The sequence below is a fragment of the Variovorax sp. GW821-FHT10B04 genome, from assembly GCF_059415645.1.
In genome coordinates, this window is sequence record NZ_JBWKNQ010000003.1 from 451,587 (window position 1) to 506,104 (window position 54,518).

The window sequence follows — 54,518 nt, forward strand, 5'->3', positions numbered from 1 at the left end:
ACCACACCAACAATGAAATGGCCGCGCAGATCGTCCAGCGCTGCGCGCAAGGCGCGCATCTGGTGCTCTTCGGCAGCGCCGGCGCCATCGTCCTCGGGAAGCTGATCGTCGCGCTGCTGGGCGGAAGCAGCAAGGTACCGAGCAAGATCCTGGCACCGCTGCTGGCACTCAGTCTGACGCAGGGCGCCGTGGGCGCGTTCAGCCAGAGCGCTGCAATCAACATGAAGAACTACCGCCGCACGGGCGAAGACAACATCGGCAACGGCGGACAGTTCCTGCGGTCCATGTTTGCGGCGCCTCTGGTCATGAACGCGCACCACCAGGCGAACAAAAGTGTCGCCGGTGCAAACCAGGCGCTCGACCAGTCGCAGCAGATGAACTTCTTCGCGCAGTACATGATGGACATTGCCGCAAACGGCCCGAGCGACACAGCGATTGCCGATGTCGCGCCCGGCGTCGACGTCGAGCCGGCCGCCGATCGGCGCAATTCACAGACGACGACGTGGGTCTGAAGAAGGCGATGCCCGACTGCGCTGTGCGGTCCGCCTGACTCAACCGCCCTGCAGCGCCTTCGCCTGCGCCACATCCATCTCGCGCGGCAGGTGGACGGCGTTCTTCACGGCAAGGATCTCCGCCATCACGCTCACGGCGATTTCGGGCGGCGTCTTGCTGCCGATGTACAGGCCGATCGGCCCGCGCAGCCGCGCCAGCGACGCCTCGGTCTGTTCGAAGTGCTCGATCATCCGGTCGCGCCGCGCCTGCGCATTGCGGCGCGAGCCGATCGCGCCGACATAGAACGCATCGGTCTCGAGCGCAGCCAGCAGCGCGAGGTCGTCGAGCTTCGGGTCGTGCGTGAGCGCGACCACGCAACTGCGCGCATCGGGGTGGAACGCGACGACCGCGTCGTCCGGCATCTCGGTCGTCAGCGCGACGCCGGGCACCGACCATGCACTGCGGTACTCGGCCCGCGGATCGCAGAGCGTCACCGCAAAGCCGCTGAACCGCGCCATCGTCGCGAGGTACTCGGCGAGCTGGCCGGCACCGATCAGCAGCATCCGGTACTCGGGGCCGAAGGTGTTGACGAGCTTCTGCGCATCGACCGCCAGTTCGTCCGGCGCATGCGTTTCGGCGAGCTGTACCGCGCCGTCGGCCAGCGTGACCGTGCGCTGCATCAGCCGCCCCTGTTCGAGCTGCGTCACCAGCGCGGCGAGCGCGGCGGGCTCGGGGTCGTATTCGAGCAGCAGTTCCAGCGTGCCGCCGCAGGGCAGGCCGAAGCGATGGGCCTCGTCGGCGGTGATGCCGTACTTGACGAGCCCGGGTGCGCCGGAGGGCATTGCGCCCGTGCCATCGGCGCCGCCGATGCCGGCGACACGGCTGTAGCGCGCGATCAGGTCGTCCTCGATGCAGCCGCCCGACACCGACCCGACCACCGCGCCGTCTTCCGCCAGCGCCATGATCGAGCCGACCGGCCGCGGCGACGATCCCCAGGTGCGCACGACGGTGGCGAGCAGCGCGCGGCGTCCAGCCCCGCGCCAGTCGCGCAGCGTGCGCAGCACCATGACATCGAGGTTCTCCATCAGCTGGCGTCCGCGTCCTTCTTGCCGCCGAGGCCGATCTTCTTCATGAAGCCGGCGACCGCGCCGGGCTTGCCCTCGGCAGCCTCCTCGGCTTCGTCCGGCGTGGCCGGCGGCGGGCCGTAGCGGCGCTGCATCTCGGCATCGAAGCGCTTGAAGAAATCGTCGGCGGTCGACTTGGCCGCGCCGTCGATCAGCCGCTGGCCGAGCTGCGCGATCTTGCCGCCGACCTGCGCCTGCACGGTGTAGTCGAGCTCGCAGGCGCTCGGGTCGTCCGCCACCGGCTTCAGCGTGACGCCGGACGAGCCCTTGGCAAAACCGGCCACGCCGCCCTGCCCTTCGAAGCTCAGCTTGTAGCCGTCGGGCGGCGTGATGTCGGTCAGCGTGACCTTGCCGGTGAACTTGGCCGACACCGGGCCGACCTTGACCGCGGCCGCCACGGTGTACTGGTTGTCGCCGGTGAGCTCGAACTTGTCGCAGCCGGGGATGCATTTCTTGAGCGTCTCGGGGTCGTTGAGCGCCTCCCAGGCCTGTTGCTGCGTGACGCCGAGGCGCCTGTTGCCGAGCATTTCCATCGTGGTTCCTTCGGGTGGTGTGTCTGGGACTCTGGGCTTCAGCGGCCTGCGCGCATCAATGCGGCGAGGCTCGCGGCCAGTTGTTCGAGTGCGGAAAGATTGTGGACCGCCAGCATCGCGTCTGCATGGCGGTGCAGGATGGCCGCACCGCGCGCAAGGGGTGCATAGCCCTCGAAGCGCAACAGCGGATTCAGCCACAGCACGCGGCGCGAATGACGGCCCAGCCACTGCAGCTCGCGCTCGAGCACCGCGGGCTCGCCGGTGTCGAGTCCGTCGCTGATGACGAGCACCAGCGTTCGCCTTCCGGTCAGCCGCCGCGCATGCAGCCGGCGCAGTTCGGACAGCGAATCGCCCAGGCGCGTGCCGCCCGCGAAGTCGTCGATGGCGGCACCGGCCGCAGCCAGCATCGCGTCGCTGTCGGCGATGCGGAAGGCCGGCGTCAGGTCGGTGAGCCGCGTGCCGAAGGCGAACACGTCGCGCCGGCCCGCATGCCGCGTGGCCGCATGCAGAAAGGCCAGCAGCAGCCGTGCATAGCGTTCCATCGAGCCCGACACGTCGACCAGCACGAGCAGCGGCAAGGGCTGCGGACGCCGGGCCAGCCGCGGCAGCTGGAGCAGCTCGCCGCCGTTGCGCGCGGCCGCGTGCAGCACGCCCGGCCAGTGGATGCGCGCGCGCGATGCGCCGCCGGCGGCCACGCGCAAGCGGCGCGACGGCAGCGACGGGATGGGCAGCGCGACGTCGCGTGCCAGCCGCTCGACCAGCCGGTACTCGGCCGCGCCGAGCGCATTGAAGTCGGCATGCTGGAGCCGCTGGAAGTCGCTCGCCGTCATGGCCGCATCGAACTCGACTTCGCGCTCGTCCTGCGCGGCAGGCCCGGGCAGGCGCAGCGCCGAAAGCGCCTCGCGCACGCGGGGGCGGCGCTTCGACGGCTCCATCTTTCCTTCCGCGCTGGGCAGCATCTGCGCGAGCATCTTGTTGGCGAGTTCGGGGTCGCGGAACCAGGCGTCGAAGAGCTCGCGGAACACCAGCCGGTCTTGTTCGCGGCTGACCATCACCGCCTCGATCGCCGCTGCCAGGTCGTCACGCCGGCCGACGCCGACGAGCAATGCGGCCTGGGTCGCGAGCGCGATGCGGGCAGCGTCGGTCGGCACGCCGGCGCGCCGCAGCGCACGGCCGAAGCCGGCGATGTTGCCGGCCATCTTTCCGCGTCGCGCATCGCCGAGCACGGTGGTCGTCATGCGGTGGATGCGTCGACGCTCAGCACCTCGGCGGCCAGGCTGCGCGTGAGCGCCGCCACGTCGTCGCGCTGCTTGAACAGGATGCCGGCGGTGTCGGCCGCGACCTCGGGATCGAGCACCAGCGTGTCGAGCGCGACCAGCGCGCGCGCCCACTCGACGCTCTCCGCAATGCCGGGCGCGCGCTGGAACGCGTTGGCGAAGGGCGCGCTGCGCAGCGTGCCGACGAAGGCCGCGACCTGCGCCGACAGCGCATCGCCGGCCTCGGGCACCTGCGCGCGGACGATCGCGAGTTCACGCTCGCGCTCGGGGTAGTCGAGCCAGTGGTACAGGCAGCGGCGCTTGACCGCGTCGTTCAGGTCGCGCGTGCGGTTGCTGGTGAGGATGGTCACCGGCGGCACGACCGCGCGCACGGTGCCGAGCTCCGGAATGCTCACCTGGTACTCGCCGAGGTATTCCAGAAGGAAGGCCTCGAAGGGTTCGTCGGCCCGGTCGACCTCGTCGATCAGCAGCACGGCGCCGGGTGCGGGCGCCTGCAGCGCCTGCAGCAGCGGGCGGCGGATCAGGTAGCGCGGCTGGTAGACCTCCGATTCGACGTCGTGTGCCGGCGACGCCATGGCGCCCTGCGCTTCGGCCGCGCGCATGTGCAGCAGCTGCGCCGCGTAATTCCATTCGTAGAGCGCCTCGCGCTGCTCGAGGCCGTCGTAGCACTGCAGGCGCAGCAGCTCGCGCTGCAAGGCCTTCGACAGCGCCTTGGCCAGCTCGGTCTTGCCGACGCCGGGCTCGCCTTCGAGCAGCAGCGGGCGCTGCAGCTTGAGCGCGAGGAACACGGCCGTCGCCAGCCGGCGGTCGGCGAAGTAGCCGGCTTCCTCCAGCCCGGCAACAAGCGAATCGATGGTCGAGAAGATCATGGCGAAGGGTACTGCAGCCACTGCGTCGATGTCCGGCGCGCCGCCGTGGGCAACGCGGTGCGCGACATGCGACGAGGGCCCGATGGAAGGCCTCGCGGCCTCAGCCCAGCGCCGTGCGAACCGCCCGCTGCGTCAGCACGCTGATCAGGTTCGCCCGGTAGGCGGCGGACGCGTGCAGGTCGGCGTTGAGATCGGAGGCATCGATCTTCACGCCGGCCGCGGCCTCGGGCGTGAAGCTCTGGCTCAGCGCGGCCTCCAGGCCGGCGTGCCGGAACACGCCGTTGCCCGCACCGGTGATCGCCACGCGCACGCCGTCCGCATACTGCGTGAGGAACACGCCGACCAGCGGGAAGTGCGAGGCCTTCTGCCGCAGCTTCTCGTAGTGCGCGCGCTGCGGCAACGGAAAGCGAAAAGCGGTGATCAGCTCGCCCTCTTCCAGCGCGGTGCTGAACAGCCCGAGGAAGAAGTCGTCGGCCGCGATCTCGCGCCGGTTGGTGACGACCGTCGCACCCGACGCCAGCACGGCGCTCGGATAACAGGCCGCCGGATCGTTGTTGGCGACCGAGCCGCCGATGGTGCCCATCGCGCGCACCTGGCGGTCGCCGATGCGCGATGCGAGATCGGCCAGCGCCGGATACGCCGACTGGACCTCGGCGCTGTTCGCGACGTCGAGGTGCCGCGACATCGCGCCGATGACCAGCGCGTCGCCTTCACGGCGGATGCCGGTGAGCGCGGGAATGAGCGCCAGGTCGACCAGCTGCTCGGGTGCGGACAGCCGCAGCTTCATGGACGCCAGCAGCGTCTGGCCGCCGGCCAGCGGCTTGGCGCCGGCCGTGGCCAGGGCGACCGCGTCATCGACCGTGGTCGGGCGTTCGAGGGTGAAGGGATACATGGTGAAGTCCTTGCGCGTTCGTTCGATGGGAGGTGCCCGTCGGGGCGTTCCGTGGCGCGGCTCAGGCCGCGGGCCGGCCCTGCGTGCTGGCGGCCAGCGACGGCGTCTGCGGCTCCTGCGTCGGGCTCACATGGCCGGTCTGCATCGCCTCCCACACGCGGTGCGGCGACGCGGGCATGTCGAAGTCGCGCACGCCGAGCGGGCGCAGCGCATCGAGCACCGCATTGATCACCGCCGGCGGCGAGCCGATCGCGCCGGCCTCTCCGCAGCCCTTGGTGCCCAGCGGGTTGTGGGTGCAGGGCGTGCTCAAGGTGTCGAGCCGGAACTGCGGAAAGTCCGCGGCGCGCGGCATCGCGTAGTCCATGAAGCTGCCGGTCAGCAGTTGGCCGGTCTCGTCGTACACGCAGTTCTCCATCAGCGCCTGGCCGATGCCCTGCACCAGGCCACCGTGCACCTGGCCTTCGACGATCATCGGATTGATGATGGTGCCGAAGTCGTCCACCGCGGTGAAGCGGTCGACCTTGACCTCGCCGGTCTGCCGGTCGATCTCGACCTCGCAGATGTAGGTGCCGGCCGGGTAGGTGAAGTTGGTCGGGTCGTAGAACGCGGTTTCGTTGAGGCCCGGCTCGAGCTTGTCGAGCGGGTAGTTGTGCGGCACGTAGGCCGTCAGCGCCACCTGCGCGAAAGGTATCTTCTTGTCCGTACCTTTCACAGTGAACTCGCCGTCGGCGAAGGCTATGTCGGCATCGCTGGCTTCCATCAGATGTGCCGCGATCTTCTTGGCCTTGGTCTCGATCTTGTCGAGCGCCCGCATGATCGCCGCGCCCCCGACCGAGATCGAGCGCGAGCCATAGGTGCCCATGCCGAACGGAATGCGGCCGGTGTCGCCATGCACGATGTCGACCGCCTCGACCGCGATGCCGAGCCTGGCCGCAACGACCTGCGCGAAGGTCGTCTCGTGGCCTTGCCCGTGGCTGTGCGAGCCGGTGAACACGGTCACGCTGCCGGTTGGATGCACGCGCACTTCGCCCGCCTCGAACAGGCCGGCACGCGCACCGAGCGCGCCCGCGACGTTCGACGGCGCCAGCCCGCAGGCCTCGATGTAGCTCGAGTAGCCGATGCCGCGCAGCTTGCCCTTCTTCGCGCTCTCGGCCTGCCGGGCGGCGAGCCCGTCGACCTCGGCCAGCTCGTTGGCGCGGTTCAGCAACGCCGGGAAATCACCGGTGTCGTACTGCAGCGCCACCGGCGTCTGGTACGGAAAGCTCGAGATGAAGTTGCGGCGGCGGATCTCGTCCTGCGCGAGGTTCAGGTCCCACGCGCAGCGCGTGACCAGGCGCTCCAGCAGGTACGTCGCCTCGGGCCGGCCGGCACCGCGATAGGCGTCGACCGGCGCGGTGTTGGTGAACCAGGCATCGACCTCGACGTAGATCTGCGGCGTGGCGTACTGGCCGGCCAGCAGCGTGGCGTACAGGATGGTCGGGATCGCGGTCGAGAAGGTCGACAGGTAGGCGCCGAGATTGGCGTCGGTGTGCACGCGCATCGCGAGGAACTTGCCGTCCTTGTCCATCGCCATCTCGGCGTGGCTCACATGGTCGCGGCCGTGCGCGTCGCTCAGGAAGCACTCGGAGCGCTCGCCGGTCCACTTGATGCTGCGGTTGAGCTGCTTCGCGGCCCAGGTCAGCGCCACGTCCTCGGCGTAGAGATAGATCTTCGAGCCGAAGCCACCGCCGACGTCGGGCGCGATCACGCGCACCTTGTGTTCCGGCAGGCCGAGCACGAAGGCCGTCATCAGCAGCCGTTCGACGTGCGGGTTCTGGTTCGACACGTAGAGCGTGTATTCCTCGCTCGCCCGGTTGTAGTTGCCGATGGCCACGCGCGGCTCGATCGGGTTCGGGATCAGCCGGTTGTTGACGAGGTCGAGCCTGGTGACGTGGGCCGCATTGGCGAAGGCGGCATCGGTCTGCGCCTTGTCGCCGAGCGTCCACTTGTAGCACTGGTTGTCGGGTGCCTCGTCGTGGATGGTCACGCCGCTCTGCTTCTTCGCGGCGTCGCCGACGGCCACCAGCGCGGGCAGCACGTCGTAGTCGACCACCACGGCCTCGGCAGCGTTCTTCGCCTGCTCGACCGTCTCGGCCACGACCATCGCCACATGGTCGCCGACGTAGCGCACCTTGTGGATCGCGAGGATCGGGTGCATCGGCTCCTTCATCGGCGTGCCGTCGGGGTTGTTGATCAGCCAGCCGCACGGCAGGCCGCCCATCTTCCCTTCGATGTCCTTGCCGCTGAAGATGCCGACGACGCCGGGCATGGCGGAAGCTGCCGAGATGTCGACGGACTTGACGACCGCATGCGCGTGCGGCGATCGCACGAACACCGCATGGCTCTGCGCGGCCATGGTGACGTCGTCGGTGTACTGGCCGGCACCGGTCAGGAAGCGGAGATCCTCCTTGCGGCGGATCGACTCACCGATGTGCGGGAGCTTGGCGAAATCGGGTGCACCCATGGCGTGCTCCTCATGCCGCCGTGGCGGTGGTGACGGGCGCCGATCCGGCGGCCATGGCCTTGCCACCCATCTGCACCGCCTTCACGATGTTCTGGTAGCCGGTACAGCGGCACAGGTTGCCGTCGAGCAGTGCGCGCACCTCGGCCTCGTCGGCGCCCGGGTGGTAGGTGCACAGGTCGATGGCGCTCATCACCATGCCGGGCGTGCAGAAGCCGCATTGCAGGCCGTGGCATTCCTTGAAGGCCGCCTGCATGGGATGCAGCGTGCCGTCGGGCTGGGCGACACCTTCGATCGTCGTGATGGCCGCGCCTTCGACCTGGCCGACCAGCACGTTGCACGACTTGATCGCACGGCCATCGAGGTGCACCGTGCAGGCGCCGCACTGCGCCGTGTCGCAACCGACGTGGGTGCCGGTGAGGTGCAGGTGCTCGCGGATCGCGTGCACGAGAAAGGTGTTGGGCGGCGCGTCGACCGTGACCGCGCGGCCGTTGACCGTGAAGTGGACCTGCATGTGGCTGTCTCCGTGAGGTGGATGGCTGATTGAGGCAACTGGCATCTTCGGCGACACCGGCCCGGTTCGCCATCCTAGGCAAAACCCTAGAAACCTGCACGGCCCCCTCTGCCGGCGAGCGGTCGGTCAGGGGCCGGAGCGCGCGGCCGTTCAGCCCGGCAGCGCCAGCACCACCGCCGACTCGTCCACGATCGCCATCACGCGCTGGCGCGTCCGCAGCCCGGTTCCGCTGGGCGCGAAGCCCACGATCTGCAGGCCGTCCTCAAGCGTGACCGCGAGCTCGTCGCCGCTCTCGCCACGCGCCGCGGCGGCCACGGTGCCGGCGAGGCGGTTGTCGAGCGCCGCGGCGGCCGGAACGACGCGCTCCACGCGCACGGCGGTCGCCTTGCACAGCGCGATGGCCGTCATGCCCGGCTCCAGCCCGAGCAGTTCGACGCTTTCCTGCGTCACGCGTGCAGCGATGCGTGCCGCGGCGCCCAGCCGCATCGCGACGCGCACGATGCGACCGACCGAAGTGAAGGACTCGATGACGACCGGCAACTGGTTGCGCATGCTGGTGCGCACCGCAAGCCGCGCCATGGTGGCGTCGATGCCCGTCGCCGCTGCCGCATCGGCCGCACCACCACGCGCCGCCCAGCGAGCATGCACGTCCTGCCGTGCCGTGTCGAGCGCTTCCGCCAGTTCGAGCAGGTGGAGCCCGTGCGCGGTGAGCAGCGCGCCGCCGCCACCCGAACCGCCCACCGCACGCTCGACCAGCGGCACGCCCGCCAGGTTGGTGAGCGTGTCGATCGCCTGCCACGCCGCCTTGTAGCTCACGCCGGCATCGCGCGCAGCCTGCGAGATGCTGCCGCTCAGCGCAATGCCGCGCAGCAGTTCGATGCGTTTGTCGGCCGGCGCATGGCCGAGAGCGTCGATGAAACGGGGCGTGGGCATGGCCGCGATTGTGCAATGCACGCACCACGCGGACGGTCGTCGTCGGGCCGACACGCGGGATCCCGCCGCGCCACCTAGACTTGTGCTATTCCCACAATGAACAGCGCTCGATCCGCCAAAGGATGTTCCCGTGGACCCAACCTCGACCGTTCCGCCCATCGCCCTTTCCCTGGCGGCGCTGCTTGGCCGCCGCTCGGTCTCGCCGCGCCGGCTGACCGCGCCGGCGCCGTCGCCCGATCACATCGACCTGATGCTGCAGGCCGCGTTGGCGGCGCCCGATCACGGCCGGCTGCACCCCTGGCGCGTGATCGAATTCCGGCCCGAATCGCGTGAGGCCCTCGCCGATCTTTTCGAGGCCGAGAAGAAGCGGCGCGATCCGCTCGCCGGCCTGTCCGACCTGAAGCGTGCCCGGGAGCACGCCACGCGCGCCCCTTGCCTGCTCGGCTTCGTGGTGTCGCTGCGCCAGCGCAAGCGTGTGCCGCTGCGCGAGCAATGGCTCGCGGCCGGTGCTGCGCTCGGCAACCTCGTGAACGCGGCGCATGCGCTGGGCTATGGCGCGATCGTGCTCAGCGGCGATCGCTGCTTCGACCCTGCGATCGTGCAGGCATTGGACCTCGCGCCCGGCGAGTACCTGGCCGGCTTCATCGCCATCGGCACCATCGTCGAAGCGCCGCCGGACGCCGCGCGCCCGATCTCGCAGACGGTCTGGTCCTGCTGGTCGCCGCAACTGCAGGACCAGCGCCTGCCGATGCGGCCCGCGCCGATGCCCTTCGAATTCGACGACGAGGACATCGGATGAACGCGCCGCCCGACATCGCAACCATCGTCTGCCGGCCGATCGGCATCGTGCGCAGCCGCTTCGCGGACACCGTCGACATGCCGGTGCAGACCGCGGGCGCCCCCGACGAGCCTGGCCGCGTCGAACTGCTGCCCGAGTTCGTGCCGGGGCTGCGCGACATCGAGGGCTTCGACTACCTGATCCTGCTCACGCACCTTCACCGATGCGCGCACGAGCGGCTCGAGGTGACGCCCTTTCTGGACACGCAGCCGCACGGCGTGTTCGCGACGCGGGCGCCGGCGCGGCCGAATCGCATCGGCCTGTCGATCGTGCGACTGTTGCGGGTCGATGGCGGCACGCTGCACTTCAGCGGCAACGACATGGTCGACGGCACGCCGGTGATCGACATCAAGCCCTACGTGCCGCGCTTCGACGTGCGCAGCACCGAGCGCATCGGCTGGTTCGACGGCCGGCTCGACACGCTGTCGGACGCACGCTCCGACCGGCGCATGGACTGAGAGTCCCAGGGGACTTGTATCCGGTTGCTATCATTTCGCTATTCCATCCATGAATAGCGAAATCGAAGGACGCAAGATGAAGACTTCCCCGCGTTGGCTGCGTGCCGGTGCCCTGTTCGCAGCACTGACGTTGAGCGGTGCATTGCATGCACAGGAGATCGTGGTGTCGGCCGCCGCCAGCCTGACGAATGCCTTCCAGGCCGTGGGCCAGGCCTTCGAGAAGACCCATCCGGGGACCAAGGTCACCTTCAACTTCGCGGCCTCCGGCGCACTGCTCGCGCAGATGCAGCAAGGCGCGCCGGTCGACGTGTTCGCATCGGCCGACCAGGACACCATGAACCGCGCAGCCACCGCCAAGCTGCTGGCCGATGGCACGCGTGCCGACTTCGTGCAGAACACGCTGGTGCTGATCGTGCCGGCCGCCGGTGGCCAGTCGCCGCAGAAGCTGGCCGACCTCGCGGGCGCCGGCTACAAGCGCATCTCGACCGGCACGCCGGCCTCGGTGCCGGTGGGCCGCTACACGATGCAGTCGATCGAGCAGGCCGGCCTGACGTCCGCGCTGGACGGCAAGTGGGTCTACGGCGAGAGCGTGCGCCAGGTGCTCAACTACGTGGCGCGCGGCGAGGTGGACGCCGGCTTCGTCTACCGCACGGACGCGATGATCGAACGCGACAAGACCCGCATCGTGCTGACCGTGCCGACCACCACCGCCGTGACCTATCCGATCGCCCAGCTCGCCGCGAGCAAGAACGCGGCGACGGCCAGGGACTTCATCGCCTTCGTGCGCGGCGCGTCGGGCCAGGAGATCCTCGACGGCTTCGGCTTCTCGAAGCCCTGACCGCAAGCCTGCACCTTGCTCACGCCGCTCTGGCTCACGCTCAAGGTCGCGATCCTCGCCACGCTGTTGTCCGGCGCGGCGGGCATCGCGCTCGCGTGGTGGATGTCGCGCCGGCGCTTCGCCGGCCAGGACGTTGCCGACGCCTTTCTCATGCTGCCGATGGTGCTTCCGCCCACGGTGCTGGGCTATTACCTGATCGTGCTGATCGGCCGCAACGGCGTGTTCGGCCAGTACCTCGACCGCTGGTTCGGCATCAACCTGATGTTCACCTGGCAAGGCGCGGTGATCGCCGCATCGGTGGTGTCGCTGCCGCTCATCTACAAGGCCGCGCGGGCCGCCTTCGAGGAAGTGGACGGGCGCCTCACGCATGCGGCGCGCACGCTGGGCGCGGGCGAGTTCGAGGTGTTCCTGCGCATCTCGCTGCCGCTGGCGGTGCGCGGCATCGCGGCGGGGCTGATGCTGTCCTTCGCGCGCGCCATGGGTGAGTTCGGCGCCACGCTGATGATCGCCGGCAACCTGCCGGGCAAGACGCAGACGCTGTCGATCGCGGTGTACGACGCGGTACAGGCCGGCCATGACGACCAGGCCCTGTGGCTCACGCTGCTGATCTCGGTGGTCTGCATGACGGTGCTGGTGGTTTCGGGCCGGCTGCTGCAGGCACGGCATTGACGCGATGAGCACCGTTCTCGACATCCACGTGCGGCTCGCGCTGCAGTCCACCGGCCGGCATTTCGCGCTGGACGCGCAGTTCACGTCGAATGCCGCGCGCACGGCGCTGATGGGCGCTTCCGGCTCCGGCAAATCGACGGTGCTGATGGCGGTGGCCGGGCTCGCGCCGCTGGCGCGCGGCCATGTGCGGATCGGCACGCGGACGCTGCTCGACAGTGCGCGGCAGATCGACCTGCCTGCGCGCGAACGGCGCATCGGCATCGTGTTCCAGGACTACGCGCTGTTCCCCCACATGACGGTCGAACAGAACCTGGCGTTCGGCGTGCGCCGCCTCGGCCAGCGCATGGGGGATGCCGACCAGGCGCGCATCGACGCGCTGGTTCAGCAGTTCGATCTCGGCAAGCTGCGCGGCGCCTGGCCGCGGCATCTGTCGGGCGGCCAGCGGCAGCGCGTGGCGCTGGCCCGTGCGCTGGCGCCGCAGCCACACCTGTTGCTGCTCGACGAGCCGCTGTCGGCCCTCGACACCACGCTGCGCACGCGGCTGCGCGCGGAACTCGCGGAGATGCTGGAGCGCGTGCAGATACCGACGTTGCTGGTCACGCACGATCCGCAGGACGTCGAGGTGCTCGCGCAGACGGTCGTGCTGCTCGACAACGGCCGGGTGGTCGCCGCGGAAGGCCAGGCCACGCCAGCCGGCGCCTGATCAGCCCGCCGGCACCTTGTCCAGGAAGCCGGTCACGGCGCGCAGCTTGCCGCCGTCGACCTGCGCGAAGTCGGTGCCTTCGATCATGTCTTCGGCGCCTTCGGGACCGAGCATCCACGAGAAGCGGACATGCTCGCCGTGCGCGTCGGCCGCGCCCTTCAGGCGGAACCGGAAGCCCGGAAAGCGCTGGTGCACGGCACCGACCAGGGCGCCGATGTCGTCCAGGCCGCGCGCCTGCATCATCGGGTCGACGTAGTGCGCATCGGTCGTCCAGCCGGATTCCAGAAGCTGCCGGCGCTGCCCGGCGTCGGCCTCGTTCCAGACGGCGATGTAGCGTTGGGCGATGCCTGCGGCATCGATCGAAGCGGTGTTCATGGCGATTCCTTTCGTGAGTCCAACCCGCAACGGCGCGGGGTGAACGAATGGTCGCCGCGGCCCTGCCGTGCGTCGATGACGTGGCAGGTCATGGCCGGTGTGCGCCGCCCTGGTGGAAGGCTAGAGCGCGCAGGTGCGGAAGCCGAAGAAGCCGTCGTCGCGTTCCGGCGGCGCAAAGCCGCGGCGCTTCAGCCAGCGCAGGCGCGATGCCGTCGCGAAAGAAGCGCCTCGCTGCACGCGCGCCGTGCCGAAGGCCGGCTGCGGATCGAACCCCGTGCCAACGCTCCACGCATCGGCGCGGTAGCCGGTCCAGGGTTGCAGCCGTCCGGACATCCACTCCTGCACGTCGCCCCAGCGGAAGCCACGGCGTTCGGCCTGGTGCGCGGCGATCTCCCATTCGACCTCGGTCGCGAGGCGGCGACCGGCCCAGCGCGCCCAGGCATCGGCTTCCCACCAGCTCAGGTGCATCGCGCTGTGGTGGCCGGACACGCGCACCGTCCGGCCGAAGCGCTGCTGCAGCACCGAGCCGCCGGTGCCGTGGCGCGAGCCGCCGATCTGCTCGACGTGGCGCGGACCGCGCCGGCCATCGGGCTGCTCGAGCAGCCACTGCCGACCCTGCGGATGCCACAGGTCGTCGCGGTCATAGCCGCCGTCGTCGACGAACTCGATGAACTGGCTCCAGGTGACGGGCTGCGCATCGATCTCGAACTCCGGCACGTCGACGGCTTCCCGCCCATGTTCCTGCGACAGCGTGAAGCGCTCGTCCGCAGTGCCCAGCACCCACCGCGTGGCGGGCAACGCCAGCGTCGGCCGCGTGACCGTGGCGGGCGCCGCGTCGACGTCGAGCGGCAAGCCGAGCGTCTGCGCCATCACGACCAGTTGCTCGCCACGCAGGTCTTCATGCAGCAGCGCAAGCCGATAGAAATAAAGGCCGGCATCGTTGTCGGCGGCACGCGCGAGCAGATCGAGCGTGGCTTCGAGCGTCTCGAGCAGATAGCCGCGCGTCTGCCCGAGCCCGGGCAACCCTTCCGCCCAGCAGACATCGGGGCCGCCTTGCTGAGGATTCCACCATTCGTCCGCATTCGGTTCGACCGAGGCCAGCCGTGTCGGGCGCGCCGGGCAGGCGGCGCCGAGGGCGCGCTGCGTGTTGCGCGCGATCCAGCTTTCGGCGAACCAGCCGATGTGTCCGGCCAGCCAGACCGGCGGCACCACTCCGTGCAGGCGCGGCACGTGTTCCACCGCCGAACCGAGCGCCTGCTCGTAGAGAGACAGCAGATGCAGCGTGTGGTTGCGGGCGTCGATCAGCGCGAGCGACAGCATTTCGCGACCGGCGCCGAACACCTCCGGCGAATCGACCGGCCGCGCCGGGCCGCGGGGCGAAAAGGACGGGTAATCCGGACGTGACGGCGGAGATGGAGCGGCCATCCGCCAATTATGGTGCTCAGGCCAGGCTCACGAAAACGCGGCCCTCGGGCCGCGCTGGTGGAGTTGTGGAGCGTGCGGCTTCTAGAAACTCGACTGAAGTTCCACAGCCGGGGTCTTCTCTGCGGCCACACCGAAACGCGCCGTGATCGACGCCGCGATGCCCTCCGCATCGAGCCCGACGCTTGCCAGCAATTTCACCGGGTCGCCATGCTCGATGAAGCGATCGGGCAGGCCGAGCTGCAACACCGGCTTCACGATGCCGGCGGCCTGCAGCGCCTCGAGCACGGCACTGCCGGCACCGCCCATGATGGCGCCCTCCTCGACCGTCACCAAAGCCTCGTGCGAGCCCGCGACCTGCAGCAGCAACTCGATGTCGAGCGGCTTCGCCCAGCGCATGTCGACGACCGTCGCGTCGAACCGCGCCGCAGCCTCGAGTGCCGGATGCAGCAGCGTCCCGAAGGCCAGGATGGCCACGCGCGAGCCCTGGCGGCGGACCTCGCCCTTGCCGAAGGGCAGCGCCTCGAGCGTGAGATGCGGCACCGCGCCGACACCCGCACCGCGCGGATAGCGCACCGCCACCGGATGGTCCTGCGCATAGGCCGTGCACAGCAGCGCGCGGCATTCCGCCTCGTCCGACGGGCAGGCCACGCTGATGTTCGGAATGCAGCGGAGGAAGGAGATGTCATAGGCGCCCGCATGCGTTGCGCCGTCGGAGCCGACCAGGCCCGCGCGGTCGAGCGCGAACACCACCGGCAGGTTCTGGATCGCCACGTCGTGGATCAGCTGGTCGTAGGCGCGCTGCAGGAAGGTCGAATAGATCGCGACCACCGGCTTGAGGCCTTCGCAGGCCAGGCCGGCGGCAAAGGTCACCGCATGCTGCTCGGCGATGCCGACGTCGTAGTAGCGGCCGGGAAAACGCCGCTCGAATTCGACCATGCCCGAGCCTTCGCGCATCGCGGGCGTGATGCCGACCAGGCGACCGTCCTGTGCCGCCATGTCGCACAGCCACTGTCCGAACACCTGGGTGAAGGTCTGCTTCGACGCCGCGGCAGGCTTGACCAGGCCGATCTTGGGATCGAACTTGCCGGGGCCGTGATACGCCACCGGATCGGCTTCGGCCAGCTTGTAGCCCTGGCCCTTCTTGGTGACCACGTGCAGGAACTGCGGACCGTCGAGCTGGCGCAGGTTCTCCAGCGTCGGCACCAGCGAGTCGAGGTCATGGCCGTCGATCGGGCCGACGTAGTTGAAGCCGAACTGCTCGAACAGCGTCGCAGGCACGACCATGCCCTTGGCATGCTCCTCGAGCCGCTTGGCCAGCTCGAACAGCGGCGGGGCCGCGCGCAGCACGCTCTTGCCGACGCTCTTGGCCGCAGCGTAGAAGTTGCCGCTCATCAGCTGCGCGAGATAGCGGTTGAGCGCACCCACGGGCGGGCTGATCGACATGTCGTTGTCGTTCAGGATGACCAGCAGCTTGCAGTCGGCCACGCCGGCGTTGTTCAGCGCTTCGAAGGCCATGCCGGCGGTCAGCGCGCCGTCGCCGATGATCGCGACCGAATGGCGGTCTTCGCCCTTCTGCTTCGCGGCCATCGCCATGCCGAGCGCTGCCGAGATGCTGGTCGACGAGTGTGCGGTGCCGAAGGTGTCGTACTCGCTCTCGGCGCGCTGCGGAAAGCCCGAAATGCCGCCGAGCTGGCGCAGCGAAGGCATGCGCTCGCGCCGTCCGGTCAGTATCTTGTGCGGGTAGGTCTGATGGCCCACGTCCCAGACCAGCCGGTCGTGCGGCGTGTTGAACACATGGTGCAGCGCCACCGTCAATTCAACGGTGCCGAGGTTCGAACTCAGGTGGCCGCCGGTGCGCGAGACGTTGTCGAGCACGCAGGCCCGCACTTCGTCGGCCACCTGCCGCAGTTGGGCGCGGTCGAATTTGCGGAGCACCGAGGGATCGTGGATGGTGGGGAGCAGCGGAGCCATGGGGACGTTGTTGTTCTGACGCTTGCGCGTTTTATCGGTCGCGATCCACGACCATGTATGCCAGCGCACGCAGCGCGGCCGCGTCGGACAGCCCGCTGCGGTCCAGGGCCGCCAGCGCGTCGGCGAGCAGCCCGCGTGCCTGGCTGCGGGCGCGTTCGAGGCCGAGCAGCGACACATAGGTCGGCTTGTCGCTCGCAGCGTCCTTGCCGGCCGTCTTGCCGAGCGTGGAGGAATCGGCGGTGACGTCGAGGATGTCGTCGACGATCTGGAAGGCCAATCCCAGCGCCGCGCCGTAGTCGCGCAGCGCCGACAAGGCCTGTGCCGGCACGTCGCAGGCGCACGCGGCGCCCATCTCGACGCTGCCCTCCAGCAACGCACCGGTCTTGAGCCGATGCATCTCGCGCAATTGAGCCTCGTCGAGCGACTTGCCGACGCTGGCGAGATCGATCGCCTGGCCGCCGGCCATGCCCTGGCTGCCCGCAGCCCGTGCGAGCAAGCGGCACAGGTTGGCCTGCGCTACCAATTCGACGGTGCCGTCGTCGGGGGTCAGCAGTTCGAAGGCCAATGCCTGCAACGCGTCGCCCGCGAGCAGTGCATCGGCCTCGCCGAACTTCACATGCACCGTGGGCTTGCCGCGACGCAGGACGTCGTTGTCCATGCAGGGCATGTCGTCGTGCACCAGGGAATAGGCATGGATCAGCTCCACGGCGCAGGCTGCGCGCAGCGTGGCGGCCGTGCTGCCACCGACCGCTTCGCTCGCGGCGATCACCAGCAGCGGGCGCAGGCGCTTGCCACCGTCGAGCACGGCATAGCGCATCGCATCGCCGAGTTGCACGGGCGAATCCATGCCGACCCATGCCGACAATGCCTCTTCGACCTGCGCCAGATGCGGCGTCATCCACGCGGCCAGCCGGGCCGCGTTCCAGTCCTCGCCGATCGCTGCCCTCATTCGGCCGACCAAGCCTTCAGGCTGCCCGCATCCAGGATCTTGATCTGCTCATCGACCGCCTGCAGCTTGTCGCGGCAAAAAGCCAGCAGTGCCGCGCCGCGCTGGTAGCTGCCCAGCAGTTGGTCGAGCGGGAGCTGGCCGGATTCGAGTTCACCCACCAGCTTCTCGAGTTCCTGGAGTCCGGCTTCGTAGCTGGTCGGAAGGGCCGCGGCGTCGGAAACCGCCGAAGCGCTCGAGGGAGGAGAAGATGGCACCTTGGGCATTCGCAATCGAAGGTAAAACGCGGCATTCTAGGACGGGGATGTGGAAAATGACCTGCCGGGTACAATCCTTCGTTCTCCTTGCCGGCGCCAGCCGGTGACATTTCCAAGGCTGCCGCGACTGTCGAGCGGCGCCTATTTTCCTTTTTCTCCCTGTGGGGAGCTTGGTCAGGTCACCCATGTCTGATTTAAGTCTTCAACTGCAGCAGGCCACGAGCCAACTCCCGGTTTCCGCGTACTTCGACGAGGCGCTTTATGCCCGCGAGCTGCAAACGCTTTTTGCCAACGGCCCGCGCTACGTCGGGCATCGCCTGGCGGTGCCCGAGCCCGGCAGCTTCCATACGCTGCCGCAAGAGCACCATGGCCGCGCGCTGGTGCATACGCCGAAGGGCGTGGAGCTGATCTCCAATGTCTGCCGCCATCGGCAGGCGGTCATCCTGCAGGGCCGCGGCGAGCTCGATGCGCGCACGGGCGGCAACATCGTCTGCCCGCTGCACCGCTGGACCTACGCCGCCGCCGACGCACGCACCACCGGCACGCTGATCGGCGCGCCGCACTTCGCGCAGGACCCCTGCCTCAACCTGCACAACTATCCGATCGAGGAATGGAACGGCCTGCTCTTCGAGAAGAGCCGCGACCCGGCGCATCCGGGCCGCAGCGTGACGGCCGACCTGGCGGGCCTGGGTCCGCGCGCCGACCTCGACTTCTCGGGCTACGCGCTCGATCGCGTCGAGCTGCACGAGTGCAACTACAACTGGAAGACCTTCATCGAGGTCTACCTCGAGGACTATCACGTCGGGCCCTTCCACCCCGGCCTGGGCAGTTTCGTGACCTGCGACGACCTGCGCTGGGAGTTCAGCCGGCAGTTCTCGGTGCAGACCGTCGGCGTGGCCAACCGGCTGGGCCGCGCGGGCAGCCCGGTCTACCAGAAGTGGCAGGAGCAGCTGCTCAAGTACCGCGACGGCAAGCCCCCGAAGTACGGCGCGATCTGGCTCACCTACTACCCGAACGTGATGGTCGAGTGGTATCCGCACGTGCTCACGGTGTCGACGCTGCACCCGATCGGTCCGCAGAAGACGCTCAACATGGTGGAATTCTTCTACCCCGAGGAGATCGTCGCTTTCGAACGCGAGTTCGTCGAGTCGCAGCAGGCCGCGTACATGGAGACCTGTGTCGAGGACGACGAGATCGCCGAGCGCATGGACGCCGGCCGCCGCGCGCTGATGCTGCGCGGCGACAACGAGACCGGCCCCTACCAGAGCCCGATGGAAGACGGTATGCAGCAGTTCCACGAGTGGTACCGCCGCGAGATGGACTTCAGCTGAGCGACGGATGCAGGCTTTATGGATGGTGCTCGGCGCACTGATCTTCGCGACCATGGGCGTGTGCGTGAAGATCGCCTCGCAATGGTTCTCCAGCGCCGAACTGGTCTTCTATCGAGGCTTGATCGGCATCGTCTTCCTCTGGCTGCTCGCACGCCAGCGTGGCGTGAAGCTGGCGACCGCCTATCCGCTGATGCATGCCTGGCGCAGCCTGATCGGCGTGGTGTCGCTGGGCGCCTGGTTCTATGCGATCGCCCACATGCCGCTGGCGACCGCGATGACGCTCAACTACATGAGCAGCGTCTGGATCGCCGCGTTCCTGGTCGGCGGCGCGCTGCTGGCCTGGGTGCCGGTGCCGGGGCGCGATGGCAAGGTGCCCAGGCCGCCGCTGCAAGGGCCGCTGATCCTCACGGTATTGGCCGGTTTCGTCGGCGTGGTGCTCATGCTCCGGCCGACGATGGGCGAGAACCAGGGCTTCGCGGCGCTGCTGGGCCTGCTGTCGGGCCTGACCGCCGCTTTCGCGTACATGCAGGTCGTCGCACTGTCGCGGCTCGGCGAGCCTGAAGCGCGCACGGTGTTCTATTTCGCGGTCGGGTCCGCGGTGGCGGGCGGACTCGGCACGGCGATCGGCGGCCACACGCCCCTGAACGCATGGACCTGGCCGCACGCGATCTGGCTGCTGCCGGTCGGCGTGCTGGCCGCGCTGGGCCAGCTCTGCATGACACGCGCCTATGCGACCGCCAAGACCGAAAGCGGCACCCTGCTGGTCGCCAACCTGCAGTACTCCGGCATCGTCTTCGCGTCGTTCTACAGCGTGGTGCTGTTCGGCGACCGTCTCGATGCGCTGGGCTGGGCCGGCATGGCGCTGATCGTGACCAGCGGCATCGCGGCCACGGTGCTGCGGCAGCGCTCGCTGCCGAAGGCGCCGGCCGAAGAACACTAGCCACCGGCGCGAGCGCAGCCGCGCGCTGCGCAGGACAATGCACATCCTTTCAGGCCCTCCATGAATGCCATGCCCTTCACCACCCTGATCTCCCCCGAACAACTCCAGGCCCTGCAGGCCGCCGGCACGCCGCTGATGCTGTTCGACTGCAGCTTCGAACTGATGAAGCCCGAAGCCGGTGTTGCGGCCTACCGCGAATCGCACATCGCCGGCGCGGTCTATGCCAATCTCGACACCGACCTGAGCGCCAAGCATGGCGTACCCGGCAAGCATGGCGTCGTGGTCGCGCACGACGACGGCGAGCCGGCCTCCGGCGGTCGCCATCCCTTGCCGAGCCGCGAGAAGTTCGCCGCCTGGCTGTCGAGCGTGGGCTTCGCGAACGGCATGCAGGCCGTCGTGTACGACCGCAACGGCGCCAACTACTGCGGCCGCCTCTGGTGGATGCTCAAGTGGATGGGCCACGACGCCGTGGCCGTCCTCGACGGCGGGCTGCAGGCCTGGCAGGCCATCGGCGGTGCAATCGCCCACGGCGAGGAGCCGGCCCACTTCCAGTCGAATTTCGTGCCCGGCGAGCCGCTGCTGCAGCTGGTCACGACCGGCACGGTGGCCGGCCGTCTCGGCCAAGCTGACCAGACGCTGATCGACGCGCGGGCCGGCGCACGTTATCGCGGCGAGGTGGAACCTCTGGACCCGATCGCGGGTCACATCCCCGGGGCCCTGAACCGGCCCTTCGCCGACAACATCGGCCCCGACGGCAAGTTCAAGCCGGCCGCGCAATTGCGCGCCGAGTTCGAGACCCTGCTGGCGGGCCGGGACCCGGCGACGGTCGTCCACCAGTGCGGCAGCGGCGTGAGCGCGCTGCCCAACCTGCTCGCCATGCAGATTGCAGGACTGGGGCCGACGGCGCTCTATGCCGGCAGCTGGAGCGAATGGAGCAACACGCCGGGGCTGCCGACCCGGCAAGGCGCCGAACCGTGATCCGAAAACTCCCTCTGCTCGTTCTTCTCTGCGCGGCCTCGCTGGGCGTGGCGTCCACCGCATCGGCCCAGGCTCAGCACGCCCACGTCCACGGACTGATCAAGCTCGACATCGCGATCGACGGCCCGAGCATCGTGGTCGCCATGGAATCGCCGCTGGACAACCTGGTCGGTTTCGAACGCGCGCCGCGCACCGACGCCGAGCGCCAGACGGTGGACAACACGGTCGCCACGCTGCGCGCCGCCGACAAGCTCTTCGACATCGATCCGGCCGGCAACTGCAAGCTGGGGCCGGTGAACCTGCAGTCGCCGGCACTCGGCCTCGGCCAGGCCTCGGCGGCCGACGCGGCAGGCGGCGCACATGCCGACATGGACGCGACCTTCGCCTTCAACTGCACCAACGCCACGGCTGTGAAGTACATCGACGTCAGCCTGTTCACGGCCTTCAAGGGCCCGCGCCAGATCGACGTGCAGATCGCCTCACCGAAGGGGCAGTTCCAGCGCTCGCTGAAGCGCCCGAACACACGGCTCGCCTGGGGCAAGTGAGCATCCGGTGACCCAGGTTCTCGTTGCCGAGTCGCTGCGCTTCGCCTGGCCCGGCACGGCGGCGCCCTGCATCGACATCGCGCGTTTCGACGTCGCCGCCGGTGAGGCCGTGTTCCTGCACGGGCCGAGCGGCTGCGGCAAGAGCACGCTGCTGTCGCTGCTGGCAGGCGTGCTGGTGGCCGACCAGGGCCGCGTCGCGCTGCTCGGGCACGACTGGGCCGAACTGTCGGGCGCGGGGCGCGACCGCTGCCGCGTCGCGCACGTCGGCTACATCTTCCAGCAGTTCAATTTGCTGCCGTACCTGAGCGTGATCGACAACGTCCTGCTGCCCTGCCGCTTCTCGCAGCGGCGCTGCGCCCAGGCCTCGCACGGCGGCGCACCACGCATTCAGGCCGGGCGCTTGCTCGCGCAGATGGGCCTCGATGCCAACCTCTGGACACGGCCTGCGATGCAGCTGTCGGTGGGCCAGCAGCAGCGCGTGGCGGCGGCGCGGGCGCTGATCGGCAAACCCGAACTCGTGATCGCCGACGAACCCACGTCCGCGCTGGACGAAGACCGGCGCGAGGCCTTTCTCGACGTGCTGCTCGAAGCCTGCACGGCCAACCAGAGCGCGCTGGTGTTCGTGAGCCACGACCAGCGCATCGCGTCGCGCTTTTCGCGCCACGTGCTGTTGCCCGAGATCAACCGCGCTGCGCGCACCCCGCCATGAGCGTCCTGTTCGGCATCGCCTGGAAGAGCGCCTGGAACCGGCGCTTCACGCTCGCGCTCACGGTGCTGTCGATCGCGCTGTCGACCTTCCTGCTGCTGGGCGTCGAGCGCATCCGCACCCAGTTGCGCGACAACTTCGCGTCCTCGGTCTCGGGCACCGACCTGATCGTGGGCGCACGCACGGGCTCGACACAGCTGCTGCTGTATTCGGTGTTCCGCATCGGTGCCGCGACCAACAACATCTCGTGGAAGAGCGTGCAGGCGCTGTCGGCGCATCCGGGAGTCGACTGGGTCGTTCCGCTGTCGCTGGGCGACTCGCACCGCGGCTTCGCGGTGCTCGCCACCACGCCCGATTACTTCACGCACTTCCACTACGGCAACCGACAGGCGCTGGTGCTGCGCGAAGGCAAGCCCTTCTCGGAACTCTTCGATGCGGTGATCGGCGCCGAGGTCGCCGACCGGCTCGGCTACCACGTCGGCCAGAAGATCACGCTGGCCCACGGCAGCGGCGAGCTCGACACCGGCGCGCATGCCGACAAGCCCTTCACCGTCACTGGCGTGCTGGCGCGCACGGGGACGCCGGTCGACCGCACGGTGCACATCGGGCTCGCGGCCATGGAGGCGATCCATCTCGACTGGGCCGGCGGTGCGCCGATGCCCGGCGTGCACATACCGGCCGAGCAGGTGCGCAAGTTCGACCTGACCCCGAAGAACGTGACCGCCGCGCTGGTCGGCCTGAAGAACCGCGCGGCCGTGTTCTCGGTGCAGCGCTGGGTGTCGACCTACGCGGGCGAACCGCTGATGGCGATCCTGCCCGGCGTCGCGCTCGACGAGCTGTGGAGCGTGGTCGGCGTCGGGGAAAACGCACTGCTGCTGATGTCGGCGCTGGTCGCGCTGGTGAGCCTGGCGGGCCTGGTGTCGGTCGTGATGGCCGGGCTCAACGAACGGCGACGCGAACTCGCGGTGCTGCGCGCAGTGGGCGCGAGCCTGCGGCATGTGCTGGCGCTGCTCGCGCTCGAGGGCGCGCTCGTGACGGCGCTGGGCATCGTGATCGGCGTGATCTTCGCCACGCTCGGCATCGCGCTGCTGTCGCCCTGGCTGCAATCGCAATTCGGGTTGGCGCTCGCGCTGAGCGCACCCACCCCCAACGAGTGGCTGCTGCTGGCCAGCCTGCTGGCTGCCGGCTTCGCCGCGAGCCTGCTGCCGGGCCTGCGCGCCTACCGGCTTTCGCTCGCGGACGGCCTGTCGCCGCGCATCTGACAACCGACCTTTTTCGAGGACTTCACCATGACCGCTCTTTCTTCCCTGCTGCGCTCCGGTGCAGCCCTCGCCTGCATCGCGGCGGCCGCCACCGCCTTCGCGGCCGGCCCGGCGCCCGAAGCGACCACGGCCACCAATCCGCTCGGCGGCAAGGGCGCTGCGGCCAAGGCCGCGCCCGGCCAGGCACGCGAGATCTCCTGGGCCGAGCTGGTGCCCAAGGACTGGGATCCGATGAAGGCCTTCAAGGACATCGACTTCAGCAAGCTCGACGATGCCGACCCGAAGGCGTCCGAGCTGCTGATGAAGATGCAGCAGGCGTCCGACAGCGCGCCCGCCAATCCGGAACTCAACGGTGCCGTGGTGAAGATCCCGGGCTTCATCGTGCCGCTCGAACAGGACAAGGGCGAGGTCACCGAATTCCTGCTGGTGCCCTACTTCGGCGCCTGCATCCACACGCCGCCGCCGCCCGCCAACCAGATCGTGCACGTGGTGCCCGAGAAGGGCGCCAAGTTCCGCGCGATGGACACGGTGTGGGTCACCGGCAAGCTGCAGACGTCGCGCAACGACTCGATGATGGGCGTCAGCGCCTACCACCTCGCGGCCCAAAGCGTGACCAAGTACAACGGCGGCGCGAAGCAATAGGCGACGGCCATCCGGGCGCTCCGGCCATGCCGGGAGCACCCGGACGGCCGCAGAACTGACACGCGCGACCGAAACGCGCTGTCACATCTCGGGTCGGCTTTCGGGCTACGGTGAACGTTGAGCGGAAGGTGATGCCGCATCGATCCTGATGCGCATCGCCACCCGATCAAGGTCATCACAACCAGGGAGCGAGACATGGCCCAATGGCATCTGCATCGACCGGCGCCCAGCGCCACAACGGCGGCACCGGCGCGACGACCACACACGAAGTTCGTGCTGGCGACCATGAGTGCGGCGGTGCTCATGCTCGCCGGCTGCGACAAGCCCGCAGAGCCTCCCGCTGCGGCGACGGTACCTGCAGCACCTGCCGCCGCTCCGGCACCCGAAGCGTCCGCCCAACCGGTGGCCGCAACACCCGCAGTGGCGCCTGCGCCCGCTCCCGCCTATGCACCGCCTTCGGCAGAACAGCTCTACCAGTTGGTCGCGCCGATCGCGCTCTACCCCGACAAGCTGGTGGCACAGGTTCTTGCCGGCGCGACCTATCCCGACCAGGTCACTGCCGCCAACCAATGGCTGGCGCAGAACAAGACGCTCAAGGCCGGACCGCTGGCCGACGCCGCGGAGCGCCAGCCCTGGGACCCGAGCATCAAGTCGCTGACCGCATTCCGTTCGGTGCTGGACCAGATGGCGAGGAATCCGTCGTGGACCACCGCGCTCGGCGAGGCGTATTACAACGACCCGACCGATGTGCTGAATGCCGTACAGGTGATGCGTCAGCGGGCCCAGCGCGCCGGACGGCTGAAGAGCACGCCGCAGATCAAGGTCGCAGCCGCCACGGCACCGCCTGTCTACACGTCCGATCCGAATGCACCGCTGATCTATTCAGGGCCGCCAGTCATCGAGGCGCCTCAGCAATTGATCACGATCGCACCGGCCCAGCCCGACGTGGTGTACGTGCCGAGCTACGACCCGCAGCAGATCTATGGAGAACCGGTGCGTGCCTATCCAGGCTATGCCTATGCGCCGCCGCAGCCCGTCTACACCGAGCCGCGCTACAGCAACGCGCAGATCGCCACCGCCGGCGCACTGACCTTCGGGCTCGGCGTGGTGGTCGGCAGCGCGATCCAGCGCCATGACTGGGGATGGAATTCGTGGGGCATGAACTGGGGCGACCGGCGCCGCGACGATCGACGCCCTGAAGGCCGCCAGCGCGAAGGCCGCGGCGACGATCGGCCGGCCGTGATCTACAACCGCTCGACCTATGTGTCGCGTTCGGAATCGATCACGAACAACAACATCCGCAACGTCTACAACAACGGCCCCGATCCGCGCCAGCAGCAGGCGCAGCAAGCCCAGTTCGCACGCCAGCAGGCCGAACAGGCGCAGCAGAACCAGCGTGCCGAACAGCAGCGGCAGTTCCAGCAGCAGCAACAGCAACAGCAGGCCGACGCTCAGGCCCGGCAGCGCGACCAGCAGGCACAAGCCCAGCGCGAGCAGATCCGCCAGCAGCAGGATCAGCAGCGCCAGCAACAGTTGCAGGCCCAGAACCAGCAGGCGCAGCAGCGTCAACAGCAAGCCCGCCAGGACGAGGCACGAAGACAGCAGCAAGCCGTCGACCAGCAACGCAGGGGACAGGAAGCCCAGGCTCAGCAGCAACAGCAGCAACAGCAGCAACAGCAGGAGGATCAGGCCCGCCGGCAACAGCAGGCCAACGCGCAGCAGCAAGCTCAACAGCAGCAACGACAGCAGCAGGAGCAGGCGAGACGGCAGCAGGCTGACGCGCAAACGCGGCAGCAGGATCAGGCGCGTCAACAGCAAGAACAAGCGCGCCAGCAACAAGCCCAGGCGCAGGACAGACAGCGCCAGCAACAGGAGCAACAGCGCCAGCAGCAGGATCAGCAACGACGTCAGGCGGCACAAGGCCAGGCGCAGCAGCAACAGGCGCAACAACAGCAGCGCCAGCAGGAACTGCAACAACAGGATCAGCAGCGCCGGCAAGCTGCGCAAGCCCAACAACAACAACAACAACAAGCCCAGCAGCAGGAGCAACAGCGTCGGCAGGCAGAGCAGGCTCGTCAACAGCAGCAGCAAGTGCAGAACCAGCAGCGGCAGCAACAGGAGCAGCAACGCCAGCAGCAGGAACATGCCCAACGCCAGCAACAGGATCAGGCGCGGCAACAGGCACAGCAAGCCCAGCAGCAGCAGCAGCGTCAACAGCAGGAACAGGCGCAGCGCCAGCAGGCACAACAACAGGCCCAGCAGCAACAGCAACAGGCTCAACAGCGGCGCCAGCAGGAGCAGCAACAGCAGGCGGCCGCGGGCCAACGCCCGCAGGGCCGGCGGCCGCCGGACGATCAACGGCCCTGAGAACGGCGACGCCCGTCATTCACGATGCAAGGCGATCTCGAGCCGATCGCCTCCGGACAGCGGTGCGTCAGGAAGAGAGAAGTGACGCCCCGGGCGGTGGCCTGCACACCGGCTGGGGCATCGCGCGAGCCGGTCAGTCCGGCGCGTGATTCACGCGATCGTGTTCCTCGTCGGCCGGCACGTTGTCGGCGTCGAGATCGCTCGCATCCGTCAGATCAAGCCCGGTCTCATCTTCGATTTCGGCTGAATCCTCGCCGTCGAGCGCGTCATAGCCGTCCTCGGACAAATCCGCATCTGCGGATGCAGGTGCGTTTCCGGCGGTGCGACGAGGTGAGGTTGCAGAAGACATGGTGATTTCCTTGATGGCTCTGGTGGTTGCAATGCGGCTGCGACCGGATGGCGTGCCGCATGCTTCATCATGCGCCGGAACTCCGCCGGCACGCACCACGGCCAACCGGCCGCATGCGTGTCGGAATCATCCGATCGGCTCAGGGCTTGTGCGGCGCGACCTCCGCGGCATGGTCGTGGTCATGTCCCTCGTGGCCATGCTCGTGATCGTGCTCGCCATGCGCGAGCCGGCTGACCATCGTCACCAGCACGATGCCGGCCACCAGCCACAGCACCTGCGCGGCAGTCTGGCGCGCCGGGAGGCTCTTCTGCAATTGAGGGATCAGGTCGGCCAGCGCGACGTACACGAAGCTGCTGCCGGCCAGCACGAGGAAGTACGGCAGCCAGCCATGCAGCTGGTCGATCAACCACCAGCCCGCCAGCCCGCCGAGCGCGGTCATCGTGCCGGCCAGCGACACCTTGACCAGGGCCGAGCGTGAATTCGCCGAACTCTGGCGCAGCACGACCAGATCGCCGATGTGATGCGGCACCTCGTGCGCCAGCACGGCCAGCGCGGCAACCAGGCCGAGCCGCACATCCGCCACGAAGGCCGACGCGATCAGGATGCCATCGCCGAAACAGTGCACGCTGTCGCCGGTCAGCACCGCCCAGCCGCCCGCGCGCCTTTCGCCATGCGCGTGGCCGTGCGCATGGTCATGCGCGTGCCCGGCGTGGGAATGATCATGTCCGTCATGGCCATGTGCCTGCGCCGCGCCGACCGGGCCCGGCACGGCGTGGTGGTGCTCATGGCCGTGATGCCAGAGTTCCGCCTTGTCGAGCAGAAAGAAGAACACGAGCCCGAACAGCAACAGCCCGAACAGCAGCGCCGGTTCGATGCCGCTCTCGAAGGCTTCAGGCAGCAGGTGCATGAAGGCGGTGGCGAGCAGTGCGCCCGCCGCAAGGCTCAGCAGATGCTGCGAGTTCACGCCGCGTCCGCCGTTACGCACACCGATGCGCATGAGCAAGGCGGCGAGCCAAACGCTCCCGATACCGGCGAACAGGGTCGCCGCGATGATGGCCAGCAAAGTCATAAGGTCCTGCAGCACGGGCACGAAGCCCGAATCGATCAAAAAAGCATCAAACACAAACAACAAAAGCCGCCCCTTGGGACGGCTTTTGGCGGAGGCGGCCTGAAGCGTCGCTGCGTCGAAAAGGACCAGGCGACGCCGCGGGCCTTGAACCAGGCCTGTGTGCGCTTCCATCCGTTCCCGGCCGCTTCCTTCGAGGTCGCTCGGCCGGTAGTCCGCATGGAACGCATGGCCCGCTTCGGGGTACACGACAAATTCCGATGCCTTGGCTGCCGGCGTACCGGTTGCCAAGGCCATTTTTATCTTATCAACCGTGTCAAGAGGGATGCCTGATCTTTTTCACCATGGAGGCCGCGAAACTTCCAGGCGGTTGCCGGAACGGTCGTCGGCATAGGCGCGCGACGCCAATGCCGACGCCAGCACCCGCGCCGGATCGACCAGTTGCAGCGCAGCGGTCGCTGCACAGCCTTGCAGGCCCAGCGGAACCTCGGTGCAGCCCATCACGATCGGCAACGGGCCGTGGCGTTGCGCCAGTTGCAGCGCCACCTCGGAAAAGCAACGCGTCGCCAGCGACAGATCGCCGGCCTTCACGCCGTCGTAGATGCCGCGCATGAGGAGCTCCCGCTCGGCGGCACGCGGCAGATGGCAGGTCAAACCGGCTTCGGCCATCGCGTGCTCATAAAGCCGGACACGGTAGGTGCCCTCGGTCGCCATCAGCGCCACCTCGCGCACGCCCTGCGCGGCCAGATGCGCCGCCACTTCGCGTGACACATGCAGCAACTCGACCTGCGGAAAGCGTTCCTGCAGCGCCGCGTGCCACGCGTGCGCCGTGTTGCAGGCGATGGCGACGGTGCGGCTGCCCAGCGCAGCCAGCCGGCCCAGCGCCTGCAGCATCGGCTCGAGCGGCTGGTGCGCGCCATGTGACGCGGACTCCAGCGCGCCGGTGCGATCGGGCACCGGAACCTGCGCTAGCCAATGCTCGGGAAAGGCCTGGTCGCGCACCGGCTCGCCCTTGGCCCGCATGTGCTGCGCGCAGGCCTCGACGAACAGGCGCACGAAGTCCGCGCCGGCCGCCGGCCCCATGCCACCCAGAATGCCGACCACCTGCGTCACGTCACTCCTTCAGTATCCAGACGCCCCCGCCCGCCGCTCCAGAAACACCACGGAACCGGCTCCGCCGGGCCGTCGGTGTTGCCCCCGGAAGGAGGTTGGCGAAAGGCGACACGCAGTGCGCCGAAGCCTGGGGGAGAGCTCATGTCGCCGGTTTGTCCGACGGGGTCTTGATGTTGTCCTTCAGCTCCTGGCTCATCGGCAATCCGATCGGCAGGTTCTTCGGCGGGATCGGTGCCAGGAACCACTTGTTGTAGAGCTTTTCGAACTCGCCCGACTTCATCATTCCGGTGATCACGCCGTCGACCAGCGCCTTGAACTGCGGGTCGTCCTTCGGCAGCATGCACGCGTAGGGCTCGACCTGCAGCGCCTCGCCGACCACTTCGAGATCGGCCGGCGCCTTCGAGTTGGAGCGCAGGCCGTACAGCAGGATGTCGTCCATCGCGAAGGCCACGGCGCGGTCGGTCTCGACCAGCAACAGTGCGTCCGCATGGTCCTTGGCCGACACGATGTCGATGTCGAGCTTCTTGTCCTCGTTGTACTTGCGCACGACCAGCATGTTGGTGGTACCGGCGGTGATGGTGACCTTCTTGCCCTTCAGGTCCGCATAGTCCTTCACGCCGGAAGTCTTCTTCACGAGCAGGCGGGTGCCGGTATAGAAGTGGTTGATGGCGAAGGACACGTCCTTGCCCCGCGCGGTGTTGTTGGTGGTCGATCCGCATTCGAGCTCGATCGTGCCGTTCGACAGCAGCGGAATGCGGTTCTGCGACGTCACCGACATCCACGCGATCTCCAGGTTCGGCTTGCCGAGCTTGGTCTTCACCGCATCGGCGATCGCATTCGACAGCTCGACCGAGAATCCGATCGGCTTGCTGGGGCCGTCCAGGTAGCTGAACGGCACCGACGATTCGCGATAAGCCATCGTGAACTTGTTCTCGGCCGCGATCTTGGCCAGCGTGTCGGCGGCGTGGGCGCCGGTGGCGGTCAGGAGAACGGCAGCCATCAGGACGGAGAGTTTCATGCGAGCCTTTCGGTGAGTGGGTTGATCGACGAAGGCCAGTGTAAAAACTTGCTGCACCGGTCCAATAATTCCTTTTGCGTCGAATGGCATGCCGGAAAGTTATGGATGCGAAGCGTGCGAGCCCGCCGCTTCCGGGGCATGCCATTTGGCTATGGCCGGTCCTCGTTTCGGCATTTCCCGCCAGGCCGATGCCGGCCTAGAGTCACGGCCATTCGGCAACGAGAGAGGACAAGGTCATGCACGTCTGTGTGCTGGGCGCGGGCATCGTGGGGTTGGCCACGGCGTGGCAACTGCATCGCGATGGCCATGAGGTCACGGTGATCGATCGGGCGGCGGCCGGTGCGGGCGCCAGCGGTGGCAATGGCGCGCAGCTGAGCTATTCGTACGTGCAGCCGCTGGCCGACCCGTCGATCTGGGCGCAGTTGCCCAAGCTGTTGCTGTCGCCCGATTCGCCGCTGAAGCTGCGTCCGCAACTCGATCCGCTGCAATGGCGCTGGGGGATCGAATTCCTCGCCGCCTGCAATGCCGCAACCTCGCGCGACACCACGGCCCGGTTGCTGGCGCTGGCCGCCGAAAGCCGGCAGGGCTTCGAGACGATGCGCGCCGGGATCGCTGCGGACTGCGACTTCTCCGCCACCGGAAAACTCGTCCTGTACCGCAGCGAAGACGCATTGGCCGGCGCGGCGCGGCAGGTCGAGTTGCAGCGCACCATGGGCAGCGAGCAGCGGGTCGTGACGCCGGCCGAATGCGCCGACATCGAACCCGCACTGGCGCACTACGCGCAGCAGATCGCAGGCGCCGTCCACACGCCGAGCGAATGCGCCGCGGACTGCCTGAAGGTCTGTCAGGCGCTCGAAGCCTGGTTGCGCGCGCACGGCGTGCACTTTCTGCTCGGCACCGAGGCCCGGGACTTCACGGTGCGTGCCGGCCGGGCGGTGGCGGTGCGCACGGCTGCCGGCGACGTCGAGGCCGATGCGTTCGTGATGGCGCTGGGCACCGCGTCGCATCGGCTGGGCCGAACGCTGGGCGCCTACCTGCCGGTCTATCCACTCAAGGGCTACAGCATCACGGTGGATGTCGACCCGGCGCCCGGTGCCGCGCCCAGAGTGAGCGTGACGGACAGCGCACGCAAGGTCGTGTTCGCACGGCTCGGTGGCCGGCTGCGCGTGGCGGGCATGGCGGAACTCGTGGGCCATGACGCCCGCATCCCGGCCGACCGCATCGACACCCTGGCCGACGCCACGCGCGCCGTGTTCCCCGAGGCCGGCACGCTGGCCGAACTCCGCCCATGGACCGGCATGCGTCCTGCCACACCGACCGGACTGCCGATCATCGGCCGGCGCGGCGCAGCCCCGGCCAACATGCTGTTCAACACGGGCCACGGCGCGCTCGGCTTCACGCTGGCCTTCGGCTCCGCCGCACGGATCGCACGAACGCTGACGGCGTGACGCCGCCGCGCCGGGCGCCCGTCAGCCCATCGTCTGCGCGATGGCCTGCTGCATCGCACGCGTGATGCTGCGCACGGCCACCGAGTCCGGCTTGCCGGCAAGGCGCAGTGCGCGCACAGGCACCGGAATGTGCGGCTCCAGCGCCAGCACGTCGACCTTCGCACGATCGGCGGACCCGGCCGTGCAGCCGTCGACCAGCGCCACGCCGAGCCCGTGATGCGCCATCGCCAGCGCCGCGTGGTACGTCTGCACCGTGACCACCGCCTGCTGGAAGCCCACGCCGGCCTGGCGGCAGGCCTGGCTCAGGCTGGTGCCGACCGGGTCGCGGTTGTCGAGTCCGACGACCGGAAGCTTGGCCAGGTCATGCAGCGCCACCGAGCCGTTGCGCACCAGCGCGCGCGGCAGCATACCCTTGGGCGCCACGCAGACCATGCGGCTGTCGGCCAGCGACTCCTGCGTCAAGGCCGGATGCAGCGCCGGGCTGAAGGCGAAGCCGACGTCGGCTTGCTGCAGCAGCAACGCCGACATGATCTGCGGCGAATGCAGCGACTCGATGGTCACCGCGATGCCCGGATGCTTTTCGCGGAAGGTCTTGAGGGCGCGCGGCACCACCTCGTAGCTGAGCGCCAGCACGGTCAGGATGCGCAACTCGCCCGCCACGCTGGCCGTCTTCAGGTTGGTGGCCAGCCGCTGCACCTCGTCGAGCTGCGCGAACAGCTTCTCGATGTGCGGATGCAGCGCCAGCGCCTCGGTGGTCGGCGCGAGCCGGCCCTTGGTCCGCTGGAACAGCGGGAAACCCAGTTGCAGCTCCGCATGCTGCAGCGTGCGGCTCACTGCCGGCTGGGTGATGTTGATCAGCCGCGCCGCCGCACTCACGCTACCGGTGAGCATGATCGCGTTGAAGACTTCGATATGGCGCAATCGCACGATGAACGCTCAATGTGCCTTGTCCCAGTTCGGCCCGACGCCGAGTTCGGCGAGCAGGGGCACCTTGAGTTCCGCCACGCCGGCCATCAGCCGAGGGATCTCGCTGCGCACCCACTCGACTTCGGCCTCGGGCACCTCGAACACCAGTTCGTCATGCACCTGCATGATCATCTTCGTCGCGCGTTTTTCCGCGTCGAGCACGTCCTGAACCTTGACCATGCTGAGCTTGATCAGGTCTGCCGCCGTACCCTGCATCGGCGCGTTGATGGCCGCGCGTTCGGCACCGCCACGGCGCGGACCGTTGGGCGAGTTGATCTCCGGCAGATAGAGCCTGCGACCGAACACGGTTTCGACGTAGCCCATTTCCTTGGCGCTGGCACGCGTCTCGTCCATGTAGTGCTTCACGCCCGGGTAGCGCGCGAAGTAGCGGTCGATGTACGACGCCGCCGCCTTGGTCTCGATGCCCAGGTTCTTCGCCAGCCCGAAGCTGCTCATGCCGTAGATCAGCCCGAAGTTGATCACCTTGGCATAGCGCCGTTGCTCGCTCGACACCTGGTCGACCGGCACGCCGAACACCTCGGCCGCAGTCGCGCGATGCACGTCGATGCCTTCGGTGAAGGCGCGCAGCAACGACTCGTCGCCGCTGATGTGGGCCATGATGCGCAGCTCGATCTGCGAGTAGTCGGCGCTCGCGATCACGCTGCCCGCCGGCGCCACGAAGGCCTCGCGCACGCGCCGGCCTTCGGCGGTACGGATCGGGATGTTCTGCAGGTTCGGGTCGTTGCTGCTCAGCCGGCCGGTCACGGCCACCGCCTGCGCGTAGTGCGTGTGGACGCGGCCGCTGCGCGGATTCGCGAGCTGCCCCAGCTTGTCGGTGTAGGTGCCCTTGAGCTTCGACAGGCTGCGGTGCTCCAGCAGCTTGGCCGGCAACGGGAAGTCGTCGGCCAGCTTTTCCAGCACCTCTTCGTCGGTGCTCGGCGCGCCGCTCGGCGTCTTCTTGACGACGGGCAGGCCCAGCTTGGTGAAGAAGATCTCGCCGATCTGCTTCGGGCTGCCCAGGTTGAAGGGCTGGCCCGCCAGCTCGTAGGCCTCCTGCTCCAGCTGCATGATGCGCGTGCCGAGTTCGTGACTCTGCGCGGCCAGCGTCGGCGCATCGATCAGCACGCCGTTGCGCTCGATGCGGTAGAGCGCCTCGCTGCTGTCCATCTCCAATTGGTAGATGAAACGCAGCTTCTCGTTGGCCTCCAGTTGCGGCCAGAGCGTCAGATGCACGTCGAGCGTCTGGTCGCTGTCCTCGCAGGAGTATTCGGCCGCCTTGGCGATGTCGACCTGGCTGAAGGAGATCTGCTTCGCGCCCTTGCCACACAGGTCTTCGTAGTCGATGCCGCTGCGGCCCAGATGACGTTCGGCCAGGCTGGCCAGGCCGTGCGGCTTGTGGACCTCGAGCACATAGCTCTGCAGCATCGTGTCGTGCGCATAGCCCTGCACCTCGATGCCGTGGTTGGCGAGCACATGCCGGTCGTACTTGACGTGCTGGCCGAGCTTTTTCTTCGCGCCGTTTTCCAGCCAGGGCTTGAGCTTCGCCAGCACCTCGTCGCGCGGTAGCTGGTCGGGTGCGTCGGGGTAGTCATGGGTCAGCGGGATGTAGGCCGCCTCGCCCGGCTTCACGCTGAAGCTCAGGCCGACGATCTCGGCGCGCATCTCGTCGAGCGACGTCGTTTCGGTGTCGAGCGCGACCAGATCGGCCGCCTCGATCTTCGCGAGCCAGGCGTCGAACATGGCCCAGTCCAGCACCGTGTCGTAGGCCAGGTTGCTGGCCTTCTCGGCCGCCTCGTCACCCAGGCTGTCGACCGGTTCGTCGAACAGGCCCGGGCCGGCGTCGCCGGCCTTGCTCTTCTCTTTCTTCTTGCGGTTGTTCTCCTCGATCAATTCGGGTGGCACCGCATGCGTCTCGAGCGTCTTGACCAGGCTCTTGAAGCCGTATTGCTCGTAGAACGCCTTCAGCGCATCGACCTGCTGCGGCCCGATCGCGATGCCGTCGAGCGACGGCAGGCCGGCCACGTGCGCCGTCAGATCGCAATCGGTGCGGATGGTCACGAGCCGGCGGCCCTGCGGCAACCAGTCCAGCGCCTTGCGCAGGTTCTCGCCGGCCTGGCCCTTGACCTCGGCCGCGTGCGCAACCAGTTCGTCCAGCGAACCGTACTGCAGCAGCCATTTGGCGGCCGTCTTGGGGCCGACCTTGTCGACGCCCGGCACGTTGTCGACGGTGTCGCCGACCAGTGTCTGGTAGTCGATCATGAGCGACGGCGGCACGCCGAACTCGGCCGTCACGCCGGCCACGTCGCGCCGCTTGCCGTTCATCGTGTCGATGATCGTGATGTGCTCGTCCACCAGCTGGCTCATGTCCTTGTCGCCGCTGGAGACGATCACCTCGATGCCCTGCTGCGCAGCCGTGCGTGCCAGCGTGCCGATCACATCGTCGGCCTCGACATCCGGCACGTGCAGCACCGGCCAGCCGAGCAGCCGCACCACCTGGTGGATCGGGTCGATCTGGCCACGCAGGTCGTCGGGCATCGGGGAGCGGTTCGCCTTGTAGGCCGGATACCACTCGTCGCGGAAGGTCTTGCCGGGCGCGTCGAACACGCAGGCGGCGTAGTCGGCGCGGACTTCGCGGCGCAAGGCCTGCATCATGTTGATCATTCCGCGGATCGCGCCGGTCGCGGGGCTGGCGGGGTCGCCAGGGACGGCGCGCAGGTCGGGCATCGCGTGGAAGGCGCGGTAGAGGTAGCTCGAACCATCCACGAGCAGCAGCGTTTTCTTGTCGGTCATCGGGGCATTTTGCCGTGCGGCGCAGGCCGCCGACCACGCCCGCCGTCGCCATGGGCCGACATCGCGCCCCGGGAGGGCCGGACCTACAATCGGCCCATGCCGTCCTTCCATCGCCCCATTGCCCAATTTCTGTTTGCGCTGACCTGCGCCCTGCCCTTCGCGGCAACCCACGCGCAGACCACGCCGCAGCCTTCCGCCGCCCAGCCGGACGAAAAGCAACAAGCGCGCGAGGAAGGCCGCAAGAACCAGAAGATCGAGAACATCCACGTCGAGGACGGCGGTGCATCGGTCGACGAGAAGCGTTATGGCGGCCAGACGCAAAGCATCACGGTCCAGCCGAAAGCCAATGTTCCGGGCTACAGCGTGCTGCCCAACGACGGCGGGCGCGAGCGCCAGGGCCAATCCGAGACCGGCACCGGCGGCAACGGCCCGCGGGTCTGGAACGTGATGAAGTTCTGAGCGTCGTGGCGGTCTACACCGAAGTCGGCTTCGACGAAGCCGACGCCCTCCTGCGGCGACTCGACCTCGGCACGCTGCGCGACCTGCGCGGTATCGAAGGCGGCATCGAGAACACCAACTATTTCGCGACCACCGACAAGGGCGAGTTCGTGCTGACGCTGTTCGAGCGCCTGGGCGCCGAACAGTTGCCGTACTACCTTTGCCTGATGAAGCATCTGGCCGGCCACGGCATTCCCGTGCCCGAACCGTTCGCCGACCCAAGCGTTCGCCCTGCGCCGGACAACGCATTCGGCGACGCACCCGGTGCGCCGTGCGAGCTGCTGCATACGGTCGCGGGCAAGCCGGCCGCCGTGGTCCAGCGGCTCAGCGGCAAGAGCGAGCTGGCGCCGTCGACGGCGCATTGCGCGGAGCTGGGCGGCACCTTGGCGCGGATGCATCTCGCGGGCCGCGACTTTTCGCGCAGCCAGCCCAATCTGCGGGGCCTGGCCTGGTGGAACGACACCGCCCCCGTGGTGCTGCCCTACCTCGACGAAGCCCAATCCGCGCTGCTGCGCACGGAACTCGCCCACCAGAACCACGTCGCCGGATCGTCGACCTTCGCGGCACTGCCGCGCGGACCGGTCCACGCGGATCTGTTCCGGGACAACGCGATGTTCTTCGCTGGCGACGGCCCGCCACGCCTGAGCGGAATCTTCGACTTCTACTTCGCCGGCACCGACAGCTGGCTCTTCGATCTCGCCGTGTGCCTGAACGACTGGGCCGTCGATCTGCCGAGCGGTCGGCAGGACGCGGAACGAACCGCGGCCCTGGTCAACGCATACCTCGCGGTCCGTCCGTTGACGGCTGCGGAGCGCGCGCTGTTTCCGTCCATGCTGCGCGCTGCCGCGCTGCGTTTCTGGATTTCCCGGCTGTGGGATTTCCATCTGCCGCGCGAGGCCAGCATGCTGAAGCCGCACGATCCGACCCATTTCGAACGCGTGCTGCGCGAGCGCGTGCGCTCGCCATTGGTGCCTGCGGACATTCCCGAGCCGGTGGCGGCCTGAACTGAACTGATGAAACTCAACCTTGTGCCGGCCCGTACCGGCGTGACCTGGGTCCGCAGCGGACTCAAGACCTTCCTGCGCCAGCCGTTGGCCTTCGTCTCGCTCTTCTTTTTCTTCATGGCGCTGGTTTCCATCGCCTCGCAGATTCCCTTCATCGGTGCGGTGCTCGCGCTGATGCTGCTGCCGACCATGACGCTCGGCTTGATGGCTGCGGCGGCGCATGCGAGCAGCCCCGAGAAGCCGGCCGCAGGCACGGTGTTCCGCGCCGCGCTTCAGGCAGTGCGCGCCGACGTGCGGCCGATGACGGTGCTCGGCGCGCTGTACGCGGGGCTGTTTCTGCTGGTGATGGCGATTTCGGCCATCGCCGACGGTGGCGAGTTCGCGCGCATCTACCTGCTGGGCGGCGCGCTGAGCCGCGAGGTGGCGGAGAAGACCGAATTCCAGGTGGCGCTGTGGATCGCGATGGCGTTGTATCTGCCGCTGTCGCTCGCGTTCTGGCACGCACCGGCGCTGGTGCACTGGCACCGCGTGCCACCCGCCAAGAGCCTGTTCTTCAGCTTCGTCGCCTGCTTCAGGAATTTCGGTGCGATGACGATGTTCGGACTGGCCTGGTTCGGCGTCTTCGTCGGCGCAGGGCTGGTGCTGAGCATCGGCGCGACGCTGCTGGTGGCGGTCGGCGCGATCGGCATGGGCGACGGCGCCACGGCAGCCGGCGGCGCAGTGATGCTGGGCGGTGCGCTGGTGATGGCGGCGATGTTCTTCACCAGCACCTGGGGCACCTTCAGGGACAGCTTCAAAGAGTAGGCTCGCCCAGAGAGTGGGCTCGCCCCCAGGCTTCGCGCACTTCGTGTCGCTTCACCCCCCCCCTACCGGGGGCAACACCGACGGACTGGCAGAGCCAGATCCGTGGTGTTCCTGGCCTTGATCCAGTCTCGTCGGAATCGATCAGACGGGTGTCAGTTTGGCGACGGACAGTGCCAACCACTTCACGCCGTGACGCGGGAAATTGACCTGCGCGCGCGCGTCGTCGCCGGAGCCTTCAAGGGCGGTGACGGTCCCTTCACCGAACTTGTTGTGGAACACCTGCATGCCCGAGCGCAGGCCGTGTGAGGGTGCGGCCTTCTGCGGTGGCACCGGCGGGCTGGCGAACGCATCGCGGCTGAAGCCGCCCCCACCGGCCTGGCCGCGGCCCGACGTCGCGTAGCCCCCGCCGTAACCGAAGGCGGACGGCGCAAAACCGGCGTTCTTCGGCGTCAACCACTTCAGCGCGCCTTCAGGCAACTCTTCATAGAAGCGGCTCTTGAGGTTGTAGCGCGTCTGGCCATGCAGCATGCGGGTCTGCGAATGGCTCATGTAGAGCCGCTGGCGCGCACGCGTGATCGCCACGTACATCAGCCGGCGCTCTTCCTCGAGGCCATCGTGGTCGGTCATGGAGTTCTCGTGCGGGAACAGCCCCTCCTCCATGCCGGTGATGAACACGCAGTCGAACTCCAGGCCCTTGGCGGCATGCACGGTCATCAGTTGCACCGCGTCCTGGCCGGCCTGCGCCTGGTTGTCACCGGACTCCAGCGCGGCGTGCGTCAGGAAGGCGGCCAGCGGGCTCAGCGTCTCGCCGGTCTCCGCGTCGGGTGCGAGCGGCTCATCGACCACCGGCAGATTCGGATCGAGGCCCTGGCTGGCCGGCGACTGGCGCAGTTCGTCGATCGGCAGCGCGACCGCGTCGCGGCCGAAGCCTTCCTGCGTGACGAAGCTCTCGGCCGCGTTCACCAGTTCTTCCAGGTTTTCGATGCGGTCCGCGCCTTCGCGATCGGCCTTGTAATGCTCGATCAGGCCGCTGTGGTCGAGCACCAGCTCGATGATTTCGCGCAGCGAGATGCCCACGGTCTGCTCGCGCAGCACGTCGATCTTGGCGACGAAAGCCGACAGGTTGGCACCCGCCTTGCCGCCGACCGCACTCACCGCGTCATGCAGCGAATGGCCGGCCACCCGCGCCGTGTCCTGCAGCACCTCGATGCTGCGCGCACCGATGCCACGCGGCGGGAAATTCACGACGCGCAGGAAACTGGTGTCGTCGTCCTTGTTCTCGAGCAGTCGCAGATAGGCCAGTGCGTGCTTGATTTCGGCGCGCTCGAAGAAGCGCAGGCCGCCATACACGCGGTACGGCACGGCCGCATTGAACAGCGCCGTCTCGATCACCCGGCTCTGCGCATTGCTGCGGTAGAGCACTGCGATTTCCTTGCGCGCGATGCCTTCGCGCACCAGCTGGCGCATCTCCTCGACCATCCATTGCGCTTCGGCGAAGTCGCTGGTCGACTCGTACACGCGCACCGGCTCGCCCGGACCCTGCTCGGTGCGCAGGTTCTTGCCGAGGCGCCGGGTGTTGTGGCTGATCAGCGCGTTGGCCGAGTCGAGGATGTTGCTGAAGCTGCGGTAGTTCTGCTCCAGCTTGATCTGGTGCTGCACGTTGAACTCGCGCACGAAGTCCGTCATGTTGCCCACGCGCGCGCCGCGGAAGGCATAGATGCTCTGGTCGTCGTCGCCGACCGCGATCACGCTGTTGTGCGCGCCCGGCACGAAGCGACCGTCCACCACCTGGCCCGAGAGTATCTTGATCCAGGCGTACTGCAGCTTGTTGGTGTCCTGGAACTCGTCGATCAGGATGTGGCGAAAGCGCCGCTGGTAGTGTTCGCGTACCGCATCGTTATCGCGCAGCAGTTCGTAGCTGCGCAGCATCAGTTCGCCGAAGTCGACCACGCCCTCGCGCTGGCATTGCTCCTCGTACAGCCGGTAGAGCTCGACCTTCTTGCGGTCGTCTTCGCTGCGGGTCTCGACGTCGCCGGGCCGCAGCCCGTCTTCCTTGGCGCCGGCGATGAACCATTGCGTCTGCTTGGCAGGAAAGCGCTCGTCGTCGACCTGGTACTGCTTCATCAGCCGCTTGATGGCGGACAGCTGGTCCTGCGTGTCGAGGATCTGGAAGGTCGACGGCAGATTGGCCACTTTCCAGTGCGCGCGCAGCAGCCGGTTGCACAGACCATGGAAGGTGCCGATCCACATGCCACGCACGTTGACCGGCAGCATCGCGGTGAGCCGCGCGGTCATCTCCTTGGCAGCCTTGTTCGTGAAAGTGACGGCCAGGATGCCGCCCGGCGACACACGGCCGGTCTGCATGAGCCAGGCAATGCGGGTGGTGAGCACCCGCGTCTTGCCCGAACCCGCGCCGGCGAGGATCAGCGCATTGCCTTCGGGCAGCGTGACGGCAGCAAGCTGCTCGGGATTGAGGTTCTGCAACAGCGGCGACGCTGCGGCAGCGCCGGGAGAAGAGGCGCCAGGGGAAGCGTCGTGCGGGCCGAAAAGGGACATCCGACCATTGTAGGAAGCCGGGGTCCGACGCGCCGCTGCCGATCTACTTCACGAGCTTCAATGTGCCCTTCATCAACGACGAATGGCCGGGGAACGAGCAGAAGAAGCTGTAGCTGCCGGCCGAATCGAGCTGGGCCACCGGAAATGTCACGCTGTCGCTCTCGCCACCACCCACCAGCTTGGTGTGCGCGATCACGCGGGCGTCACCCGGCTTGACGTAATTCTGGGCAGCGCCGGCAGCAATGCCGTCGGCGGCGATGGCCTGAACGTCGGCCGCCTTGGCCAGCACCCAGTTGTGACCCATCGCCTGCTTCGGCAGCTTGCCGGCATGCTTGAGCTTCAGCGTGAAATCCTTGCAGCCCTTGCCGATCTCGATGGCGGTCTTGTTGAACTGCATGGCGTCGTTGCCTTCGATCTCCGCGCTGCAGTCGGCAGCGAGCACGGGCATGGAGACGAGGGCCGAGACGGCGAAGGCGGCAAGGGCGGCAAGGGCGGCGGTATGGCGGCGAATCATGAAGTTTCCTTGGAACGGCAGTCACGACGGCGGGCTGCGTTGCTGCGCATTCTTTCGGCGCCAGCGTCTTCCATGGATGACCTGCATCAAGGTCCGTGCACACGGCCATCGCACCTGCACACCGGAGGCCGGGTCTTGCGGCAGATCAAGACACGCATGGCGATGCCTGCCGACACTGATCCCAGCTGCCGGCCCCGCGTGCCGGCCACCACTGGAGAGAAAGAACCATGAACACGAAGCTCACACGCACACTGATCGGCACACTTCTGGGCGCCTCCCTCGGCGCTCTGATCGCCCTGCCCGCACAAGCCCAGGAAGCACAGGGCAACTGGCTGGTGCGCGCCCGTGCCGTGCGGATAGACCCGGCCAATCATTCCGATGCCATCGGTGCGCTGGCGATCCCGGCAGATGCGATCACGGTGAACGACAAGACAATTCCCGAGGTCGACATCACCTATTTCTTCACGCCCAACATCGCAACCGAACTCGTGCTGACCGTGCCCCAGAAGCAGACGGTGACCGTCGAGCAGAGCGCGCTGGGCGGCCCCGTGGCGATCGGCAGCTTCAAGCACCTGCCGCCGTCGCTGATGCTGCAATACCACTTCGCACCCGATGCGCAGATCCGCCCCTACGTCGGCGCTGGCGTGAACTACACGCGCATCAGTTCGGTGAACCTGAACGTGCCGACCGTCGGCCGGCTGGATCTTGACCACAACAGCTTCGGGCTCGCGGTGGGCGCGGGCGTCGATTTCGCCGTGGCGAAGAACGTCTTCCTCAACTTCGACGTGAAGAAGGTGCAGATCCGCACGGACGTGAGCCTGGGCGGCACGAAGCTGTCGACCGTCAAGGTCGATCCATGGCTGATCGGCGTGGGCGTGGGCTATCGTTTCTGATCTGCCCTCCGGGGGATCGCGCCTGGAAGCTGTCCCGCGAATAAGGTCTATACCGAATTTGCCGCTTGCAGACGCCACGCCCTCTCTAAAATCAATCACCGGGCCCAAGTTTCTTGGCTCCCGGTTTTTTTGCGCCCGCATTCTGCGGCGCTGCGATCAGGCCGGGACCGGACCAAGCGCCCACGCCAGCGGAAATTGCTCCCTGGCGCACTTCGTCAACAGGAGCTTGGTCTTCCATGCAGATATTCGATTACGACAACATCCTGCTGCTTCCGCGCAAGTGCCGCGTGGAGAGCCGTTCCGAGTGCGACGCCAGCGTCACACTCGGCGGCCGCAGCTTCCGCCTGCCCGTCGTCCCCGCCAACATGAAGACGGTGGTGGACGAGCGAATCAGCCTATGGCTCGCGAAGAACGGCTATTTCTACGTGATGCACCGCTTCGATCTCGACAACCTGAAGTTCGTACGGGACATGCATGCCGCGGGCGTGTTCGCCTCCATTTCGCTGGGCGTGAAGAAGCCCGACTACGACACCGTCGACCAACTGGCCGCAGAAGGCCTCACACCGGAATACATCACGATCGATATCGCACACGGCCATGCCGACAGCGTGAAGAACATGATCGGCTACCTGAAGCAGAAGCTGCCGAAGTCGTTCGTGATCGCCGGCAACGTCGGTACGCCGGAGGCCGTGATCGACCTCGAGAACTGGGGCGCGGACGCCACCAAGGTCGGCATCGGCCCGGGCAAGGTGTGCATCACCAAGCTCAAGACGGGCTTCGGCACCGGCGGCTGGCAGCTGAGCGCGCTCAAGTGGTGCGCGCGGGTCGCGACCAAGCCGATCATTGCCGACGGCGGCATCCGCGACCACGGTGATATCGCCAAGAGCATCCGCTTCGGCGCCTCGATGGTCATGATCGGCTCGCTGTTCGCGGGTCATGAGGAATCTCCGGGCCAAACGGTCGAAGTCGATGGCACGCTCTTCAAGGAGTATTACGGCTCGGCCAGCGACTTCAACAAGGGCGAATACAAGCATGTCGAGGGCAAGCGCATCCTGGAGCCGATCAAGGGGAAGCTCGCCGACACGCTGATCGAGATGGAGCAGGACGTGCAGAGCTCGATCAGCTACGCGGGCGGCAAGGCGCTGATGGACATCCGCAAGGTCAACTACGTGACGCTCGGCGGCGACAACGCAGGTGAGCATCTGCTGATGTGAAAGGCGTGGCGCTGGTGCGAGACAGATCGCCATCGTCTCGCTAGAATTTCTTTCTGTGGGGGGGTAGCTCAGCTGGGAGAGCGCCGCGTTCGCAATGCGGAGGTCGTGAGTTCGATCCTCATCCTCTCCACCACGATTCCGACTTGAGGCTCCACGGCAGGCCGCTGGAGCCTTTTCTTCGCCGGTGATCTCCGCCCGGATATCCTCCATCGTCAGGCAGACGACGTTTACACGCCATGTCCACGAAATGTGACTGGCGTTTGCCAAATGCCAGAATTCATGGCTATAATAGCGGGATTGACTGGGAACGGTAATCAAACTGTTCCACAGGGGCTCTTAGCTCAGTTGGTAGAGCAGCGGACTCTTAATCCGTAGGTCGAGTGTTCGAGTCACTCAGGGCCCACCACCAACAAAGAAACCTCGTAGGTTGTTGATTCGAAAGATCAGCGGCTTACGGGGTTTTCTCATTTCAGGACTTGAACAAGCTCTTCGCACGCGCCTTTTGGAAGCTGCGGCGCGGGCGTTCAATGCGCAGCGGCTGACCAGCCCACCACCATCCATCCAGCGAGGCAATTTCCCGAGGCCGCCGCCGCGCAAAAGCGTTCGCACTCATTCGATGGGCACCTACACGTTGCGAAGCGCCGACTTTCCACAATAGCTGCCATGAACCGCTTCTTCATCACCATTGCCGCCTCGCTGGCTTCTGCAGCGTTGCTTTGCCTGTCGATCCCCGCAGGGGCCGCCGATGTCGACGGCGGAGCCATCCTCCTGCTCGGATCGCTGCATCCGCGTTGAGCTCACACCGCACAAAAAAAAGCCCGCTCTTCCATCACAGAAGGCGGGCTTTTTCATGCGGCATCTACCGCACGGAATCTGATCTCAGCGCGACGGCTTGAATGCACGCTTCTGTGCATCGCGAGGAACGAACACCTTGCCGCCACCCGCGTTGCCGCGAGGAGCGAAACCATCGCCACGACCTGCGCCGGCACCAGCCGATGCACCGCGCGGCGCACCCTCGCCCCAGCCCGGCTTGCGACCGTAGCCACCCGCACCGCCTGCATCGTCGCGACCACCAAAACCGCCGCCATGACCACCCGGGCGAGGGCCTGCACCCGCCGGCGCACGCGCTGCGCGATCGTTGAAGCCGCTGGCACCCGCATAGTTGCTCGGACCACCGCCGTAACCACCTGCATTGCCGCCGCGATGGCCGGCACCGCCGCCGAATTTGCGGTCACGCGAGTGACCCTCTCCACGGCCGCGACCACCGAAGTCGCCTTGCGGACGCGATTGCGGCATGCGCTGTTGCGGCTCGAGACCCGGAATGGTTTCGGACTTGAACTGCTGGTGGCTGTAATGCTCGATGTCCATGATCTTGCGACGATCGCGGAACTCAGCAAAGGTCACAGCGATACCGTCGCGGCCAGCACGGCCGGTACGGCCGATGCGGTGCGTATAGTCCTCGGCCTTCATCGGCAGGCCGAAGTTGAAGACGTGGGTGATGGTCGGCACGTCGATGCCGCGCGCAGCCACGTCGGTTGCCACCAGGATCTGCACCTGGCCTTGGCGCAGCGCCATCAGGCGGCGGTTGCGCAGGCCCTGGCTGAGCGCGCCGTGCAGCGCGACGGCGCTGAAACCGTCCTGTTGCAGGTCATTGGCGAGGCCGTCGCATTCGACCTGCGTGCTGGCGAACACGATGGCCTGATTGATCGTCGTGTCACGCAGCCAGTGATCAAGCATCTTGCGCTTGTGCTGGGTGTTGTCCGCCCAGAACAGCACCTGCTTGATGTTTGCGTGCTTTTCCTGAGGCGAATCGATCTGCACCTTCTGCGGCTGACGCATCACGCGCGTGGCGAGCTGCTGGATGCGCGGCGCGAAGGTCGCGCTGAACATCATGGTCTGCTTGCGGCCGATGGTCAGTTGATTGACTTCAGCCAGATCGTCGGAGAAGCCGAGGTCGAGCATCCGGTCGGCCTCGTCGACGACGAGGAACTGGACCTGATCCAGCTTGATCTGCATCGAGCGCTGAAGGTCGAGCAAACGGCCTGGCGTGGCGACCACGAGATTGGCGTTCTGCAGCTTCGCGATCTGCAACTGGTAGGGCATGCCGCCCACCACGCTGGCAACGCGCAGGCCACGGCAATGGCGCACGAGGTCGATGGCGTCGTGCGCCACCTGCTGCGCGAGTTCGCGCGTCGGGCACAGGATCAGGGCGCCAGGCGTGGCCGCCTTGAAGTTGCGCGCATTGGTCGGATCCTTGCGCTTGGCCTTCTTGGGAGGCGCTTCCCCACGGGCTGCGGCTTCGGCGGACAGGCGCTGGAACTCGGCCTTGGCGATTGCCTCGGCTTCGGCTTCCTGCTTGAGCAAAGTGTGCAGCACGGGCAGCAGGAAAGCCGCTGTCTTGCCGCTACCGGTCTGGCTGGACACCATCAGGTCGATGAAGCGGGCATCGCCCTCTTCAGTGCTACCGAGGGCCAACGGGATGACCTTGTCTTGCACGGTCGTCGGCTGTTCGAAGCCAAGATCGGCTACAGCGGCCACCAGCTCGGCAGCGAGGCCCAGGCGCACAAAGCCGTTCGGCAACTTGGGAGCCTCCTCGGCGGCATCTTGCAGTTCGGCTGCAGGTGCGTCGATGGTGGCAAAGGAATCGCCGGCCACGGCGAATTCATCGGATTGCACAGGCGCGAAATCGCCCTGCGCTTCATAAGCGTCGGTCATAGAGATAGTCTCATACGCGAGCGCTGCCGTTGGCGGCGCCCCGTCGGGTGGTTAAAAACATCAACCATCCAACGACATTCAGCAAGACTGTCCGGATGAATCCGGCGCTTTCGCCTTGGCTGCGGCCCGTTTCGTCGGGCGCGGTGTGCAAGATAGGGAGATGCAAGGAACGCTGCGTTTTGCAGCGAGCCCTCAATTATTGCACGTCCTGGGGTTTTTACCTAATCTTCGAGGCGAAGAAATGTCGAACGGTAGTGGGCAAGCTCTTCGATCGACTCATGGACGTCCGCCAGCGCGGTGTGCGCCTGCTGCTTCTTGAAGCTGCTGTAGGCCGCCGGCTTCCAGCGCTTGGCGAGCTCCTTCAGCGTGCTGACGTCGAGATTGCGATAGTGGAAGTACGCTTCGAGCTTGGGCATGTACTTCACCAGGAAACGCCGGTCCTGCCCGATCGTGTTGCCGCACATCGGCGATCCCTGCTTCGGGATATAGCGCGAGATGAATTCCAGCAGCAATTTTTCCGCCGCGGCCTCGTCGAGGGTCGACGCCTTGACCTTGTCGATCAGTCCGCTTCGGCCGTGCGTGCCCTTGTTCCAGGCGTCCATGCCGTCGAGCACTTCGTCGCTCTGGTGGATCACGAGCACGGGGCCGTCGATGCGCGGCGTGAGGTCGGGGCCGGTGATGACCACCGCGATCTCGAGCAAGCGCTCTTTCTCGGGATCGAGGCCGCTCATCTCGCAATCGAGCCAGACGAGGTTCAGGTCGCTCTTCTTGAGCGTGGCGGGGACAGAAGATTCGATGGATTCGGACATGTGCCGATTGTCGTCGATGGCCTCAGCCCCGGCCGGGTTGCCGCGCGGCGTTGACGGCAGGGCTAAACTCGCGCCCGATGTCCGACTCCCTGCTCTTCACCTCCCTCTTTGCCGCCGCGCTGCTGCTCGGCCTGTTCGTGAAGTTCTGGCTCGCGTCGCGCCAGATCCGGCACGTGGCGCGGCACCGCGACGCCGTTCCGGCGGCCTTCGCGCAGGTCATCACGCTGGCGGCGCATCAGAAGGCGGCCGACTACACGGTCGCCAAGCTCCGCTTCGGTCTGATCGAGATGGCATTCGGCACCGCCGTCCTGCTCGGCTGGACGCTGCTCGGCGGACTCGATCTGCTGAACAAGGCGCTGCTCGGATGGCTCGGTGGCGGCCTGGTGCAACAGCTCGCGCTGCTGGCGGGCTTCGCCCTGATCGGCGGCATCCTCGACCTGCCATTCACGCTGTGGCAAACCTTCCGCCTGGAAGAGCGTTTCGGCTTCAACAAGATGACGTTCGGGCTCTGGCTCGCAGACATGCTCAAGGGCACGCTGGTCGGCGCCCTCATCGGACTGCCGATCGCCGCCTTGATTCTCTGGCTCATGGGCGCGGCGGGCACGCTCTGGTGGTTCTGGGCGTGGGCCGTGTGGATGGGCTTCAACCTGCTGTTGATGATGGTGTACCCGACCTTCATCGCACCGCTGTTCAACAAGTTCAAGCCGCTCGACGATGCCGGGCTGAAAACACGCGTGACCGCCCTGATGCAGCGCTGCGGCTTCGCCGCCAAGGGATTGTTCGTGATGGACGGCAGCAAGCGCAGTGCACATGCCAACGCCTATTTCACGGGCTTTGGCGCGAGCAAGCGTGTGGTGTTCTACGACACGCTGCTGCGCCAGCTGACGGCGGGTGAGGTCGAAGCCGTGCTGGCGCACGAGCTCGGGCACTTCAAGCACCGCCACATCCTCAAGCGCATGATTGCGATGTTTGCGCTAAGCCTTGCAGGTTTTGCGCTGCTGGGTTGGCTGTCCATGCAGGCCTGGTTCTACACCGGGCTGGGCGTGCAGCCGAACATGGGTGCACCCAACGACGCACTCGCCCTGCTGCTCTTCATGAGTGCGGTACCGGTGTTCGGATTTTTCGTGGCACCGCTGCCCGCATCGCTGTCGCGCAAGCACGAATTCGAGGCCGATGCCTATGCAGTCGCCCAGACCAGTGGCGCCGCTCTGTCGGCGGCATTGCTGAAGCTCTATCAGGACAACGCGTCGACGCTCACGCCCGATCCTGTGTTTGTTCAGTTCTACTATTCCCATCCACCGGCTTCCGAGCGTCTCGCGCGGATGTCGACGACCTGACGACGACGATTCGCCATGACAAGCATGTTCACGATCAAAGACTGGAAGACCGAAACCCGCCGCGCGCTCAGCGCCACGGAAATCGTCAGCGGCCTCGCGCGGCTCGACGGCTGGACCCTCACCGGCGACGATGCCAACGTGGCCATCGAGAAGACCTTCACCTTCGCCAATTACTTCGAGACCATCGCGTTCGTGAACGCGCTCGCCTTGATTGCGCATCGCCAGGACCACCATCCGGATCTGAGCGTCCATTACAACCGCTGCGTCGTGCGCTTCAACACGCACGACGTGAGCGGCATTTCGCGCACCGACCTCGAATGCGCAGCCCAGGCCAACGCGCTGCTGGCCACCGCATGACGCACAGAGGCACCGCTGTTGGCTAAGTCCCGTGGCGCCGCTGGGACGGCGGCATCGGCACTCCACGATGGGCTCGTCGTGGCCAGCCACGGGCGACATTGCATGGTCGAGACGCCGAGCGGCGAACGGCTGATCTGCCATCCTCGTGGCAAGAAGAGCCAGGCAGTCGTGGGCGACCGCGTGAAGTGGCAGGCCACCGAGGACGAAGGCACGATCGAGCAAGTCGTCGAACGCCGGAATCTCTTCTACCGACAGGACGAGATCCGCACCAAGTCCTTCGCCGCCAACCTGGATCACGTATTGATCCTGATCGCCGCCGAGCCGGAGTTTTCCGAGCATCAATTGGCACGCGCGCTGATCGCGGCGCAGGCGGAACGCATCACACCGATCATTGCGCTCAACAAGAGCGATCTGGTCGTGCCCTTCGAACGTGCCTGGAGCCGGCTCGCACCCTATCGGCGAATGCATCACGGCGTGCTGCCGCTGTCGCTCACCGCATCGGGTGAGGTGGATCGGGCTGCGCTGCTGAAGCTGCTGGACGGCAAGACCACGCTGGTTCTCGGCCCCTCGGGCGCCGGCAAAAGCACGCTGATCAACCTGCTGGTGCCCGGCGCCAGCGCACTGACGGGCGAGATTTCGCAGGCACTCAATTCCGGCAAGCACACGACGACCAGCACGACCTTCTACTGGGTGGACGCCGACAGAAAGACGGCGCTGATCGACTCACCAGGCTTCCAGGAATTCGGACTGCACCACATCGAACCCATGCAACTCGCGCACCTGATGCCGGACATCGCCGAACACGCGAGCGACTGCAAGTTCTACAACTGCACTCACCTGCATGAACCGGGCTGCGGCGTGATCGCGCAGGTCGAAACGCCGACGCACCCAGGTGCGATCAGCGCGACCCGTTATCGCATCTATGGCGAGCTCTTCGCCGAATTGAGCCAGAGCCGCTACTGAGACTGGTGAAGCGGCTGCACGCCGCGCGCTACTGACGCGCCAGCAGGATCGCCTGCAATGCCGCCACGAGCGTGCCGCACTGGTCGCGCGTGCCAATGCTGATGCGCAGGTATTGCGAGATGCGCGGCTGACGAAAGTGCCGCACGAGCACCGCGCGCTCACGCAAGGCGGCCGCCAATTCGGCGGCGTCCAACTCCGGATGGCGTGCGAACACGAAGTTCGCCTGCGAAGGTAGCAATTCGAAGCCCAGGTCCTCGAGTTGCAGAACGAGTCCTTCACGCGTGTCGACCACGGCATCGCGGGTCTTGGTGAACCATTCCTCGTCGTCGAGAGCCGCAACGGCACCCACTTCGGCCAGGCGATCGAGCGGATAGGAATTGAAGCTGTTCTTGACCCGCGAAAGCGCCTCGATCAGATGCGGCTGCCCGCAGGCAAATCCGACCCGCAGGCCGGCCAATGACCGTGACTTGGAAAGCGTCTGTACCACCAGAAGGTTCGGATGGCGCTCGATCAACGACAGCGCACTCTGGGCACCGAAATCCACATAGGCTTCGTCCACCAGCACCACACGGTCCGGACAGGCGCGCAGCAGTGCCTCGATCTGCGTCAGCGGAACACCTATGCCGGTTGGCGCGTTCGGATTTGCGATCACGATGCCGGCACAGCCCTGGGCAGCGCGTAACGCCAGCGCCCCAAAGTCGATGCGCAACGCCTCGTCGACCGGCTGCAACTCGCAATCGATGCCATACAGCAGCGCGTAGACCCGGTAGAAGCTGTAGGTGATATCGGGGAACAGCAGCGGCTGCGCCTGCTGGAAAAAAGCGAAGAACGCGTGCGCGAGCACTTCGTCCGAGCCATTGCCAACAAACACCTCGGCGCTGGTCAGGCCGTGTCGGGACGCGAAGGCATCGCGCAACGCGAGCGACTCCGGATCGGGATACAAGGCCAACCCATCGCCGGCCGCCTGCCTGATGGCATCGACTGCCCGCGGTGACGGCGGATACGGGTTCTCGTTGGTGTTGAGCTTGACGAGGTTGGCAATGCGCGGTTGTTCGCCGGGCACGTAGGGCTCGAGCGCCGCGACGCGAGGGCTCCAGAAAGCAGGTACCGATGCCACGACGTTCAACCCAGCAGACGCGCGAGCGTCAAAAGCGCGAGCAGCACCATCCACATCACGACCGAGCGCCAGACCAGGCCGACCACGCTGCGCAGATGAGCCGGCTCGGGCTCACGACCCGGCGTGCTGCCGGACTGACTGGGGCCTTCGAGCAGCGGGTCGCCCGACAGCGTATTCGAATAGGGTTCGCCTGCAGGTACCGGTCGCAATAGACCGCCGCCCAACCGCACGTTCACCGCCCCGGAGGTGGCAGCCAGAATCACGCCGTCATTGGCATTCGGGAAGCGCTTGGCATCATTGCGCCAGCAGTCGATCGCATCCTCGAAACTGCCGACAACGGCAAAGCCGAGGGCCGTGATACGTGCAGGCAACCAGTCGATCACCCTCCAGGCACGTTCGGCTGCATGGCGCACCCACGCGCTGGAGGGCTGGACCGCGGCACCCTCCTTGTAGGCCCAATATCGGGCGACGAATTCGCTCATGCGGTAGAAAACTGCGCCCGCGGGCCCGAGGCCCAGCGCCGCCAGGATGGAGAACCATGCAAGCACGCCGAAGACATGGCGGTGCGCGGCAATGACGGAATGCTCGATCACATGGCGAACGATTTCACTGCGCGGCAGGTTTGCGGCATCTGCATGCTTCCAGTGCGCCAGCAGCGATCGGGCCAGCGCTTCGTCCCCTTCATCCAATGCATCGCGGATGCCAGTGAAGTGATGGCTGAACTGCCGGAAGCCCAGCGTGACGTACAGCACGGCAATGCTCCAGAGCACTGCGAACGGAAGGCCGAGCGTGAGCGCCAGCAGCCAATGCACGCCAATGGCCATCAACGTAGGTGCAAACACCGAGAGCCCCCACGCAACCCAGCCGTGATGCGACTTGCCTGCATCGAAGTTACGGCTGGTCCAGCGCGTCCAGCCGAGCATCGCCGCGTAGGCCGGATTGTGGTGCGCCAGCGGCCTCGCCTGCTCGATCAGCAGCGCGCACAGAATGGCAAAAAAGCTCATCGGTCGATGATAGCGATTCGGTACCCGGCCCCGCCGCGCGGGAGGCGCGCATCAAGCGCTCAGAAAACGGTACAGGTTGCGCAGCATTCCGGCCGTCGCGCCCCAAACGAATCGTTCGTTCGGACCGTCCTGGTAGGGCATCGAATACCACTGCCGTGCACTCATGCCATCACCCACCATGGCATGGCGCCGATGGTTCGCCGGATCCATCAAAAAAGCCAACGGCACCTCGAAGGCATCGGCCACTTCACCGGGACTCAGCGTGAGTTCGAAGCCAGGCTCGACCAGCGCCACCACCGGTGTGACGATGAAGGAGGTCACGGTGGTGTACGTCGGCAGACTGCCGAGCACCTCGATGAAACCTGCCGACAGGCCGACTTCTTCCCAGGCTTCGCGCAACGCCGCCGCAGCCACGTTGGCGTCTTCCGGGTCGACACGTCCGCCGGGAAACGCGATTTGCCCCGAATGCGTGGACATCTGGCTGGCACGCTCGGTCAACAGGACAGTCGGCTTGGCGCGTTGCACGACAGGAATCAGCACTGCGGCCTGTGCCGGTGCGCGGTTGCCCAAGGCCGGCTCACGTCGCAGCTCCGGGGTCCAGATCGGTGGATTGGCGAAGCGCGCACGCAATGCCGACGCCGTCAGCATGGATGGCGCCACGGCAGGCAGCTCGCTATCCACCCGCACCACCGGCACTTCACGCGGATTGACCACTGGCACCGAAGAGACGGCGTTGATCGGTTCGACTGACGCAGTGGGCTGCACGGGAAGATTGTGGAAAGTCAACAAGGTACTCGGAACGAAACGCAAAAATCAAGCCCGCGGTGCACACGAACCCGGCAACAAATTGTTTGGCGATACGGCATGGCGCCAAAACAAAAAGGCCGCCCTGAATGGCGGCCTTTTGCAAGCACGGGAGCGTATCGCCTTACTTGGCGGCGGCTGCCGTCGGAGCCTTGCCCGGCAGCTTTTCCTTGATGCGTGCCGAACGGCCGCTGCGTTCGCGGAGGTAGTACAGCTTGGCGCGGCGCACATCGCCGCGGCGCTTGACTTCGATCGATGCGATCAGCGGGCTGTAGGTCTGGAACGTACGTTCCACGCCTTCGCCGCTCGAGATCTTGCGAACGGTGAAACCACTGTTCAGGCCGCGATTGCGCTTGGCGATCACGACACCTTCGTAAGCTTGCAGACGCTTGCGGCTGCCTTCGACAACGTTCACGCTGACGATCACGGTGTCGCCAGGCATGAAGGCGGGGATGGTTTTGCCGAGACGGGCGATTTCTTCCTGCTCGAGGGTTTGGATGAGATTCATGATGTCCTGAATTCGATCATGCACACGCTACACAAAAGGCAGAAGGCATCGGATGCAGACAGAGGCATAGCGCGAGTGCTGCAATTGCAGCATGTACACCAGCTTGTTGACGTCCGTGGAGTCCGCGGCGGGCAGAGGATCGGGGAGCCGAAGATTATAGCTTTTTTTGCAGCGCGCGCTCGTCTTTTGCATCGAGGCGGCCGCCCGAACGTGCCGCTTCGATCAAATCGGGACGATACGCAGCCGTCACGGCCAACCGCTGATCGCGACGCCAACGCTCGATCTGTGCATGGTGGCCCGACATCAATTGCGCGGGCACGCCCTGCCCTTGCCATTGCTCGGGCCGCGTGTAGTGCGGGCAGTCGAGCATGCCATCGAGCGCGGTGTTGAAGCTGTCCTGCACATGGCTGGCCTCGTCGCCCAGCACGCCCGGCTGCAGGCGAGCCACGGCATCGAGCAAGACCATCGCGGCAACCTCACCACCCGAAAGCACGAAATCACCCAGGCTGATCTGATGGGTGACGCGTGCATCGATGAAGCGCTGGTCGATGCCCTCATATCGGCCGCAAACGAGCACGGCGCCCTCACTGGCGGCCCACTGCTCGACCGCCACATGCTTGAGAGTCGCACCAATGGGAGAGAACAGCACGACCGGCGCCGACGCCCCGCGCGCCGCCAACGCAGCATCGAGGCAGTCGGACATCGGCTGCGCCATCATGACCATGCCCGGACCGCCACCGAAAGGACGATCGTCCACGCGCCGGTAGTTGCCTTCGGCAAAGTCACGCGGATTCCAGAATACGACTTCGACCTGACCCGATTCATAGGCGCGACGCGTCACGCCGCTGCCCAGAAAAGGCACGAACATTTCGGGAAACAGGGTGAGGATGTCGAAGCGCATCCGCGGCGCTCAGTAGTCGGGCTGCCAGTCGACCAGGATCGTTCGCGCCGCCAGATCGACCTTGTCGATGAAGGCCGACACGAAGGGCACCATGCGCTCGATCGGCTTGCCGTCCTCTTCGGAGGCAAGCACCAGCGTCGTCTGCGGCCCGGTGGCCAGCAGCTCGCGCACCGCCCCCAGAACAACGCCCTCGCGATTGACGACCGACAGGCCGATCAAATCGACCCAGTAATACTCTTCGTCGCCAGCCGTCGGAAAGCTCGATCGCGGCACGAACACGCGCGCGCCACGCAACGCCTCGGCCGCATTGCGGTCGGGCACGTCGGGCGACGTTGCAACGATGAGATCGGAATGTTCCTTGGCTTCGCTGATCGCGAGCCGGAATGCACTCATCCCTTTGGCGCCCGAAGGCTGTATGAGCCAGCGCTTGGACGAGAAAAGCGCCTCGGGCTGGGCGCTGTGGGGCAGGACCTTGAACCAGCCCTTGATGCCCCAGGCATCGGCGATGCGGCCTACTTCGATGGCGTCAGCCGGCAATTCGGCGACTTCGAGCCCAGGCAACATCGCCGAAGCGTGCGTCAGGCCGCAGCCTTGGGCGCTGCAGCAGCAGCCTGCTTGATCAGGCGAGCCACCGTCGGCGATGCTTGCGCGCCGACGCTCTTCCAGTAGGTCAGGCGGTCCTGAGCAATGCGGATGCCTTCTTCGCTTTCCTTGGCGGTCGGGTTGTAGAAACCCAGGCGTTCGATGAAGCGGCCATCGCGGCGAACGCGCTTGTCCGACACGACGATGTTGAAGAACGGACGGCCTTTGGAGCCGCCGCGGGAGAGTCGAATGACGACCATGATTTATCCTTCGGGTGGTGCAGCAAACCCGAAAGGGTCGCCCACAATGTTCTTCCAGCGCCGAGACACGCGACATGGCCACCCGGCCAGCGACACGCTGAAAAGCCCACGATTATAGCCCGTGCGTTCCCAGCCCCATCTTTTCGCGCTTTTCGAACCATCCCAAAACCCCGTCCGCGTATCAGAATGACCACAACCATCCGTCCCAGCCGCGACGAAGACGTCGCTGCGATTGCCGCCATCTATGCGCATCATGTGTTGAATGGCACAGGCACTTTCGAGACCGAACCGCCGACAACCGCGGATATGGCGGCTCGCCGCGCCGATGTGCTGGCCAAGAAGCTGCCCTACCTCGTCGCAGAGAGCGGCGGCGAAGTCCTCGGCTATGCGTACTGCACCTGGTTCAAGCCGCGTCCGGCCTACCGCTTCTCGGCCGAGGACTCGATCTACATGGCCGACAAGGCGCGTGGCAAGGGCCTGGGCGCCCAGTTGCTCGCGGCACTCTCGCAGGCCGCGGAGGAAGCCGGCATTCGCAAGCTGATC

The 54,518-nt window shown here is 66.9% G+C and carries 56 protein-coding genes and 2 tRNA genes (2 of these 58 cut by a window edge); 28 read left to right on the forward strand and 30 right to left on the reverse strand.

The features are described from left to right. Positions 1 to 512, forward strand: partial view of a hypothetical protein gene (locus tag AC07PZ_RS10300; protein WP_495294955.1) — the 3' end only. 2,656 nt of this gene lie to the left of the window's left edge; only the last 512 of its 3,168 coding nucleotides appear in the window; its start codon lies off the left edge, out of view; its stop codon occupies positions 510 to 512. Positions 513 to 551: 39 nt separating this feature from the next. Here the strand turns inward: AC07PZ_RS10300 and AC07PZ_RS10305 are convergent, their stop codons facing one another. From AC07PZ_RS10305 to AC07PZ_RS10340, 8 genes are all read right to left on the reverse strand, one after another. Beyond that, on the reverse strand, positions 552 to 1,577 hold the full coding sequence (locus AC07PZ_RS10305; protein WP_495294956.1) for an XdhC family protein: 1,026 nt from the start codon (positions 1,575 to 1,577) through the stop codon (positions 552 to 554). Next, positions 1,577 to 2,149: an SRPBCC family protein gene (locus AC07PZ_RS10310; RefSeq protein ID WP_495294957.1), complete on the reverse strand. Its 573-nt coding sequence runs from the start codon at positions 2,147 to 2,149 to the stop codon at positions 1,577 to 1,579. The genes AC07PZ_RS10305 and AC07PZ_RS10310 overlap by 1 nt, the downstream gene beginning before the upstream one ends. A gap of 38 nt (positions 2,150 to 2,187) precedes the next feature. Beyond that, the gene (locus tag AC07PZ_RS10315; protein WP_495294958.1) at positions 2,188 to 3,387 is read right to left on the reverse strand and encodes a vWA domain-containing protein; all 1,200 of its coding nucleotides are present in this window, start codon (positions 3,385 to 3,387) and stop codon (positions 2,188 to 2,190) included. After that, positions 3,384 to 4,295 carry an AAA family ATPase gene (locus AC07PZ_RS10320; RefSeq protein WP_495295169.1) on the reverse strand — a complete coding sequence of 304 codons (912 nt, stop codon included), beginning with the start codon at positions 4,293 to 4,295 and terminating at the stop codon, positions 3,384 to 3,386. The genes AC07PZ_RS10315 and AC07PZ_RS10320 overlap by 4 nt, the downstream gene beginning before the upstream one ends. A 100-nt stretch (positions 4,296 to 4,395) precedes the next feature. Continuing rightward, positions 4,396 to 5,187: an FAD binding domain-containing protein gene (locus AC07PZ_RS10325; RefSeq protein ID WP_495294959.1), complete on the reverse strand. Its 792-nt coding sequence runs from the start codon at positions 5,185 to 5,187 to the stop codon at positions 4,396 to 4,398. 61 nt (positions 5,188 to 5,248) lie between these two features. Beyond that, positions 5,249 to 7,690, reverse strand: coding sequence for a xanthine dehydrogenase family protein molybdopterin-binding subunit (locus AC07PZ_RS10330; protein ID WP_495294960.1), 2,442 nt, complete (start codon positions 7,688 to 7,690; stop codon positions 5,249 to 5,251). Positions 7,691 to 7,700: 10 nt separating this feature from the next. After that, positions 7,701 to 8,201 (reverse strand): (2Fe-2S)-binding protein, encoded by a 501-nt coding sequence (locus tag AC07PZ_RS10335; RefSeq protein ID WP_495294961.1) that lies wholly within the window; start codon positions 8,199 to 8,201, stop codon positions 7,701 to 7,703. Between the two features lie 150 nt (positions 8,202 to 8,351). Then, positions 8,352 to 9,134 (reverse strand): TOBE domain-containing protein, encoded by a 783-nt coding sequence (locus AC07PZ_RS10340; RefSeq protein ID WP_495294962.1) that lies wholly within the window; start codon positions 9,132 to 9,134, stop codon positions 8,352 to 8,354. A 130-nt stretch (positions 9,135 to 9,264) separates the two neighbouring features. On the opposite strand from AC07PZ_RS10340, the gene AC07PZ_RS10345 reads away from it, so the two are divergent. The 5 genes from AC07PZ_RS10345 to AC07PZ_RS10365 all read left to right on the forward strand — a co-directional run bounded on the left by AC07PZ_RS10345 (position 9,265) and on the right by AC07PZ_RS10365 (position 12,640). Then, a complete protein-coding gene (locus AC07PZ_RS10345) occupies positions 9,265 to 9,933 on the forward strand; it encodes a nitroreductase family protein (protein ID WP_495294963.1) in 669 nt (222 codons plus the stop codon). Continuing rightward, positions 9,930 to 10,430, forward strand: a complete 501-nt coding sequence (tsaA, locus tag AC07PZ_RS10350; protein WP_495294964.1) for a tRNA (N6-threonylcarbamoyladenosine(37)-N6)-methyltransferase TrmO — start codon at positions 9,930 to 9,932, stop codon at positions 10,428 to 10,430. The genes AC07PZ_RS10345 and tsaA overlap by 4 nt, the downstream gene beginning before the upstream one ends. Positions 10,431 to 10,506: 76 nt before the next feature. Then, positions 10,507 to 11,268, forward strand: a complete 762-nt coding sequence (gene modA, locus AC07PZ_RS10355; RefSeq protein ID WP_495294965.1) for a molybdate ABC transporter substrate-binding protein — start codon at positions 10,507 to 10,509, stop codon at positions 11,266 to 11,268. A gap of 15 nt (positions 11,269 to 11,283) precedes the next feature. Then, on the forward strand, positions 11,284 to 11,937 hold the full coding sequence (gene modB, locus AC07PZ_RS10360; RefSeq protein WP_495294966.1) for a molybdate ABC transporter permease subunit: 654 nt from the start codon (positions 11,284 to 11,286) through the stop codon (positions 11,935 to 11,937). A 4-nt stretch (positions 11,938 to 11,941) separates the two neighbouring features. Continuing rightward, positions 11,942 to 12,640: an ATP-binding cassette domain-containing protein gene (locus tag AC07PZ_RS10365; RefSeq protein WP_495294967.1), complete on the forward strand. Its 699-nt coding sequence runs from the start codon at positions 11,942 to 11,944 to the stop codon at positions 12,638 to 12,640. Here the strand turns inward: AC07PZ_RS10365 and AC07PZ_RS10370 are convergent, their stop codons facing one another. From AC07PZ_RS10370 to xseB, 5 genes are all read right to left on the reverse strand, one after another. Next, positions 12,641 to 13,015, reverse strand: coding sequence for a nuclear transport factor 2 family protein (locus AC07PZ_RS10370; protein WP_495294968.1), 375 nt, complete (start codon positions 13,013 to 13,015; stop codon positions 12,641 to 12,643). A gap of 120 nt (positions 13,016 to 13,135) precedes the next feature. Next, positions 13,136 to 14,440, reverse strand: a complete 1,305-nt coding sequence (locus AC07PZ_RS10375) for an SUMF1/EgtB/PvdO family nonheme iron enzyme (RefSeq protein WP_495294969.1) — start codon at positions 14,438 to 14,440, stop codon at positions 13,136 to 13,138. Positions 14,441 to 14,521: 81 nt separating this feature from the next. After that, the gene (gene dxs / locus AC07PZ_RS10380) at positions 14,522 to 16,411 is read right to left on the reverse strand and encodes a 1-deoxy-D-xylulose-5-phosphate synthase (protein WP_495294970.1); all 1,890 of its coding nucleotides are present in this window, start codon (positions 16,409 to 16,411) and stop codon (positions 14,522 to 14,524) included. Positions 16,412 to 16,442: 31 nt separating this feature from the next. Next, entirely contained in the window at positions 16,443 to 17,309 is an 867-nt protein-coding gene (locus AC07PZ_RS10385) for a polyprenyl synthetase family protein (protein ID WP_495295170.1), read from the reverse strand. 47 nt (positions 17,310 to 17,356) lie between these two features. Next, positions 17,357 to 17,623, reverse strand: coding sequence for an exodeoxyribonuclease VII small subunit (gene xseB, locus AC07PZ_RS10390; RefSeq protein ID WP_495294971.1), 267 nt, complete (start codon positions 17,621 to 17,623; stop codon positions 17,357 to 17,359). Positions 17,624 to 17,799: 176 nt separating this feature from the next. On the opposite strand from xseB, the gene AC07PZ_RS10395 reads away from it, so the two are divergent. The 8 genes from AC07PZ_RS10395 to AC07PZ_RS10430 all read left to right on the forward strand — a co-directional run bounded on the left by AC07PZ_RS10395 (position 17,800) and on the right by AC07PZ_RS10430 (position 26,385). Then, the gene (locus tag AC07PZ_RS10395; RefSeq protein WP_495294972.1) at positions 17,800 to 18,945 is read left to right on the forward strand and encodes an aromatic ring-hydroxylating oxygenase subunit alpha; all 1,146 of its coding nucleotides are present in this window, start codon (positions 17,800 to 17,802) and stop codon (positions 18,943 to 18,945) included. 7 nt (positions 18,946 to 18,952) lie between these two features. Next, the gene (locus AC07PZ_RS10400) at positions 18,953 to 19,885 is read left to right on the forward strand and encodes a DMT family transporter (RefSeq protein WP_495294973.1); all 933 of its coding nucleotides are present in this window, start codon (positions 18,953 to 18,955) and stop codon (positions 19,883 to 19,885) included. Between the two features lie 69 nt (positions 19,886 to 19,954). Beyond that, positions 19,955 to 20,863, forward strand: coding sequence for a sulfurtransferase (locus AC07PZ_RS10405; protein WP_495294974.1), 909 nt, complete (start codon positions 19,955 to 19,957; stop codon positions 20,861 to 20,863). Next, entirely contained in the window at positions 20,860 to 21,408 is a 549-nt protein-coding gene (locus tag AC07PZ_RS10410; RefSeq protein ID WP_495294975.1) for a DUF2796 domain-containing protein, read from the forward strand. Before AC07PZ_RS10405 ends, AC07PZ_RS10410 begins: the two co-directional genes overlap by 4 nt. 7 nt (positions 21,409 to 21,415) lie before the next feature. Further along, complete coding sequence (locus AC07PZ_RS10415; RefSeq protein WP_495294976.1) at positions 21,416 to 22,117, forward strand: ABC transporter ATP-binding protein; 702 nt, start codon at positions 21,416 to 21,418, stop codon at positions 22,115 to 22,117. Beyond that, the gene (locus AC07PZ_RS10420; RefSeq protein ID WP_495294977.1) at positions 22,114 to 23,376 is read left to right on the forward strand and encodes an ABC transporter permease; all 1,263 of its coding nucleotides are present in this window, start codon (positions 22,114 to 22,116) and stop codon (positions 23,374 to 23,376) included. The genes AC07PZ_RS10415 and AC07PZ_RS10420 overlap by 4 nt, the downstream gene beginning before the upstream one ends. A 27-nt stretch (positions 23,377 to 23,403) precedes the next feature. Next, a complete protein-coding gene (locus tag AC07PZ_RS10425; protein ID WP_495294978.1) occupies positions 23,404 to 24,018 on the forward strand; it encodes a DUF3299 domain-containing protein in 615 nt (204 codons plus the stop codon). A 420-nt stretch (positions 24,019 to 24,438) separates the two neighbouring features. Next, positions 24,439 to 26,385 carry a DUF3300 domain-containing protein gene (locus AC07PZ_RS10430; RefSeq protein ID WP_495294979.1) on the forward strand — a complete coding sequence of 649 codons (1,947 nt, stop codon included), beginning with the start codon at positions 24,439 to 24,441 and terminating at the stop codon, positions 26,383 to 26,385. Positions 26,386 to 26,518: 133 nt separating this feature from the next. On the opposite strand, the gene AC07PZ_RS10435 is transcribed toward AC07PZ_RS10430, so the two are convergent. Both AC07PZ_RS10435 and AC07PZ_RS10440 read right to left on the reverse strand, forming a co-directional pair. Continuing rightward, a complete protein-coding gene (locus AC07PZ_RS10435; RefSeq protein ID WP_495294980.1) occupies positions 26,519 to 26,734 on the reverse strand; it encodes a hypothetical protein in 216 nt (71 codons plus the stop codon). Positions 26,735 to 26,873: 139 nt separating this feature from the next. Further along, positions 26,874 to 27,803 carry a ZIP family metal transporter gene (locus AC07PZ_RS10440; protein ID WP_495294981.1) on the reverse strand — a complete coding sequence of 310 codons (930 nt, stop codon included), beginning with the start codon at positions 27,801 to 27,803 and terminating at the stop codon, positions 26,874 to 26,876. On the opposite strand from AC07PZ_RS10440, the gene AC07PZ_RS10445 reads away from it, so the two are divergent. Continuing rightward, entirely contained in the window at positions 27,684 to 28,133 is a 450-nt protein-coding gene (locus tag AC07PZ_RS10445; protein WP_495295176.1) for a hypothetical protein, read from the forward strand. The genes AC07PZ_RS10440 and AC07PZ_RS10445 overlap by 120 nt on opposite strands. 6 nt (positions 28,134 to 28,139) lie before the next feature. Here AC07PZ_RS10445 and AC07PZ_RS10450 read toward each other — a convergent pair whose 3' ends face one another. Further along, positions 28,140 to 28,913: an aspartate/glutamate racemase family protein gene (locus AC07PZ_RS10450; RefSeq protein ID WP_495294982.1), complete on the reverse strand. Its 774-nt coding sequence runs from the start codon at positions 28,911 to 28,913 to the stop codon at positions 28,140 to 28,142. A gap of 139 nt (positions 28,914 to 29,052) precedes the next feature. Further along, positions 29,053 to 29,931, reverse strand: a complete 879-nt coding sequence (locus AC07PZ_RS10455) for a transporter substrate-binding domain-containing protein (protein WP_495294983.1) — start codon at positions 29,929 to 29,931, stop codon at positions 29,053 to 29,055. A gap of 236 nt (positions 29,932 to 30,167) precedes the next feature. Between AC07PZ_RS10455 and AC07PZ_RS10460 the strand changes: the two genes are divergently transcribed. Further along, positions 30,168 to 31,379, forward strand: a complete 1,212-nt coding sequence (locus AC07PZ_RS10460; RefSeq protein WP_495294984.1) for a D-amino acid dehydrogenase — start codon at positions 30,168 to 30,170, stop codon at positions 31,377 to 31,379. 21 nt (positions 31,380 to 31,400) lie between these two features. Here AC07PZ_RS10460 and AC07PZ_RS10465 read toward each other — a convergent pair whose 3' ends face one another. Both AC07PZ_RS10465 and polA read right to left on the reverse strand, forming a co-directional pair. Continuing rightward, positions 31,401 to 32,306: a LysR family transcriptional regulator gene (locus AC07PZ_RS10465; protein ID WP_495294985.1), complete on the reverse strand. Its 906-nt coding sequence runs from the start codon at positions 32,304 to 32,306 to the stop codon at positions 31,401 to 31,403. Between the two features lie 9 nt (positions 32,307 to 32,315). Further along, a complete protein-coding gene (gene polA, locus AC07PZ_RS10470; protein WP_495294986.1) occupies positions 32,316 to 35,135 on the reverse strand; it encodes a DNA polymerase I in 2,820 nt (939 codons plus the stop codon). A 96-nt stretch (positions 35,136 to 35,231) separates the two neighbouring features. Between polA and AC07PZ_RS10475 the strand changes: the two genes are divergently transcribed. Genes AC07PZ_RS10475 through AC07PZ_RS10485 form a run of 3 tightly spaced genes read left to right on the forward strand, consistent with a single transcriptional unit; the run spans position 35,232 to position 37,441 of the window. Beyond that, complete coding sequence (locus tag AC07PZ_RS10475) at positions 35,232 to 35,594, forward strand: hypothetical protein (RefSeq protein WP_495294987.1); 363 nt, start codon at positions 35,232 to 35,234, stop codon at positions 35,592 to 35,594. A 5-nt stretch (positions 35,595 to 35,599) separates the two neighbouring features. Next, complete coding sequence (locus AC07PZ_RS10480) at positions 35,600 to 36,637, forward strand: homoserine kinase (RefSeq protein ID WP_495294988.1); 1,038 nt, start codon at positions 35,600 to 35,602, stop codon at positions 36,635 to 36,637. A 9-nt stretch (positions 36,638 to 36,646) separates the two neighbouring features. Continuing rightward, positions 36,647 to 37,441 carry a BPSS1780 family membrane protein gene (locus AC07PZ_RS10485; RefSeq protein ID WP_495294989.1) on the forward strand — a complete coding sequence of 265 codons (795 nt, stop codon included), beginning with the start codon at positions 36,647 to 36,649 and terminating at the stop codon, positions 37,439 to 37,441. Positions 37,442 to 37,582: 141 nt separating this feature from the next. On the opposite strand, the gene AC07PZ_RS10490 is transcribed toward AC07PZ_RS10485, so the two are convergent. Next, positions 37,583 to 39,997, reverse strand: a complete 2,415-nt coding sequence (locus AC07PZ_RS10490; protein ID WP_495294990.1) for a UvrD-helicase domain-containing protein — start codon at positions 39,995 to 39,997, stop codon at positions 37,583 to 37,585. A 43-nt stretch (positions 39,998 to 40,040) separates the two neighbouring features. Continuing rightward, the gene (gene azu, locus AC07PZ_RS10495) at positions 40,041 to 40,511 is read right to left on the reverse strand and encodes an azurin (RefSeq protein WP_495294991.1); all 471 of its coding nucleotides are present in this window, start codon (positions 40,509 to 40,511) and stop codon (positions 40,041 to 40,043) included. A 227-nt stretch (positions 40,512 to 40,738) separates the two neighbouring features. Between azu and AC07PZ_RS10500 the strand changes: the two genes are divergently transcribed. From AC07PZ_RS10500 to AC07PZ_RS10520, 5 genes are all read left to right on the forward strand, one after another. After that, the gene (locus tag AC07PZ_RS10500) at positions 40,739 to 41,404 is read left to right on the forward strand and encodes an OmpW/AlkL family protein (RefSeq protein ID WP_495294992.1); all 666 of its coding nucleotides are present in this window, start codon (positions 40,739 to 40,741) and stop codon (positions 41,402 to 41,404) included. A gap of 236 nt (positions 41,405 to 41,640) precedes the next feature. Further along, positions 41,641 to 42,618 carry a GMP reductase gene (locus tag AC07PZ_RS10505; protein WP_495294993.1) on the forward strand — a complete coding sequence of 326 codons (978 nt, stop codon included), beginning with the start codon at positions 41,641 to 41,643 and terminating at the stop codon, positions 42,616 to 42,618. Between the two features lie 57 nt (positions 42,619 to 42,675). Continuing rightward, positions 42,676 to 42,751, forward strand: a tRNA-Ala gene (locus AC07PZ_RS10510). A gap of 197 nt (positions 42,752 to 42,948) precedes the next feature. Further along, positions 42,949 to 43,024, forward strand: a tRNA-Lys gene (locus tag AC07PZ_RS10515). A 257-nt stretch (positions 43,025 to 43,281) separates the two neighbouring features. After that, positions 43,282 to 43,413 (forward strand): hypothetical protein, encoded by a 132-nt coding sequence (locus tag AC07PZ_RS10520; RefSeq protein ID WP_495294994.1) that lies wholly within the window; start codon positions 43,282 to 43,284, stop codon positions 43,411 to 43,413. Positions 43,414 to 43,497: 84 nt separating this feature from the next. On the opposite strand, the gene AC07PZ_RS10525 is transcribed toward AC07PZ_RS10520, so the two are convergent. Both AC07PZ_RS10525 and orn read right to left on the reverse strand, forming a co-directional pair. Next, positions 43,498 to 45,333 carry a DEAD/DEAH box helicase gene (locus AC07PZ_RS10525; protein WP_495294995.1) on the reverse strand — a complete coding sequence of 612 codons (1,836 nt, stop codon included), beginning with the start codon at positions 45,331 to 45,333 and terminating at the stop codon, positions 43,498 to 43,500. A gap of 221 nt (positions 45,334 to 45,554) precedes the next feature. Next, on the reverse strand, positions 45,555 to 46,142 hold the full coding sequence (gene orn, locus AC07PZ_RS10530) for an oligoribonuclease (protein WP_495294996.1): 588 nt from the start codon (positions 46,140 to 46,142) through the stop codon (positions 45,555 to 45,557). A 77-nt stretch (positions 46,143 to 46,219) separates the two neighbouring features. On the opposite strand from orn, the gene AC07PZ_RS10535 reads away from it, so the two are divergent. From AC07PZ_RS10535 to rsgA, 3 genes are all read left to right on the forward strand, one after another. Then, positions 46,220 to 47,479, forward strand: a complete 1,260-nt coding sequence (locus tag AC07PZ_RS10535) for a M48 family metallopeptidase (RefSeq protein WP_495294997.1) — start codon at positions 46,220 to 46,222, stop codon at positions 47,477 to 47,479. Positions 47,480 to 47,494: 15 nt separating this feature from the next. Next, positions 47,495 to 47,836, forward strand: coding sequence for a 4a-hydroxytetrahydrobiopterin dehydratase (locus tag AC07PZ_RS10540; protein ID WP_495294998.1), 342 nt, complete (start codon positions 47,495 to 47,497; stop codon positions 47,834 to 47,836). Positions 47,837 to 47,938: 102 nt separating this feature from the next. Beyond that, positions 47,939 to 48,799 carry a ribosome small subunit-dependent GTPase A gene (rsgA, locus tag AC07PZ_RS10545; RefSeq protein WP_495295171.1) on the forward strand — a complete coding sequence of 287 codons (861 nt, stop codon included), beginning with the start codon at positions 47,939 to 47,941 and terminating at the stop codon, positions 48,797 to 48,799. Positions 48,800 to 48,827: 28 nt separating this feature from the next. Here rsgA and hisC read toward each other — a convergent pair whose 3' ends face one another. The 7 genes from hisC to rpsP form a co-directional block, all read right to left on the reverse strand. Then, positions 48,828 to 49,916: a histidinol-phosphate transaminase gene (hisC, locus tag AC07PZ_RS10550; RefSeq protein ID WP_495294999.1), complete on the reverse strand. Its 1,089-nt coding sequence runs from the start codon at positions 49,914 to 49,916 to the stop codon at positions 48,828 to 48,830. 5 nt (positions 49,917 to 49,921) lie between these two features. Beyond that, a complete protein-coding gene (locus AC07PZ_RS10555; RefSeq protein WP_495295000.1) occupies positions 49,922 to 50,920 on the reverse strand; it encodes a CobD/CbiB family protein in 999 nt (332 codons plus the stop codon). A gap of 51 nt (positions 50,921 to 50,971) precedes the next feature. After that, a complete protein-coding gene (locus AC07PZ_RS10560) occupies positions 50,972 to 51,730 on the reverse strand; it encodes a CoA pyrophosphatase (RefSeq protein ID WP_495295001.1) in 759 nt (252 codons plus the stop codon). A gap of 118 nt (positions 51,731 to 51,848) precedes the next feature. Then, positions 51,849 to 52,232 carry a 50S ribosomal protein L19 gene (gene rplS, locus AC07PZ_RS10565; RefSeq protein WP_495295002.1) on the reverse strand — a complete coding sequence of 128 codons (384 nt, stop codon included), beginning with the start codon at positions 52,230 to 52,232 and terminating at the stop codon, positions 51,849 to 51,851. A gap of 154 nt (positions 52,233 to 52,386) precedes the next feature. Further along, on the reverse strand, positions 52,387 to 53,133 hold the full coding sequence (trmD, locus tag AC07PZ_RS10570) for a tRNA (guanosine(37)-N1)-methyltransferase TrmD (RefSeq protein WP_495295003.1): 747 nt from the start codon (positions 53,131 to 53,133) through the stop codon (positions 52,387 to 52,389). Between the two features lie 9 nt (positions 53,134 to 53,142). Further along, the gene (gene rimM, locus AC07PZ_RS10575) at positions 53,143 to 53,697 is read right to left on the reverse strand and encodes a ribosome maturation factor RimM (protein WP_495295004.1); all 555 of its coding nucleotides are present in this window, start codon (positions 53,695 to 53,697) and stop codon (positions 53,143 to 53,145) included. A 14-nt stretch (positions 53,698 to 53,711) separates the two neighbouring features. Then, positions 53,712 to 53,975, reverse strand: coding sequence for a 30S ribosomal protein S16 (gene rpsP, locus AC07PZ_RS10580; RefSeq protein WP_495295005.1), 264 nt, complete (start codon positions 53,973 to 53,975; stop codon positions 53,712 to 53,714). 186 nt (positions 53,976 to 54,161) lie between these two features. Here rpsP and AC07PZ_RS10585 point away from each other — a divergent pair, with 186 nt between their 5' ends. Beyond that, positions 54,162 to 54,518 carry the 5' portion of a GNAT family N-acetyltransferase gene (locus tag AC07PZ_RS10585; protein ID WP_495295006.1) on the forward strand. 168 nt of this gene lie beyond the right edge of the window, so the window shows 357 of its 525 coding nt (coding positions 1-357); the start codon lies at positions 54,162 to 54,164; its stop codon lies beyond the right edge, outside the window.

What these genes read in the sequence shown, in the direction of transcription:
- AC07PZ_RS10395 (WP_495294972.1), top strand. Translation starts at nt 17,800, where the DNA reads ATGTCTGATTTAAGTCTTCAACTGCAGCAGGCCACGAGCCAACTCCCG.
- AC07PZ_RS10305 (WP_495294956.1), bottom strand. Translation starts at nt 1,577, where the DNA reads ATGGAGAACCTCGATGTCATGGTGCTGCGCACGCTGCGCGACTGGCGC.
- rplS (WP_495295002.1), bottom strand. Translation starts at nt 52,232, where the DNA reads ATGAATCTCATCCAAACCCTCGAGCAGGAAGAAATCGCCCGTCTCGGC.
- xseB (WP_495294971.1), bottom strand. Translation starts at nt 17,623, where the DNA reads ATGCCCAAGGTGCCATCTTCTCCTCCCTCGAGCGCTTCGGCGGTTTCC.
- AC07PZ_RS10385 (WP_495295170.1), bottom strand. Translation starts at nt 17,309, where the DNA reads ATGACGCCGCATCTGGCGCAGGTCGAAGAGGCATTGTCGGCATGGGTC.
- AC07PZ_RS10325 (WP_495294959.1), bottom strand. Translation starts at nt 5,187, where the DNA reads ATGTATCCCTTCACCCTCGAACGCCCGACCACGGTCGATGACGCGGTC.
- dxs (WP_495294970.1), bottom strand. Translation starts at nt 16,411, where the DNA reads ATGGCTCCGCTGCTCCCCACCATCCACGATCCCTCGGTGCTCCGCAAA.
- AC07PZ_RS10475 (WP_495294987.1), top strand. Translation starts at nt 35,232, where the DNA reads ATGCCGTCCTTCCATCGCCCCATTGCCCAATTTCTGTTTGCGCTGACC.
- modA (WP_495294965.1), top strand. Translation starts at nt 10,507, where the DNA reads ATGAAGACTTCCCCGCGTTGGCTGCGTGCCGGTGCCCTGTTCGCAGCA.
- AC07PZ_RS10505 (WP_495294993.1), top strand. Translation starts at nt 41,641, where the DNA reads ATGCAGATATTCGATTACGACAACATCCTGCTGCTTCCGCGCAAGTGC.
- AC07PZ_RS10425 (WP_495294978.1), top strand. Translation starts at nt 23,404, where the DNA reads ATGACCGCTCTTTCTTCCCTGCTGCGCTCCGGTGCAGCCCTCGCCTGC.
- AC07PZ_RS10535 (WP_495294997.1), top strand. Translation starts at nt 46,220, where the DNA reads ATGTCCGACTCCCTGCTCTTCACCTCCCTCTTTGCCGCCGCGCTGCTG.
- polA (WP_495294986.1), bottom strand. Translation starts at nt 35,135, where the DNA reads ATGACCGACAAGAAAACGCTGCTGCTCGTGGATGGTTCGAGCTACCTC.
- AC07PZ_RS10435 (WP_495294980.1), bottom strand. Translation starts at nt 26,734, where the DNA reads ATGTCTTCTGCAACCTCACCTCGTCGCACCGCCGGAAACGCACCTGCA.
- AC07PZ_RS10320 (WP_495295169.1), bottom strand. Translation starts at nt 4,295, where the DNA reads ATGATCTTCTCGACCATCGATTCGCTTGTTGCCGGGCTGGAGGAAGCC.
- rpsP (WP_495295005.1), bottom strand. Translation starts at nt 53,975, where the DNA reads ATGGTCGTCATTCGACTCTCCCGCGGCGGCTCCAAAGGCCGTCCGTTC.
- AC07PZ_RS10330 (WP_495294960.1), bottom strand. Translation starts at nt 7,690, where the DNA reads ATGGGTGCACCCGATTTCGCCAAGCTCCCGCACATCGGTGAGTCGATC.
- AC07PZ_RS10520 (WP_495294994.1), top strand. Translation starts at nt 43,282, where the DNA reads ATGAACCGCTTCTTCATCACCATTGCCGCCTCGCTGGCTTCTGCAGCG.
- AC07PZ_RS10445 (WP_495295176.1), top strand. Translation starts at nt 27,684, where the DNA reads ATGCTGCGAGTTCACGCCGCGTCCGCCGTTACGCACACCGATGCGCAT.
- AC07PZ_RS10315 (WP_495294958.1), bottom strand. Translation starts at nt 3,387, where the DNA reads ATGACGACCACCGTGCTCGGCGATGCGCGACGCGGAAAGATGGCCGGC.
- AC07PZ_RS10335 (WP_495294961.1), bottom strand. Translation starts at nt 8,201, where the DNA reads ATGCAGGTCCACTTCACGGTCAACGGCCGCGCGGTCACGGTCGACGCG.
- AC07PZ_RS10375 (WP_495294969.1), bottom strand. Translation starts at nt 14,440, where the DNA reads ATGGCCGCTCCATCTCCGCCGTCACGTCCGGATTACCCGTCCTTTTCG.
- trmD (WP_495295003.1), bottom strand. Translation starts at nt 53,133, where the DNA reads ATGCGCTTCGACATCCTCACCCTGTTTCCCGAAATGTTCGTGCCTTTT.
- AC07PZ_RS10400 (WP_495294973.1), top strand. Translation starts at nt 18,953, where the DNA reads ATGCAGGCTTTATGGATGGTGCTCGGCGCACTGATCTTCGCGACCATG.
- orn (WP_495294996.1), bottom strand. Translation starts at nt 46,142, where the DNA reads ATGTCCGAATCCATCGAATCTTCTGTCCCCGCCACGCTCAAGAAGAGC.
- AC07PZ_RS10540 (WP_495294998.1), top strand. Translation starts at nt 47,495, where the DNA reads ATGACAAGCATGTTCACGATCAAAGACTGGAAGACCGAAACCCGCCGC.
- AC07PZ_RS10420 (WP_495294977.1), top strand. Translation starts at nt 22,114, where the DNA reads ATGAGCGTCCTGTTCGGCATCGCCTGGAAGAGCGCCTGGAACCGGCGC.
- rimM (WP_495295004.1), bottom strand. Translation starts at nt 53,697, where the DNA reads ATGTTGCCTGGGCTCGAAGTCGCCGAATTGCCGGCTGACGCCATCGAA.
- AC07PZ_RS10440 (WP_495294981.1), bottom strand. Translation starts at nt 27,803, where the DNA reads ATGACTTTGCTGGCCATCATCGCGGCGACCCTGTTCGCCGGTATCGGG.
- AC07PZ_RS10370 (WP_495294968.1), bottom strand. Translation starts at nt 13,015, where the DNA reads ATGAACACCGCTTCGATCGATGCCGCAGGCATCGCCCAACGCTACATC.
- AC07PZ_RS10500 (WP_495294992.1), top strand. Translation starts at nt 40,739, where the DNA reads ATGAACACGAAGCTCACACGCACACTGATCGGCACACTTCTGGGCGCC.
- AC07PZ_RS10310 (WP_495294957.1), bottom strand. Translation starts at nt 2,149, where the DNA reads ATGGAAATGCTCGGCAACAGGCGCCTCGGCGTCACGCAGCAACAGGCC.
- AC07PZ_RS10340 (WP_495294962.1), bottom strand. Translation starts at nt 9,134, where the DNA reads ATGCCCACGCCCCGTTTCATCGACGCTCTCGGCCATGCGCCGGCCGAC.
- AC07PZ_RS10525 (WP_495294995.1), bottom strand. Translation starts at nt 45,333, where the DNA reads ATGACCGACGCTTATGAAGCGCAGGGCGATTTCGCGCCTGTGCAATCC.
- AC07PZ_RS10490 (WP_495294990.1), bottom strand. Translation starts at nt 39,997, where the DNA reads ATGTCCCTTTTCGGCCCGCACGACGCTTCCCCTGGCGCCTCTTCTCCC.
- AC07PZ_RS10460 (WP_495294984.1), top strand. Translation starts at nt 30,168, where the DNA reads ATGCACGTCTGTGTGCTGGGCGCGGGCATCGTGGGGTTGGCCACGGCG.
- AC07PZ_RS10365 (WP_495294967.1), top strand. Translation starts at nt 11,942, where the DNA reads ATGAGCACCGTTCTCGACATCCACGTGCGGCTCGCGCTGCAGTCCACC.
- tsaA (WP_495294964.1), top strand. Translation starts at nt 9,930, where the DNA reads ATGAACGCGCCGCCCGACATCGCAACCATCGTCTGCCGGCCGATCGGC.
- AC07PZ_RS10455 (WP_495294983.1), bottom strand. Translation starts at nt 29,931, where the DNA reads ATGAAACTCTCCGTCCTGATGGCTGCCGTTCTCCTGACCGCCACCGGC.
- azu (WP_495294991.1), bottom strand. Translation starts at nt 40,511, where the DNA reads ATGATTCGCCGCCATACCGCCGCCCTTGCCGCCCTTGCCGCCTTCGCC.
- AC07PZ_RS10405 (WP_495294974.1), top strand. Translation starts at nt 19,955, where the DNA reads ATGCCCTTCACCACCCTGATCTCCCCCGAACAACTCCAGGCCCTGCAG.
- rsgA (WP_495295171.1), top strand. Translation starts at nt 47,939, where the DNA reads ATGGTCGAGACGCCGAGCGGCGAACGGCTGATCTGCCATCCTCGTGGC.
- AC07PZ_RS10555 (WP_495295000.1), bottom strand. Translation starts at nt 50,920, where the DNA reads ATGAGCTTTTTTGCCATTCTGTGCGCGCTGCTGATCGAGCAGGCGAGG.
- AC07PZ_RS10485 (WP_495294989.1), top strand. Translation starts at nt 36,647, where the DNA reads ATGAAACTCAACCTTGTGCCGGCCCGTACCGGCGTGACCTGGGTCCGC.